The 57671-nt window shown below is 55.8% G+C and carries 47 protein-coding genes and 1 tRNA gene (2 of these 48 only partly in view); 30 read left to right on the plus strand and 18 right to left on the minus strand.

Annotated features, from left to right (window positions below; all coding sequences use genetic code 11):
* Positions 1-857, minus strand: the 5' portion of a protein-coding gene (locus ASU33_RS19600; RefSeq protein WP_059072486.1) for a sensor histidine kinase. 676 nt of this gene lie to the left of the window's left edge; the window shows 857 of its 1533 coding nt (coding positions 1-857); its start codon is at positions 855-857; its stop codon lies off the left edge, out of view.
* 21 nt (positions 858-878) lie between these two features.
* Positions 879-1247 carry a CZB domain-containing protein gene (locus ASU33_RS19605; protein WP_059072487.1) on the minus strand — a complete coding sequence of 123 codons (369 nt, stop codon included), beginning with the start codon at positions 1245-1247 and terminating at the stop codon, positions 879-881.
* A gap of 158 nt (positions 1248-1405) precedes the next feature.
* Between ASU33_RS19605 and gcvT the strand changes: the two genes are divergently transcribed.
* Both gcvT and ASU33_RS19615 read left to right on the plus strand, forming a co-directional pair.
* Entirely contained in the window at positions 1406-2512 is a 1107-nt protein-coding gene (gene gcvT, locus ASU33_RS19610; RefSeq protein WP_059072812.1) for a glycine cleavage system aminomethyltransferase GcvT, read from the plus strand.
* Positions 2513-2640: 128 nt separating this feature from the next.
* Positions 2641-3381 (plus strand): 2-phosphosulfolactate phosphatase, encoded by a 741-nt coding sequence (locus tag ASU33_RS19615; protein ID WP_059072488.1) that lies wholly within the window; start codon positions 2641-2643, stop codon positions 3379-3381.
* A 177-nt stretch (positions 3382-3558) separates the two neighbouring features.
* Here the strand turns inward: ASU33_RS19615 and ASU33_RS19620 are convergent, their stop codons facing one another.
* Entirely contained in the window at positions 3559-3885 is a 327-nt protein-coding gene (locus ASU33_RS19620) for a nucleotide pyrophosphohydrolase (RefSeq protein ID WP_059072489.1), read from the minus strand.
* Positions 3886-3897: 12 nt separating this feature from the next.
* On the minus strand, positions 3898-4356 hold the full coding sequence (gene dtd / locus ASU33_RS19625; RefSeq protein ID WP_059072490.1) for a D-aminoacyl-tRNA deacylase: 459 nt from the start codon (positions 4354-4356) through the stop codon (positions 3898-3900).
* 45 nt (positions 4357-4401) lie between these two features.
* On the opposite strand from dtd, the gene ASU33_RS19630 reads away from it, so the two are divergent.
* Positions 4402-5943, plus strand: coding sequence for a hypothetical protein (locus ASU33_RS19630; protein ID WP_149867318.1), 1542 nt, complete (start codon positions 4402-4404; stop codon positions 5941-5943).
* On the opposite strand, the gene mltG is transcribed toward ASU33_RS19630, so the two are convergent.
* The gene (gene mltG / locus ASU33_RS19635; protein ID WP_059072492.1) at positions 5940-6980 is read right to left on the minus strand and encodes an endolytic transglycosylase MltG; all 1041 of its coding nucleotides are present in this window, start codon (positions 6978-6980) and stop codon (positions 5940-5942) included. The two genes, ASU33_RS19630 and mltG, sit on opposite strands and share 4 nt — an antisense overlap.
* 144 nt (positions 6981-7124) lie before the next feature.
* On the minus strand, positions 7125-8603 hold the full coding sequence (locus tag ASU33_RS19640; protein WP_078063273.1) for a helix-turn-helix domain-containing protein: 1479 nt from the start codon (positions 8601-8603) through the stop codon (positions 7125-7127).
* 171 nt (positions 8604-8774) lie between these two features.
* Between ASU33_RS19640 and aceB the strand changes: the two genes are divergently transcribed.
* Together aceB and aceA are read left to right on the plus strand one after the other, a co-directional pair.
* The gene (gene aceB / locus ASU33_RS19645; protein WP_059072494.1) at positions 8775-10403 is read left to right on the plus strand and encodes a malate synthase A; all 1629 of its coding nucleotides are present in this window, start codon (positions 8775-8777) and stop codon (positions 10401-10403) included.
* Positions 10404-10616: 213 nt separating this feature from the next.
* Positions 10617-11915 carry an isocitrate lyase gene (aceA, locus tag ASU33_RS19650; protein WP_059072495.1) on the plus strand — a complete coding sequence of 433 codons (1299 nt, stop codon included), beginning with the start codon at positions 10617-10619 and terminating at the stop codon, positions 11913-11915.
* 122 nt (positions 11916-12037) lie between these two features.
* Here aceA and ASU33_RS19655 read toward each other — a convergent pair whose 3' ends face one another.
* The gene (locus tag ASU33_RS19655) at positions 12038-13222 is read right to left on the minus strand and encodes a ribonuclease D (protein WP_059072496.1); all 1185 of its coding nucleotides are present in this window, start codon (positions 13220-13222) and stop codon (positions 12038-12040) included.
* A gap of 635 nt (positions 13223-13857) precedes the next feature.
* On the opposite strand from ASU33_RS19655, the gene ASU33_RS19660 reads away from it, so the two are divergent.
* Both ASU33_RS19660 and ASU33_RS19665 read left to right on the plus strand, forming a co-directional pair.
* Complete coding sequence (locus ASU33_RS19660; protein WP_059072497.1) at positions 13858-16884, plus strand: SusC/RagA family TonB-linked outer membrane protein; 3027 nt, start codon at positions 13858-13860, stop codon at positions 16882-16884.
* Between the two features lie 21 nt (positions 16885-16905).
* Positions 16906-18399, plus strand: a complete 1494-nt coding sequence (locus ASU33_RS19665; RefSeq protein WP_078063332.1) for a RagB/SusD family nutrient uptake outer membrane protein — start codon at positions 16906-16908, stop codon at positions 18397-18399.
* 83 nt (positions 18400-18482) lie between these two features.
* Here the strand turns inward: ASU33_RS19665 and ASU33_RS19670 are convergent, their stop codons facing one another.
* Positions 18483-18962 (minus strand): hypothetical protein, encoded by a 480-nt coding sequence (locus ASU33_RS19670; RefSeq protein WP_059072499.1) that lies wholly within the window; start codon positions 18960-18962, stop codon positions 18483-18485.
* A gap of 154 nt (positions 18963-19116) precedes the next feature.
* Between ASU33_RS19670 and ASU33_RS19675 the strand changes: the two genes are divergently transcribed.
* The 3 genes from ASU33_RS19675 to msrB all read left to right on the plus strand — a co-directional run bounded on the left by ASU33_RS19675 (position 19117) and on the right by msrB (position 20578).
* Complete coding sequence (locus tag ASU33_RS19675) at positions 19117-19380, plus strand: hypothetical protein (RefSeq protein WP_149867319.1); 264 nt, start codon at positions 19117-19119, stop codon at positions 19378-19380.
* A gap of 409 nt (positions 19381-19789) precedes the next feature.
* Positions 19790-19862: transfer RNA gene (locus ASU33_RS19680), tRNA-Lys, on the plus strand.
* A gap of 149 nt (positions 19863-20011) precedes the next feature.
* Positions 20012-20578 (plus strand): peptide-methionine (R)-S-oxide reductase MsrB, encoded by a 567-nt coding sequence (msrB, locus tag ASU33_RS19685; protein ID WP_059072501.1) that lies wholly within the window; start codon positions 20012-20014, stop codon positions 20576-20578.
* A 24-nt stretch (positions 20579-20602) separates the two neighbouring features.
* On the opposite strand, the gene ASU33_RS19690 is transcribed toward msrB, so the two are convergent.
* On the minus strand, positions 20603-21031 hold the full coding sequence (locus tag ASU33_RS19690; protein ID WP_059072502.1) for a DUF2721 domain-containing protein: 429 nt from the start codon (positions 21029-21031) through the stop codon (positions 20603-20605).
* Between the two features lie 146 nt (positions 21032-21177).
* On the opposite strand from ASU33_RS19690, the gene ASU33_RS19695 reads away from it, so the two are divergent.
* Complete coding sequence (locus ASU33_RS19695) at positions 21178-23751, plus strand: M14 family metallopeptidase (RefSeq protein WP_286130688.1); 2574 nt, start codon at positions 21178-21180, stop codon at positions 23749-23751.
* Between the two features lie 74 nt (positions 23752-23825).
* Here ASU33_RS19695 and ASU33_RS21360 read toward each other — a convergent pair whose 3' ends face one another.
* The 3 genes from ASU33_RS21360 to ASU33_RS19710 all read right to left on the minus strand — a co-directional run bounded on the left by ASU33_RS21360 (position 23826) and on the right by ASU33_RS19710 (position 26489).
* Positions 23826-24302, minus strand: coding sequence for a hypothetical protein (locus tag ASU33_RS21360; RefSeq protein ID WP_059072503.1), 477 nt, complete (start codon positions 24300-24302; stop codon positions 23826-23828).
* A gap of 55 nt (positions 24303-24357) precedes the next feature.
* Positions 24358-25581 (minus strand): S-adenosylmethionine:tRNA ribosyltransferase-isomerase, encoded by a 1224-nt coding sequence (locus ASU33_RS19705; protein WP_059072504.1) that lies wholly within the window; start codon positions 25579-25581, stop codon positions 24358-24360.
* Between the two features lie 119 nt (positions 25582-25700).
* Complete coding sequence (locus ASU33_RS19710) at positions 25701-26489, minus strand: class I SAM-dependent methyltransferase (protein ID WP_078063333.1); 789 nt, start codon at positions 26487-26489, stop codon at positions 25701-25703.
* A gap of 211 nt (positions 26490-26700) precedes the next feature.
* Here ASU33_RS19710 and ASU33_RS19715 point away from each other — a divergent pair, with 211 nt between their 5' ends.
* Positions 26701-27282 (plus strand): hypothetical protein, encoded by a 582-nt coding sequence (locus ASU33_RS19715; protein ID WP_059072505.1) that lies wholly within the window; start codon positions 26701-26703, stop codon positions 27280-27282.
* An 85-nt stretch (positions 27283-27367) separates the two neighbouring features.
* On the opposite strand, the gene priA is transcribed toward ASU33_RS19715, so the two are convergent.
* The 6 genes from priA to rpsF form a co-directional block, all read right to left on the minus strand.
* Entirely contained in the window at positions 27368-29917 is a 2550-nt protein-coding gene (gene priA / locus ASU33_RS19720; protein WP_059072506.1) for a replication restart helicase PriA, read from the minus strand.
* 135 nt (positions 29918-30052) lie between these two features.
* The gene (locus ASU33_RS19725) at positions 30053-32110 is read right to left on the minus strand and encodes a thioredoxin domain-containing protein (protein WP_059072507.1); all 2058 of its coding nucleotides are present in this window, start codon (positions 32108-32110) and stop codon (positions 30053-30055) included.
* Between the two features lie 100 nt (positions 32111-32210).
* Positions 32211-34199, minus strand: a complete 1989-nt coding sequence (locus tag ASU33_RS19730; protein ID WP_078063274.1) for a GSCFA domain-containing protein — start codon at positions 34197-34199, stop codon at positions 32211-32213.
* 170 nt (positions 34200-34369) lie between these two features.
* Complete coding sequence (gene rplI, locus ASU33_RS19735; RefSeq protein WP_059072509.1) at positions 34370-34813, minus strand: 50S ribosomal protein L9; 444 nt, start codon at positions 34811-34813, stop codon at positions 34370-34372.
* A 30-nt stretch (positions 34814-34843) separates the two neighbouring features.
* Complete coding sequence (rpsR, locus tag ASU33_RS19740; protein WP_059072510.1) at positions 34844-35095, minus strand: 30S ribosomal protein S18; 252 nt, start codon at positions 35093-35095, stop codon at positions 34844-34846.
* A 1-nt stretch (position 35096) separates the two neighbouring features.
* Entirely contained in the window at positions 35097-35471 is a 375-nt protein-coding gene (gene rpsF, locus ASU33_RS19745; RefSeq protein ID WP_059072511.1) for a 30S ribosomal protein S6, read from the minus strand.
* Positions 35472-35962: 491 nt separating this feature from the next.
* Between rpsF and ASU33_RS19750 the strand changes: the two genes are divergently transcribed.
* From ASU33_RS19750 to ASU33_RS19835, 18 genes are all read left to right on the plus strand, one after another.
* Positions 35963-37183 (plus strand): cytochrome c3 family protein, encoded by a 1221-nt coding sequence (locus tag ASU33_RS19750; RefSeq protein ID WP_059072815.1) that lies wholly within the window; start codon positions 35963-35965, stop codon positions 37181-37183.
* Between the two features lie 102 nt (positions 37184-37285).
* A complete protein-coding gene (locus tag ASU33_RS19755; RefSeq protein WP_059072512.1) occupies positions 37286-40366 on the plus strand; it encodes a TAT-variant-translocated molybdopterin oxidoreductase in 3081 nt (1026 codons plus the stop codon).
* Positions 40367-40394: 28 nt separating this feature from the next.
* Complete coding sequence (nrfD, locus tag ASU33_RS19760) at positions 40395-41849, plus strand: NrfD/PsrC family molybdoenzyme membrane anchor subunit (protein WP_059072513.1); 1455 nt, start codon at positions 40395-40397, stop codon at positions 41847-41849.
* Positions 41842-42366: a DUF3341 domain-containing protein gene (locus ASU33_RS19765; protein ID WP_059072514.1), complete on the plus strand. Its 525-nt coding sequence runs from the start codon at positions 41842-41844 to the stop codon at positions 42364-42366. Before nrfD ends, ASU33_RS19765 begins: the two co-directional genes overlap by 8 nt.
* Entirely contained in the window at positions 42366-43091 is a 726-nt protein-coding gene (locus ASU33_RS19770) for a c-type cytochrome (RefSeq protein WP_059072515.1), read from the plus strand. The genes ASU33_RS19765 and ASU33_RS19770 overlap by 1 nt, the downstream gene beginning before the upstream one ends.
* A gap of 5 nt (positions 43092-43096) precedes the next feature.
* Positions 43097-44422 (plus strand): hypothetical protein, encoded by a 1326-nt coding sequence (locus tag ASU33_RS19775; RefSeq protein ID WP_059072516.1) that lies wholly within the window; start codon positions 43097-43099, stop codon positions 44420-44422.
* A 42-nt stretch (positions 44423-44464) separates the two neighbouring features.
* Entirely contained in the window at positions 44465-45532 is a 1068-nt protein-coding gene (locus ASU33_RS19780) for a cytochrome c oxidase subunit II (RefSeq protein WP_059072517.1), read from the plus strand.
* 48 nt (positions 45533-45580) lie between these two features.
* Complete coding sequence (locus tag ASU33_RS19785) at positions 45581-47413, plus strand: cytochrome c oxidase subunit I (RefSeq protein WP_059072518.1); 1833 nt, start codon at positions 45581-45583, stop codon at positions 47411-47413.
* A gap of 106 nt (positions 47414-47519) precedes the next feature.
* On the plus strand, positions 47520-48599 hold the full coding sequence (locus ASU33_RS19790; RefSeq protein WP_059072519.1) for a COX15/CtaA family protein: 1080 nt from the start codon (positions 47520-47522) through the stop codon (positions 48597-48599).
* A gap of 52 nt (positions 48600-48651) precedes the next feature.
* Entirely contained in the window at positions 48652-49515 is an 864-nt protein-coding gene (gene cyoE, locus ASU33_RS19795; RefSeq protein WP_059072520.1) for a heme o synthase, read from the plus strand.
* 10 nt (positions 49516-49525) lie between these two features.
* A complete protein-coding gene (locus ASU33_RS19800; RefSeq protein ID WP_059072521.1) occupies positions 49526-50113 on the plus strand; it encodes a cytochrome c oxidase subunit 3 in 588 nt (195 codons plus the stop codon).
* Between the two features lie 20 nt (positions 50114-50133).
* Complete coding sequence (locus tag ASU33_RS19805; protein ID WP_059072522.1) at positions 50134-50898, plus strand: cytochrome c oxidase subunit 3; 765 nt, start codon at positions 50134-50136, stop codon at positions 50896-50898.
* 88 nt (positions 50899-50986) lie between these two features.
* A complete protein-coding gene (locus tag ASU33_RS19810; RefSeq protein WP_059072523.1) occupies positions 50987-51337 on the plus strand; it encodes a cytochrome C oxidase subunit IV family protein in 351 nt (116 codons plus the stop codon).
* Between the two features lie 45 nt (positions 51338-51382).
* Positions 51383-52015: an SCO family protein gene (locus ASU33_RS19815; RefSeq protein WP_160328244.1), complete on the plus strand. Its 633-nt coding sequence runs from the start codon at positions 51383-51385 to the stop codon at positions 52013-52015.
* On the plus strand, positions 52002-52565 hold the full coding sequence (locus tag ASU33_RS19820; RefSeq protein WP_059072525.1) for a DUF420 domain-containing protein: 564 nt from the start codon (positions 52002-52004) through the stop codon (positions 52563-52565). The genes ASU33_RS19815 and ASU33_RS19820 overlap by 14 nt, the downstream gene beginning before the upstream one ends.
* A 41-nt stretch (positions 52566-52606) precedes the next feature.
* Positions 52607-52861: a hypothetical protein gene (locus ASU33_RS19825; protein ID WP_059072526.1), complete on the plus strand. Its 255-nt coding sequence runs from the start codon at positions 52607-52609 to the stop codon at positions 52859-52861.
* A gap of 254 nt (positions 52862-53115) precedes the next feature.
* A complete protein-coding gene (locus ASU33_RS19830; protein ID WP_149867320.1) occupies positions 53116-56775 on the plus strand; it encodes a sensor histidine kinase in 3660 nt (1219 codons plus the stop codon).
* Between the two features lie 107 nt (positions 56776-56882).
* Positions 56883-57671, plus strand: the 5' portion of a protein-coding gene (locus tag ASU33_RS19835; RefSeq protein ID WP_059072528.1) for a DUF8818 domain-containing protein. 2811 nt of this gene lie beyond the right edge of the window; 789 of the gene's 3600 nt are visible here — the first part of the coding sequence; its start codon is at positions 56883-56885; its stop codon lies beyond the right edge, outside the window.

The following is a 57671-nucleotide window of genomic DNA, read 5'->3' on the forward strand; positions in this document are numbered from 1 at the left end:
TGCGATACCACATAGGCAAACTGATCGAGCTCTCGGTTGCGGCGCTCCAGCTGCGAAATCGTCGACTCGATCGTGCCGGCCATTGAGTTGAGGGAAGTAGCCAGCTCGCTTAGCTCATCTTGCTCGGCATCGGCGAGGCGCACGTGGTACTCGCCATGGGCAATGCGCGTGGCCAGTTGCACCATGGAGTTGATGCGCCCAGCCAATAGCCGCGTGATGATCATGGCCCCGATCAGACCTAGGATCAGCGCCAAAATGGTAAGGGCAACGGATATGATGCGCGTTTCGCGGATGCTGTCGGCAAGCTTTTCGCGCTGCTTTTCGCGCGAGGCCAGCTCCTCGCGGTCAAAACCCCGAAACAGCACCCTGATTTGGTCCATCAGCTGCTTGCCGGTTTTGTCTTCCACCAAGCTGCGGTGCTCCATGCCGTCGATGCCTTCCTGTTTAGCATTGCGCAGGCGGGCCTGCCGCTTTTCGGTTATGAGCAGGTGCGAGTAAGCCGACCACCGTTCGTACAGATCCTGCGCCCGCAACAAACGCGCATACTGCGGGTCGTTGGGCTCAAACTCGTCGCGCAGGCGCGAAAAGGCACCCAGGAGCTGCCGCTCGCCCTCGTAGTACGATTCGAGCAACCCTTCATTGCCTATCAGCAGATACCCCCGTAGGCCCGATTCCATGTCCACGATGTGGCGGAGCATGCGCGTAGATTGGGCCGTGCGGTTTTGCGACTGGGCAATGCGCTCGGAGTTGCGCAACACCTTGCGCGACAACTGATAGTTGACGATTACTACCGTTACGAACAGTAGCGCAATGGCCAAAAAGCCAATAAACAGGCGTGTGGAAAGCTTGAGCTTCATGCGTCGGGGCTGCGCAAAGCGCTAGCGGCCCTCTTTACGCAACTTTCGCTCGATGGTATTGATCAGCTCCAGTACTTCGTCGGTAATGGGGTTTATGGAGCTCAGGCCGCGCTGGGCTTGCTCGGTTTGGCCTGCTTGGCGCAGGTCCATGAGTTGGTTGGCTACTTGGTGCAAATGGCGGTGCAGGCGGTCGAGCTTTTGGGTTTCAGGAATGTGCCCAAACTGCGGCAGGGCCACGTTAGCAATCCACTGACCTAGGGCACACACGTCGGCGTCGCGCACGGGGGCTTCGTCGCTACCACTGCCATACAAGAAGGAACGCAGCTTGGCTTTGAACAATATGTGCTTGAGTCGGGCTGCGTCGATTTCCCGCTTGATGTCTTCACTCATGTGATGCTGGTAGAACGGCGCCTATGCGGTTGTTTGCCTTTCTACGGCAAAGATAACTGATTGGGCGGGGCTAGCTTTTCGGCTACTTTTGCGCCGGCTTGGCAGCCTAGGTTGCCGGGTTGCTTATTCCCACCGATTCTCGCAAGCTTTTCCCCAACATGAGCGAACTGAAAACCGTCGTGCTCAACGACGTGCACCAGCAACTCGGCGCCAAAATGGTGCCCTTCGCCGGCTACAACATGCCCGTGCGCTACTCCTCCGACCTCGACGAGCACCACACCGTGCGCCGGGCTGTGGGCATTTTCGACGTGTCGCACATGGGCGAGTTTCGGGTACGCGGCCCCCGCGCGCTCGACCTCATCCAGCGCGTAACCAGCAACGACGCCAGCAAGCTCGCCGACGGCAAAGCGCAGTACTCGTGCCTGCCCAACGAGCAAGGCGGCATCGTGGATGACCTGCTGGTGTACAAGCTGGCCGACGAGGACTACATGCTGGTGGTAAACGCCTCCAACATCGAGAAAGACTGGAACTGGATCAGCCGCTTCAACGAGGAGTTTGGCGCCGACATGGAGAACGTTTCGGACCAGATCAGCCTGTTTGCCGTGCAAGGCCCCAAAACCGCCGATGCCCTGCAGAGCCTCACCGACGTGGACCTGAAGTCGATTCCGTACTACTCGTTTGTGCAAGGCACTTTCGCCGGGCACCCCAACGTAATCATCTCAGCTACGGGCTACACCGGCGCCGGCGGTTTCGAGCTGTACATCCCGAACGAAGCCGCTGCCGATATCTGGAACAAGATTTTGGAAGCCGGCAAGCCCTTCGGCCTAAAGCCCATCGGCCTAGGTGCCCGCGACACCCTGCGCCTCGAAATGGGTTTCTGCCTCTACGGCAACGACATCGACGACAATACCTCGCCGCTCGAAGGTGGCTTGGGTTGGATTACCAAGTTCACCAAGGAGTTCACCAACAGCGCAGCCCTGAAGCAGCAGAAGGAGCAAGGCGTGCAGCGCAAGCTGGTAGGCTTTGTGATGGATGGCCCCGGGATTCCGCGCGCGCACTACGAGCTGGTAAACGAAGCCGGCGAAAAGATTGGCGAAGTTACCTCGGGCACGCAGTCGCCGAGCATGAGCAAAGGCATTGGCCTAGGTTATGTTGCCACCGACTTCAGCGCGCCGGGCAGCAAAATCTTTGTACAAGTGCGTGGCAAAAACCTGCCTGCTACCGTTACGAAGCTACCCTTCGTGAAAGGCACGGAGGAAGCGTAGTATCTTGAGCATCCCAGCGTCATGCTGAGCGAAGTCGAAGCATCTCTACCGGTTCGTGAGATAGTAAAATACTATCAGTAGAGATGCTTCAACTTCGCTTAGCATGACGCAATTTTTTCGATTACCGCATGCCTTCTGTTGATATCTGTTTTTCGCCCGAGCTGTTGCCGCTGTACGACTTGCGCGGCCGGGTAGCCGTGGTGGTTGATATCCTGCGCGCTACTTCTAGCATTGTTACGGCACTGGCCAGCGGCGTTACGCACGTGTTTCCGGTGGCTGAGCTAGCCGAGTGCCAAGCCCTAGGTGAGCAGCATGGGTGCTTAACAGCTGCCGAGCGCGACGGCCGTGCCGCCGAAGGTTTCGACCTAGGCAACTCGCCCTTCGGTTACCTCGATGGCGTGCTGCCAGTGCGCGGCCGCGCCGTTGCCATCAGCACCACCAACGGCACGCAGGCCCTGCGCCGCTCGCTGGCGGCCGATGCGGTGGTAGTAGGGGCTTTCCTGAACCTGCAGGCGGTGGAGGAGTTTGCCCGCGCGCAGCATAAGGATGTAGTAGTGGTGTGCGCTGGCTGGAAAGGGAAGTTTTGCCTTGAAGACACGGTATTTGGCGGTGCCTTGGCCGAGCGCCTGTGCGACACCTTCGACGTAAGCAGCTCCGATTCTACCATTGCCGCACTGCACCTCTGGCAGCAAGCCAAAGCCGATTTGCACGGTTATTTGCTGCAATCGGCCCACGTGCGGCGCCTCAACTCGCTCGAGGCCAACAAAGACTTTGAGTTCTGCCTGCGCGTGGATGAGTACCCTGCGGTACTGCCCATCTGGAAGGAAGACCGGCTGGTGGCATTGCAGGCCGAAGTAGCGCGGGTATAGTGGCTGTAGCGCGGGCTGAAGCCCGCGTTTGCCAAGACGAGCAGTGCTAAACCAGCTTTACACAACAACGGCTCAGGGCGCGTGCTCTGAGCCGTTTTAGTTTTACTACCTGTGGACCGCGGACTACAACCGAAGGTCGGCGTAGCCAAAGTCCGCGCTACATCGTGCTGCGGCGTGCTACTTTAGCTTCTCATTTTGCTTGTGGCGGTCGGCGTCGCGCTGGGTTTTCTTTTCTAGGTTGCGCTGCAGGGCCTCGGTGAGGTTAACGCCGGTTTGGTTGGCGAGGCAGATCACCACGAACAGCACGTCAGCCAGCTCATCGGCCAGCACTTTGTCGCGGTCAGAGGGTTTGAACGACTGCTCGCCGTATTGGCGGGCAATGATGCGGGCTACTTCGCCAACCTCTTCGGTGAGCATCGCCATGTTGGTGAGCTCGTTGAAATAACGCACGCCGGTGGTCTGAATCCACTGATCAACGGTTTGCTGGGCTTCTTCGATGGTCATGGCACCTAGGGGTTAAGCGTTGTTGGAAGTAGGCGTGTCGAGCACAATGGTTACGGGGCCGTCGTTGAGCAGGCGCACCTTCATGTCGGCGCCGAAGCGGCCGGTGGCTACGGGGCGGCCCATCAGCTGCTCGAGCTGCTGCACAAACTGCTCGTAGAGCGGAATGGCAATGGGCGGTGGTGCGGCGGCAATGTAGCTCGGGCGCGTGCCCTTGCGGGCATCGGCCAGCAGCGTAAACTGGCTTACCACCAGCAAGTCGCCGCCCACATCCTGCACCGAGCGGTTCATCTTGCCTTCGTCGTCGTTGAAGATGCGTAGTTGCACCAATTTGCGGGCCATCCAATCGAGCTCGGCGGCACCATCGGAGTGGGTGAAGCCGGCCAGCACCAGCAAGCCGGCGCCAATTTGTCCCGTGATTTCGCCGTCGACGGTAACCGAAGCTTCCGCGACGCGCTGCACAACTATGCGCATATGGAGGAGGTAAAGGCGAACAAGAGCCGCAAAGAAAGGCAGCAAATGCCCATCTTCGCCCACGTGTCGTCTCCTTCCGCTACTTCGCACACTGCATCGACTTACCTGCGTTGGCTGCTGCCAGCACTGCTGCTAGTGGCTGCTTTGCGGCTGTGGCACCTGCCCGCCGTAGCCCTGCCCGATTACGACTCGGTGCGTAACTGGCAAATCATTCAGGAGGTAGCACAGCTCGATTGGCGGCACATTTTCCACCACGGTAGTCCCGGGTTCTACCTATTCTTCGCACCCATTACTTGGCTTACCACCAACTACCGCGTGTACTTGGTGCTGAATGGCTTGGTAGGCGTAGCCGCCCTAGGTATAATGACGCAATGGATAGCCCGGGCAGCTCGCCTGCGTGGTCCCGAAACGGCTTTGTTGGTACTGCTGGCGGGGTCGTCGGTGTTTCTGACGTTTTCGGGCCGCGACTTCACCATGAGCTCCTTAAGCCTGCTAGCTTTGGCCGGCCTGATGCGTGCCCACTGGCACCGCCTGCAAGTGCCTACCCAGCGCAATCTGCTCCGCACCGCGGTGTGGCTGGCAGTAGGGCTTACTATCAACTACAAATTCCTGCTTACCACGCCCGTTCTACTGGTGCTCGAGCTGCTGCAAGCCGATGGGCTGTTGTGGCGCAAGGGCAACTGGTGGCGCGTGCTGATGGCGGTGGCGTTGCCCTTTATAGTGCTCGGGATACTGGCCTGGCTGATATCGAGTGTGCCGCTGTGGCGCTGGCCGGCAGTATACTTCGTCATCATGTTTCCGGCGGCAGCTAATGCGGCCGGGCGGCAGGGTACCGTGCAGGTCGATTTTGCTTACTACCTGCGCTACCTCACCGATTTCGAGTCGCCGTTGCTGTTGCCGGGTTTGGCCATGGCGCTGGTGTGGTTCGGGGCCGATTTGCGCCAACGGCCAACTACCATCGGGGCATACTTGCTGGTGTGGGCCGCCTGCACCTTGGCGGGTATGTCGTTGCTGATAAAGGCGCCGCGGGGCCTGCTGTTTGGCTACATACCGATGTACGCTTTGCCTGTGGTGCTGCTGCAAAAATGGCCGCGCGCCGTGGCGCTAAGCTTGCTGGTGCTGGCCCTAGGTTACAATGGCTGGCAGGTGCAGCGACAGGTGCTAGCTTACACGCCATCGAGCTACCCACAGGTAGCGACGCGGCTCAAGCAACAGCAGATTACACGAGTAGCTACTGCCGTGGGCATAAGCTTGGCGCCAGCCGCTGCCGAGCATGGCATTGCCGTAACCGGCGCCAACAACCTAGGGCAACTAGCAGCCCTGCGCCGGCAAGGCTACCGCTACCTGCTGCTCGATGATTACTACCGCGTAGCGGGCGTGCAGCAGTTCGATACGTTGCGCCGTTTGCCTTATGTGGCTGCCTGGCCTGAGCTGTTGCTTCGCTCGCCGCTCATCTACCTCGAGCATTCCGAGTACACCGGCCTAGGTTACCAGGCTACGCTGCAGCGACAGCAGCAAGCCGCCCGCGATACACTGCAATTGCGCCTGATCGACCTGAGTACGTTGCCGCTTCCGGAGCCGCGCTAGCGCTTAATCTTGAGGCTATCGAGCCAGCGCTGATACTTGCGGGCGTTCTTTTTGTGCTCGGCGTAGGAGGCGGCAAAATCGGAGTAGCCACTGCCGCCAGCACGGGCGCAGAAGAACAAGTAGTCGTGTTGGGCGGGCTTCAGCACCGCATCGAGGCTCTGGCGGTTGGCCGAGGTAATAGGGCCGGGCGGCAGGCCTTTCTGCTTGTAGGTGTTGTAAGGCGAATCAACCAGCTTATCCTTGTTCAGCACGCGCTTCACGCCGAAGTTGCCAATGGCCCACAACAGCGTAGGGTCGGCTTGCAGGCGCATGCCGCGGCGCAGGCGGTTGAGGTACACGCCGGCAATTACGGGCTTGTCCTCGGGCTTGGCGGTTTCGCGCTGCACAATGCTGGCCAGCACGTGCACTTGGGTAGGGGAGAGGCGCAGTGAATCGGCCCGGCGCTGCCGCTCCGCCGACCAAAACCGCCGGTGGTGCGCCGCCATGCTGTCGAGAAACTGCTGGGCCGAGGTGTTCCAAACAAACCGGTACCGGCCCGGAATAAACAGCGTCAGCACCGTAGTGGTATCCACGCGGTACTGCCGCTGCAAAGTGGCTTGCTGATTCAGCAGGCGCCGCAGCTGGGTTGAGTCAGCTTCGAGCTGACGCTGCATCTGGCGGGCCAGCTGCGGCTTGTATTTAAAGGCATCGAGCACAAACTCCACGGTATCCTGCTGGCCCTGCATCAGCTTCTCGAGCAGCGCAGCATTGCCTAGGTTGCTCTCGAGCAAATAGCGGCCGGGGCGCACCTGCGCGGGATATCCTTTGTGCTCGGCCAACCAGGCAAAGGTGGCGGGCTCCAGCAGCAGCTCGTGGCGCTCGAGTGAGTCGAGCACATCTTGGTAAGTGCCGCCAGTGCGGATGTAGAGGTAAGCCGGGCCAAACGGCGAAGGCTCCACGTTCGGGCGCCACAGCACGCGCCAGGCGCCATACAGCCCAATACCGCCCGCAATCAGCAGCACGACAAACAGTGTCCAGCCTACGCGGCGCCACAGCAAAGCAGATTTATTATTCGGGTAAGCCAATCAGAAGAAAACTAACGCGACCCAGGGGAGGGGCGAACGGCGTGTGCCGCCCCGGCCGCGTGTACTACCATCACCAATCCGCTCCGGCCGATGCCCGAGCAGCTACCCACCTAGGGCTTACTGGCCTTGTACCAACGCCGCGATGGATGCGGCCAGTTCGGTTTTGCGTTGTTGCTCCACAATCTTCACGGGCGGAGCGGCGCGCACTTCGCAATCCGGAATGGAGCACCGCTCGCATGTTTCGTTTACCCAGCGTGTCGGGATGGACTCGTCGGCCAAGAACGCTACTTTCTGCCGCAGGTTGTCGTCGACGGGTAGGCCCACAGTTACGCTGGTGGCGTGGCCCGAGGCATCGTAACGCGCAATCGTGATGCAGAGGTACTCGTCGGGCGTTTGCCAGTAGCGCGAGCGTTGGGCGGCCACCCGCAGGCCGGGGCTGCCCGCTTGCCGGGCCTGTTCCATCAGCCACAGACTAACCCAGCGGCGGCAGTAGTGCTCTTGCAGCTCGTTGCCGTGTGGGTTGTGCAGGCGCGAGAGGTGCAGCTCTTTGGTGAGGCGGAAGCCCTGCGCGTCGGGCTCCTGATCGAAGCGCAGGAAAAACAAACTGCCAATGCCGAAGTGCCGCGCCAGCAAGTTGGTAACGCGCTGCAGCAGCATTTCCGGCGACACCTCGTAGCGCGTGAGCAAACCCAGGAGCAGGGCGGCATTCCAGCGCGGCGTCGTGAACAGGGCCTGTAAATCGGCTACCAGCTGGCTTTCTTCCATAATCAGGGCCACCGCGAAGTACGAAGCCCGGAAGTGATTCAGCACTTGCTCGAACGAGCCCGGCGTAGCCGACGGCACATTGGTATACGGCCGCTCTTTCAGCCCTAGGTAGTTGAAGGCCACCTCGCGGCCCAGTACAAACATCTCCTGCGCCCGCGAAAGGCCCGGCCGCAGCAGCAGGCGCCGCGCCGCAGGCTGGTACACCGAGCGCAGCTCCTGCAGCTCAGGGTGTTCACTTAGGGTGTGGCGGTCGATGAGGTAGTGATATTCCTGGCCGAGCAAATCTTCGAGCTGGTGCATATCGAACGGCGGTTCGGTGCGCAGCCGGAAGCGCGCCACGCAGCTGCGCACGGCATCTTCGAGGTCGTCGAAGTAGTTGTCGTGCATTTCCTGGTAGGAGCGGAGCGCGGCTAGGTAAAAGTTCTCCTGCCGCATTTCGTAGTTGCGCGCCAGCTCCAGTATGGTGCTGATGAACGCCATTACTCGCGTGGGCGCGTCGGATATCATCTCGATTAGCCGCGCCGGATCGAGCCCGAACATATCCAACGGAAACTCGCGCAGCACATCCGACTGCAGCAGCTCCGAAATAGGCGCCAAGCGCTTGCCAAGGTGCAACGACACCAGCTCATCGTAGCTCACGCCCAGCACCCGCGCAAAGGCCATAATCTTATCGGCCTTGGGGTACTTCTTGCCCTTTTCAATCTCATTCAGGTACGAGACCGACACATCAACGGCCTGCGACAAGGCTGCGGGCGTAAGGCCACGCTCTTGGCGGAGCTGTCGAAGCTTAAGGCCAAAAATCAAGCGGACTACTTGTGCGTGAGTAAGCATGCAAGCGGTGGAGAGTAAGAAAACAAAGAAACAAAACCTGCTTCAGATGCTGTGAAATTCGACATAAAAGCTAATTTTTTACTTTTAGCGAAAATTCGCTTGACAAAATTTATTCGCTCACGTATGTTTGGTCAAGATCTTCCTGCACATAATCCCACCAACTAAAAACCTATGGAAACGCTTGATCAGCCGCTCGTTGCCGCCAAAACCGATTACCTCTGCCCCGAGCGCGTGAAAGTGCTGGGCCGTTGCACAACAGCTTATGCCGAGGTGCTCACGCCATCGGCCCTGGCGTTTGTAGCCGCTTTGCACCGCCACTTCGAGGGGCGCCGGCGCGAGCTGTTGCAGCGCCGTCAGCAACGCCACGCCGAGTTTGCGGCTGGTCAGCTGCCCGATTTTTTGCCCGAAACCAAGCAGCTGCGCGAGAGCGACTGGAAAGTGGCCGAGTTGCCCGCCGACCTGCTCGACCGGCGCGTGGAGATTACCGGCCCCACCGAGCGGAAGATGATCATCAACGCCCTGAACTCGGGAGCCAAGGTGTTCATGGCCGACTGCGAAGACTCGCTTTCGCCCACCTGGGACAATGTGGTGCAGGGCCAGATAAACCTGCGCGATGCCGTGCGCCGCACCATCTCGCTCGAAACGCCCGCTAAAACCTACAAGCTGAACGAGCGCACCGCCACACTACTGGTGCGCCCCCGCGGCTGGCACCTACCCGAAAAGCACGTGCTCGTAGATGGCGAAGAAGTAAGCGGCGCGTTGTTCGACTTTGGCCTGTACTTCTTTCATAACGCCCACGAGCTGATTGCTCGCGGTACCGGGCCGTACTTCTACCTGCCGAAGCTGGAAAGCCACCTGGAGGCGCGCCTCTGGAACGAAGTATTCGAGTTTGCGCAGTGGGAGCTGAGGATTCCGAAGGGCACCATCAAGGCTACTGTGCTCATCGAAACGCTGCCGGCCGCCTTCGAAACCAACGAGATTTTGTGGGAGCTGCGCCAGCACTCGGCCGGCCTTAACTGCGGTCGGTGGGACTACATCTTCTCCTACATTAAAACCCTAGGTGCCCGCTCCGAGTACCGCCTGCCCGACCGCTCGCAGGTAACCATGACGGTGCCCAACATGGCCGCCTACGTGCGCCTGGTTATCGATACCTGCCACCGCCGAGGGGTACACGCCATGGGCGGCATGGCCGCGCAAATTCCCATCAAGGATAACCCCGCCGACAATGCCATTGCCCTCGATAAGGTGCACAACGACAAAGTGCGCGAGGCTACCCTCGGGCACGATGGCACTTGGGTGGCGCACCCCGCGCTGGTGCCTATAGCGCTGGAGGTATTCGATAAACTGATGGCCCAGCCGAACCAGATTGACAAGCCGCGCTCCGAGCAGCCGCTGCCTACCGCCGCCGAGCTGCTGCATGCACCCGAAGGCACCATCACCGAAGCTGGCATGCGCCAGAACATTGATGTTGCCCTGCGCTACCTAGGCGCTTGGATTAGCGGCAACGGCTGCGTGCCGCTCTACAACCTGATGGAAGACGCCGCCACTGCCGAAATCTCGCGCGTGCAACTGTGGCAATGGCTGCACACCCCCGGCACCGTGCTGGCCGATGACCGCTACGTTACCTCCGAGCTATACCGCGAGCTGCTGCAGGACATTGTAGACAAGCTGCGGCGCGAAGTAGGAGAGGATACCTACCAGGAGTATTACCGCCCCGCCGTGCACCTGCTCGACCGCCTGGTACTGGCCGAAAAGTGCGCCGACTTTTTGACCCTGCCAGCCTACGAGACACTGGCCTAGCGAACCGTAGCGCGGGCTTCGCGGTCCGCGCCTCCGGGTAGTAACCGGCAATCCGCTGGATGATTGACTTTACTGCCCATGGGCTGCGGCTTGCAGCGCGCGCTACCTCGCTTCCTCCGCCTTCTGCTTATCCCTCACCGACGCTTGAAATCGTCGGTCTGGCTTCGCATTGCCCAAACCTTTCTCCAATTCCACACCCAAAACCCTACACATATGAACCGCGCCGAACGCATTGCCGCCATCAACCAAGACTGGGCCACTAACTCCCGCTGGGAAGGCATCGAGCGACCCTACTCCGCCGAAGACGTTGTAAAGCTGCAAGGCTCCGTTAAGATTGAACACTCGCTGGCGCGGCACGGGGCCGAGCGGCTCTGGAAGCTGCTGCACACCCAGCCCTACGTGGCGGGCCTAGGTGCCCTCACCGGCAACCAGGCCGTGCAGGAGGTGCAGGCCGGCCTCAACGCCATTTATCTCTCGGGCTGGCAGGTAGCAGCCGATGCTAACCTGGCCGGCCACATGTACCCTGATCAAAGCCTATACCCCGTCGACTCGGTGCCTGCCGTTGTGCGCCGCATCAACAACGCCCTCTTGCGCGCCGACCAAATCCAGCACCTAGAGAATAAAGATGGCGGCGAAGGAAGCGTGAATTACTTGGTGCCCATTGTGGCCGATGCCGAAGCCGGTTTTGGAGGCAACCTGAATGCCTTCGAGCTGATGAAGATGATGATTGAAGCCGGCGCCGCGGGCGTGCACTTCGAGGACCAGCTGTCGTCGGCCAAAAAGTGCGGCCACCTAGGCGGCAAGGTGCTGGTGCCCACCCAAGAGGCCGTGCAAAAACTGGTAGCTGCCCGCCTCGCTGCCGACGTAATGGGCGTGCCTACGCTCATTGTAGCCCGCACCGATGCCGATGCCGCCGACCTGCTCACCTCCGATGTAGATGAGCGCGACAAGCCCTTTGTGCTGCAAGAAGCCGAGCGTACCAGCGAGGGTTTTTACCGGGTGCATTGCGGCGTAGAGGCCTGCATTGCCCGCGGCCTAGCCTATGCGCCCTACGCCGATATGCTCTGGATGGAAACCTCGCACCCCGACCTCGAGCAGGCGCGCCAATTCGCCGAAGGCATTCATGCCAAGTACCCGGGCAAAATTCTGGCCTACAACTGCTCGCCCTCGTTCAACTGGGCCGCCAAGCTGACGGTGGAACAGATGGAAACCTTCCGCGAAGAGCTTGCTGCCATGGGCTTCAAGTTTCAGTTCATCACGCTGGCTGGCTTCCACGCGCTCAACACCAGCATGTTCGAGCTAGCCCAAGCGTACCGCGACCGGGGCATGGCTGGCTACTCCGAGCTGCAACAGCGCGAGTTTGCCCTACAGCAGCACGGCTTCAAGGCCGTAAAGCACCAGGCCTTCGTAGGTACCGGCTACTTCGATGCCGTGCAGAACGTGGTGTCGAGCGGGCAGGCTAGCACGGCGGCGTTGGTGGGCTCTACCGAAGAAGCCCAGTTTCAGCATTAGGCGCTTGTCACTAGGTGCCCTTGCCTGCCGCTCGACATGACAGCCTAAACAGGATTTCAATACACAAACAGCGCCCGGCTTGGCTGCCGGGCGCTGTTTGTGTACTACCGACCTAGGGCCGGTTAGGCACTCACCGCATCGAAAGGCTCGGCGATGAAAGCGTAGTCGAGGTTGTGGCGCTGGGTGGCATCGCGCAGCAACTGCTTTTGCCAGGGGCGCAACACACGCTCGGCACCTTGCTCCACAATGTCGCCGATGAGCCGGTTGGAGAGTACCAGGTTGGCCACGTAGCTATTGATGTCGTTGGCGATGTGCGTTTTCAGCGTCATCAGGAACTGCTCGCGGGCATCGGCGCGGGCAGCTCGGTCGCCGTTGAGGCGGCGGCGGAACGGAAAGCGGCGCTGATCGGCAGCCAGCGGCGGCTCGGGCACGGCCACAAACTTATCCGGCGACATGGCCGCCAGTTGGTTGATGTACGGCTCGCGCTTCAGCTCAGGGTGCAGGCCACGGGCGGCTCGCCAATCGTTGGTGCTACGTGGCGTATCGCGCACCAGCTCCGAAAGGCGGTCGTTCGAAAACACCATGTACGGCGGCCGGTCGAGCTCCTTGGCTACTTGGTCGCGCAGCAAGTACAGGTCGCGGAAAAGCGGCAGCTCGTGCGGCTGAATGCGGTATTTGCCGGCAATGCGCAGGTAGGGGCGTTCGTCGCGGGTGTAGCGTACGTCTTCCAGAATGGCGTTTTCCTCAGCTGCCCAATTCGTGCGGCCCAATACGGCCAGCTTTGCAGCAAGGCGGTCGGCTAGCTCTAGCAGGTACAGCACGTCGTTGGCGGCGTATTGCTTCTGCGCTTCGGTGAGAGGGCGCTTCAGCCAGTTCGATTTCTGCTCGCCCTTGTCCACCTCAATGCCCAGCTCGCTTTGGATTAGCCGACCTAGGGCAATGTTATTATCCGACTCGGCCAGCAACGTGTGCAGCACACTGGTATCGGTGATGCGGCGCACGCGCACGCCGTACAGCTCGTCGAGCAGCAGTATATCCGACTTGCAGCTGTGGAATACCTTTTCCACGTTGCTGTCGCTCAGGATTTCCCAAAGGGGCTGCAGCTCGGCGGCGGGGTTGGTTAGCGGAATGGGGTCGATGAGGTAAACCGTAGCCCCGTCGAAAATTTGAATTAAGGCAAGATTGCGGCCGTAGTGATGACGCATGTCGTCGAACTCCAGGTCGACGGCAATGCGCGGTTGATTACGCAACCAATCGGCAGCTTGCCGGATGGCATCGGGCGTAGTGAGGTATTGTATTTCAGCCATTAAATAACAAGTAGGCCACAAGGTAAAAACCTTACGCGAAGGTAGTAGCGCGGCTACTCCGTACCCGGTAAAGGTATGCAGGCCAAACGACGTACGCTAGTGCTCCATCTGCATGCTTTCTACGGCATGCCCCACCAAGGCAGCTTAATTGGGCCGATTGTACGCGTTTTAAGCGGGCTCCGGGTAAGCTACTGATTCCCGCTGAGTGCAGTGCTTTGGAGCGGCCAGTGATGGTAGGCTGTTGTAGCAGCATATACTCAAGATGCAAATACGCTTGGCAATTTTGCTTGTGTGTGGGGCTACAGCCAAGGTTAGAAATATCGATAGAATTATTATCGGCTAGTTGTCTTAGTAGTGAAATTGTGTTGTGTAATATTTATATTAGTTGCTGACGAAGGCGTGTTCTGCCGGTCGGCAGCACCGCGCGTTACCGCTGATTTTTCCTTCTTTTCCCTAGTCTCAGCTCGGCAGGAAATCTTCATAGGTTTCAAAAACCGGCTCTACTAACGAGCACATGCCGTTTACCGCGCCACGGAGCGGCTGTTGTGTCGGGCACCTTTCCACCTCTTACCAGTACGCATGGCTTAATCTTTTTTGCTTTTTCACTCACCAAACCGGCCGAAAGGCCATCCCTTATGAATCATAAACTTCTACTCTCGCTAGCCCTTCTGGGTCCGGCGGCAGTGGTAGCCCAAGCCCAAACGCGTACCGTTAGCGGCCGCGTAACGGCAGTGGCCGATGGCACCGGATTGCCGGGGGCCACGGTACTGGAGCAAGGCACCACTAATGGTACAAGCACCGATGCCGATGGCAACTTTCGGCTAACGGTGCGGCAGGGAGCTACAATCGTGATCAGTTCGGTAGGTTTCGCCACCCAAACAATTCCGGTGGGCGAGCAAACGAACATCAACGTGCGTTTGCAAGGCAGCGAGCAGCTTCTGAACGAAACGGTAGTAGTGGGCTACGGTACGCAAACCAAGCGCGAGCTCACCGGTGCCGTAACGCAGCTAGGTTCGAAAGAGGTTGAAAACGTGCCGGTGGTGAGCTTTGAGCAGGCTGTGCAAGGCCGCACGCCGGGGGTGCAAATTAACCAAGGCTCGGGTAAGCTGGGTGCTGCGGTGCAAATTCGGGTGCGTGGTTCATCGTCGGTGTCGGCCTCCAACCAGCCGTTGTATGTGATTGATGGCATACCCGTAACCTCGCAGGATGTGGGCTTGGCCAACACGGAGCCCATCAACCCGCTGGCCGACCTGAACCCGAACGACATTGAATCGATTACCATTCTGAAGGATGCGGCGGCTTCAGCTATTTACGGTTCGCGAGCCTCCAACGGGGTTATTCTGGTAACCACTAAGAAGGGCCGGCAAGGGCAAACCCGAGTTAACGTAGGCTATTATTACGGCCGCAGCGAGGCCACGCGCTTACGCAAATTCCTGAACGCCGAGCAGTACAAAGAGCTGTTTGCCGAGGCCATTCGTAACTCGGCTGCCAACCCCGACGGCTACATCAACTTCTTCTACGGACCCAACCCCGACATTGCCGAGGTATTCGAGTTCGAAGGCGGACTCGACTACAACTCTAACTTCGATACGCCGTGGTCGGAACTGGCCTTCCGTAAAGGAAACGTGCAGCAGTACGACGCGAACGTGTCGGGTGGTGATGCCAAAACGCGCTTCTTCCTGAGTGCGAACTACAACGACCAAACCGGCATCATTGTGGGCAACCGCTACCGCCGGGGCTCGTTCCGCACCAACCTCGACCACTCCATTACCGAAAAACTGAAAGTCGGCCTGAACCTGTCGCTGACGCGCTCGGTGAACAACCGGGTGCCCGATGACAACGCCTTCTCGAACCCGGTACAGCTGAACGCCATTCCGCCCATTCAGGCGAAGGACGACCCCACCGACCCCACGGGCCTCAACCGCGGTACGCTGTACTACAACGCGCTGGTAGAGGTTAGCAACGCCCAAAACACGGCCGGTACGTACCGCTCGTTCAGCAACGCGTTTTTGCAGTACCAGCCCATTTCGGGCCTTACGCTGCGCTCGGAGATTGGGGCCGACTTCCTGAACCTGAACGAAGAACTGTTTCGCGGCCGCTACACCGAAGATGGCGCGCCCACCGGCTACGGCTACTCCAACCAGGTGCAGTCGATAAACTACACCACCAACCAAACGGCGACGTACTTCAAAACCATTGGCAACGACCACACCGTGGAGGCGCTGCTTGGTTTTTCGTTCCAGCGGTTCAATCAGCGGCAAACCGCTTCGGAGGGGCGTGGTTTCCCCAACGACCAGTTCCGGCGCATTGCCTCGGCGGCACGCATCACTGCTGGTTCAAGCTCGGGTACGGATTACTCCTTCATTTCGTACCTCAGCCGCGTCAACTACACCTTCCGCAACAAGTACTTGGTTTCGGCTAGCGCCCGCGTCGACGGATCGTCGCGCTTCAGCCCCGATAACCGCTACGGTATTTTCCCGGCAGGTTCGGTGGGCTGGGTAATTACCGAAGAGGATTTCCTGCAAGGCAACTCCGCGGTAAGCCTCCTAAAGCTGCGCGCCAGCTACGGCCTCACCGGCAACGCCGAGGTGGGCAACTTTGCCTATCGGCGCTTGTTTACGGCCATCCCGTACGCCGACGTGGCCGGTATCCAACCCAGTGGCCTAGGTAACCCCAACCTCACTTGGGAAAACACCGCGCAGGCCGACATCGGTTTGGAATTCGGTTTCCTGAACAACCGCATCGGTGGCGAAATCGACGTGTACGACAAGCAGACCAACGACCTGCTGCTCGATCTGCAATTACCCTACACGGGTGGTTACCCCATCGTTACGCGCAACATTGGCAAGCTGCAAAACCGCGGCATCGAGCTAAGCCTAAACACGCGCAACATCGACAACGAGGTGTTTAAGTGGGCTACCAACTTCAACATTTCCGTCAACCGCAATAAGGTTACGCAGCTCAACGGCCAAGAAATTATTTCGGGCGGCCGCAACCTAGGGCGCGTGCGTGAGGGCGAGCCCATCGGCGTGTTCTGGGGTAAGAAGTTTGCCGGCGCCGATCCAGCCACCGGCGATGCGCTCTACTACACAGCCGAAGGCACCACCACCAACGACTACACTGCCGCCGCCGATCAGCGCCTAGGTAACCCCAACCCCAAGTTCACGGGGGGACTTACCAACACGTTCAATGCGTTCGGGTTCGATCTGAGCATCCTGAATCAGTTCTCGTACGGCAACGACATTTACAACATCGGTGGGGTGTTCCAGTCGGTAAACGCCGACTTCTTCGACAACCAAACCGTCGATCAGCTGCGCCGCTGGCGGCAACCCGGCGACGTTACCGATGTGCCGCGCGCCAGCTTCGGCGATGCGAACGGAACGCAGCCTTCTTCGCGTTGGATCTACGATGGTTCGTTCCTGCGCTTCAAAAACGTAACGCTGGGTTACACTTTGCCCAAGTCGCTAATCGAAAAGGCTCGTTTGCAGTCGGCGCGCATTTACGTGACGGGGCAAAACCTGATTACCATTACCGACTATCCCGGGTACGACCCCGAGGTAAACACGACGGCCTTTGGCTTGCCGAACTACCTGCTGGGACACGATTTCTACACGCCACCGCTGGCCAAAACCTGGCTGGTAGGGGTAAACCTGGGCTTCTAAACCGCAACCACCATGTTTAAGATGAAATTTTCTGCTGTTGGCAGCACGGCCGCTCTGGCCTTGCTGCTCACGCTGGGCGCTACCACCGGCTGTAAGGATCAGCTGGAGCTTAGCCCTCAGCAGTCGATTGATGCCGGCGAGGCGCTGAACTCTCGCGAAGGCATCGAATCGGCCGTGGTGGGTGCTTATGCTCGCCTCGATTTGCCGCAGCTCTACGGCACCAACATGCTGCTGCTGCCCGAACTGCTGGCCTCCGAAAACAACATAAACTGGCAGGGCACCTTTGTGAGCTACCGCGAGGTGGCCCGCAAGGAAATGACCAGCCTCAATACCGAGGCCGACCGCACCTTCAACCAAGCGTACCAAACAATCAACCTCACTAACCTCATTCTGGCTGCCATTAACCCAACGGCCGTTACCGACGAGGACGACCGGGCGCAGTTTGAAGGCGAAGCTAAGTTCATCCGGGCGTTGGTTTATTTCGATTTGGTACGTCTCTACGCGCAGCAGTATCAGGCTGCCACAGCGGCTTCGCAGCCTGGCGTGCCTTTGTCGCTTACGCCGAACACTTCCGAAGAGCAGGCAGGCCAGCGCTTACCTAGGGCCTCGGTAGCGGCCGTGTACCAGCAAGTCATTCAGGATTTGCAGGATGCTATTGCAAAGCTACCCGAAGCCAACGGCGTACGCGCCGACGTGTACGATGCGCAAGCGCTGTTATCACGGGTGTACCTACAGCAGGCCAACTACACGCAAGCCCGCAACCTTGCCAACGAGGTAATTCAGAACAGCGGCGCTGCACTTAACGCCTCCGTATTGTCTGCCTTCACTAACCGTAACACTCGAGAGTCACTGTTCGAAATTCAGCAAAACGACCAAAATAATGCTGGTGCTGCTAACGATGGCTTAGCAACATTTTATTCTAGCAATGCTGCAGGATTCGGTGGTCGTGGCGATGTGCAAATTCTAGAGAGTTTTGCCGGGCTGTATGGAGTTCGGGACCAGCGTGGCTCTGCTCAAGGCATTGGTAACAGTTTAATATACACCGGCACAGGTCGTAGAGCTGGCAGATTGCGTTCGTACAAGTGGAACACTGCTGGTCAGAATATACCCATCATTCGAATTGCTGAACTGTATTTGACCCGAGCTGAAGCCAACTTTCGCTTAGGTGCAGCAGTAGGAGCATCGCCTTGGGCAGATGTAAACAGGATCAGAGCGAGAGCACAAGCTGATTCTTTGAATCCGGTGATTCTTAAGGACGCTAACAACGTACCCATTATTGATCCGACTACGAATCAACCTCAAAAAAATCCAAATGCGCGACAAATCACCTTGGCGCAGATTCTACGTGAGCGGGAACTGGAACTAGCCTTCGAGGGCTTCCGCTTGCACGATTACCGCCGCACACAACGCGACATCTCTACCGCAATTCCGTGGAACTCGCCCAGGCTCGTGATGCCCATTCCGCAGCACGAAATCAACCTAGGCAACGCTCTACCGCAGAACCCCGGCTACTAACGGCCTAGGTGCTTACAAGCCAAAAGCCACCCCGACAGCTGCCGGGGTGGCTTTTTTGTGCTGTACGCGTAGGCGGCTGTTGACTATTCGTCCTCGTCCTCGTCTTCCTCGGCTTGGTGGTTGAAGTCTAGCTCCGAAACCAGATCCAAAGCTTCTTCCATCACCTGATCCATAGCCGGGATGGAGTCGGCATCGAGCGTGCGCTCGAACAAGTTGAGCAGCAAGCTGCCTTCCTCGTTCACGTACAAATCGGTGTACAGTCGCTCGAAACGGTGGGCGTCCTTGGTAATGATGCTATCGATTTGCTGCGTGGAGCGGGCACCTAGGGCTTTGTGCAACACCTCCATCACCTGCCGGCTCTCTTCGTGGTCGCCTAGGTCAGCCAGCGCCTTCATCAGGCTCATGGCCACTAGCAGGCGTACGCGCTCAAACCGAAAGCCCTGCTCGGCCGGAGCCGAGCGGTGCAGCGTTTGGTAGGCCTTTAGGTCGTCGGGCAGCAGGTAAGTGGGGCCATCCTGACGAAAGGCCGCATCGAGGAGCTGTTGGAAGGTAGTGGCAGGCATTGGCGCTGAAAACCGAAGTAAGGTGCAAAGGAACGCAATTGGTCGCAGCAATAATGCGGGGGTACAAAGGCTGCCGAACTTAGGTAGATTACGTACCTACGCAACAAGCTGCTCTACGCAGAGTTGTTACGCACATCAAAACACCTAATTAGATATGACGCACAAAATCAAATGGCTGGTATTTGCTCCCAGTGGGCTAATGGTAATTGGCTTCGGTGTATGCCTGATTCAGTGGGCCAGCAAGCGCATGCAGGATGGCGCCGCTACCAAGGATTGGGTAGTGGCGGGCACTGTAGCCCTAGGTGTGTTCAACGCTGGCGTTAGCTTGTTTGGGCGAGGAGTAGCCGAGAGCGTGTTGTATCAGCTAAAGGAGAAACCAGAAGAAGAGTCGTCGAACAGCAAACTGCCGCAGGATTAAGGCGCTCAAACTGGCTAAAAAGTAGAAAGCCGCAGTCAGAGACTGCGGCCTTACCAACGTGCCAGTAGATTCTCACCAATACCCTTTTGCTGGCACCCTTTGTTTTCTAGTAGCTAATTGCCCTCACCACAAGGCCGATTAGCAATTCAAAGGTAGAGGAGCCCAGTAGGAGAGTTGGCGAAACTCGCTGAACTGCAGTTATTGCTGTGCGAACGGCGGGCTTTGCTTGGCAGGACTAAGGGACCATGCCGTGAGGTAAGGCGGCCGTAGCCGATGGTGCTGCTCGTATACGACGGGTGTCGCCCTGCTTGGCTTTGTCGAAAAAAAAGATTTGCAAATCTCCGACGAGCTGTGTTAAGTTTGCACCCCGTTTCAGCAATGCCTCTGCACGCAAGCAAAGCCAGGAACCGATTCTGTAGCTCAGCTGGTAGAGCAATACACTTTTAATGTATGGGTCCTGGGTTCGAATCCCAGCGGAATCACTCAAAAGCCTCGCACTTCTGCGGGGCTTTTTTGTTATGCCAAGTGTCGGCTGTGGCCTTGCCTACGTGGCGAAGGCATCCAGAGCACCTAGGCCTAAAACCAGTGCAGGTAGCAGCTGCGTAAGCATTGCAACATCACCTTCTGCATCATGCAAATTCGTACGGCTGTACTGCTGCTTTTGGTTAGCTGGTTTTCGGCGGCTAACGCACAAACCAAACCTACCAGCACAAAGCCACAGAAAACCACTACCGCGGCCAAGCCAGCTACGCCGCGCAACCCTTACTACTCCCGCACCGACACCACCCGCTTGCGCCTGACCGATGGGCAGTGGCAAAAGGTATTGTCGCCGGATGTGTACCGTGTGGCCCGCGGCAAAGACACTGAGCGGGCATTTACGGGAAAGTACTGGAATGCTACCGGCCGCGGCACGTACTACTGCGCGGCGTGTGGCAATGCCCTGTTTCGCTCGGATGCCAAGTTTGCCAGCGACTGTGGCTGGCCTAGCTTCTTTGAGCCCATGCGGGCGAAATCGGTGAAGTACCTACCCGATAACTCGCACGGCATGGAGCGCACCGAGGTGCTGTGCGGGCGCTGCGATTCGCACCTAGGGCACATTTTCGACGACGGGCCCGCGCCTACTTACAAGCGCTTCTGTATGAATTCCATCGTGCTCGACTTTGTGCCGAGCAGCGGCACCAGCTTTGGCTTGCGGTAAAGCAACGCAGCTGTAGCAACATAATCAACGGCGGTTGGCCTCGTGGGCTTGCCGCCGTTGTTCGTTTTGCTGCAGGTCGTTCAGCTCGATGTTAAGGGCATCTACGGAAATCTGAATTTCCCACAACGACAGCGCCAGCGACACGAGCAAGGCCAATAAGCTGGCGCCGAATACAACCTTGCCTAGGTCGGCGAAGCCAGCATAGAGCAAAAACATGCACAACACGCAGCCAAACATGCTGGCAATGCCCACGGCCTGCATGTTGCGCACCAAGCCGAGCCGCCGCCGCAGGTTGCGGATTTGCTGCATGTAATGCTCGCTGTGAGTTTCGGCGTACTGCACTTTAAGCGTGCGCACCAAGTTGGCCAGTGCCAGAAAGCGGTTGGTAAAGGCTAGCAACAGCAGCGACAAAGCCGGAAAGAGCAGAGCAGGCGTGGTAAGCGAAATATCCATAAGCAAAGCCAGGCGCAACCTGCACCTGTGGCCCTAAGCTACCTAGGTGCATTGGTATAACCACATCGGTTACCTTGTAGCGTACATTCGGAGCGAGGCCGCCGCAAGCCGATATTCTTACCCACCTTTTCTACCTAGGCACCACGATGACTCTACCGTTTACCCGCTTGCTGCGGGCTGGACTGCTGGCTATGAGCATAGCAGCCGCTGCCCCCAGTTTTGCGCAGCAGGCTCTGCAGTCGCCCGAACAGTTTTTGGGCTACAAGTTGGGCAGCCGTTTCACCTATCATGCCGATGTACTGCGCTACGCCGATTACCTGGTGCAGCAAAACGCCGACCGCATGCGCGTGGTGCCTTACGGCCGCACCTACGAAGGCCGCCCGCTCGAAGTAGTACAGATTGCCACCGCGCGTAATTTGCAGCGCCTCGATGATATTCGGCGCAGCAACTTGCGGCGGGCCGGGCTCGAAAGCGGCACGCCCAACCTCGATCAGCCGGCTATAGTATGGCTGAGCTACAACGTGCACGGCAACGAGGCCGTATCGAGCGAAGCCGTGCTGCAGGTGCTCTACGACTTTGCCAACCCGCAGAATAAAGAGGCCCAAGCGCTGCTCGAACGCGTGGTGCTGCTCATCGACCCGTGCGTGAACCCCGATGGGCGCGAGCGGTACGCGCAGTGGTACGGCCGCGTAGCTGGCGCGCCAGCCAACGCCTCGCCGCTTAGCTGGGAGCACCGCGAGCCGTGGCCCGGTGGCCGCTTCAACCACTACATGTTCGATCTGAACCGCGATTGGGCTTGGCAAACCCAGCGCGAAAGCCAGCAGCGCATTGCCTTGTACAACCAATGGCTGCCGCAAGTGCACGCCGATTTTCACGAGATGAGCGCCGAAGCGCCTTACTATTTCTCGCCGGCGGCCAAGCCCTTTCACGAGGATATTACGCCCTACCAGCGCAAGTTTCAGAACGTAATCGGCGATTACAATCGGCAGGTGTTCGATAAAAACGGCTGGCTTTATTTCAGCCGCGAAACTTACGACCTATTTGCGCCCAGCTACGGCGACACGTGGCCCAGCTTCAACGGCGCTATCGGCATGACGTACGAGCAGGGCGGTAGTGGCCGCGCGGGCGTGCGGTACATTAAGAGCGACGGCGACACCCTGACGCTGGCCGACCGCATTGCGCACCACCACGCCGCCAGCTGGGCCACCATTCGGGCTGCTGCCGACCACCAGCAGGAGATGCTGAAGCAGTTCGACAAGTACTACCAGGATGCGCGCCAGCGCCCCCGCGGCCGCTACAAGAGCTACGTGGTAAGCGGCTCGCCCGAGCGACTGGCACCCTTGGTTGATTACCTGCAGCGCCAGCAGATACAGTTTGGCTACTTAGGCGAACGGCGCAAAACCCAAGCCTACAACTACAGCAACGGCAAGCGCGAAGGCGTAACGCTGCAGCCCACTGATGTAGTGATAAGCATGTACCAGCCGAAATCGACGCTGGTAAAAGTGCTGTTTGAGCCACAGGCAGCCCTAGAGGATTCGCTGACTTACGACATTACGGCTTGGTCGCTGCCATACGCCTACGGGCTGCAAGGGTACGCTCTTACCTCCAATTTGAAGTCTGGCGGCAAAGCGCCTGCCGCGGCAAGCAAGCCCAACAGCGGCTTGCCCGCTGCCGACGGCACCACCTACGCCTACATTGCCCGCTGGAACTCGCTGCGCGATGCACGCCTCCTCTCGACTTTGCTGCAGCGCCAGGTGCGCGTGCGCGTAGCCTACCAGCCCTTTGAGGCCGGCGGACAGAAATTCCAGGCTGGCACACTCATCATCAACCGCGGCAACAACCAAGGCCTCGGTAACCGCTTCGATGCCGTGGTGCGCAGCCTCGCCGACTCGGTCGGTGCCGAGCTCACAGCCGTGAAAACGGGCTTTGCTTCGGAGGGTAGCGACCTAGGCTCGAGCAATGTGCACGGGGTAGGGAGGCCTAATGTGGCTCTTATGGCTGGCCCTGGCACCGATGCCACGGCATTTGGCGAGGTGTGGCACTTCTTCGAGCAGCAGTTGGGCTACCCAGTGTCGGTAATTGGCACCGATTACTTTGCCTCGGTGCCGCTGAACAAGTTTGATGTGCTGGTGCTGCCCGATGGCAACTACGCCGATGTGCTGAACGAGCGGCAACTCGAAAACCTGAAAAGCTGGGTGCGCAGCGGTGGCCGCCTGGTGGCCATGGAAGGTGCCATGAGCTACCTGGCCGGCAAAAAGGATTTTGCCCTGAAAACAAAGCCAGCCGACTCGAGCCGCACCAATACTAACAAGAAAGGCGCCGCTCCCGACCCGTACCGGCAGCTGCGCCGCTACGGCACCGCCGAGCGCGAATCGTTGCAGGGGCAGGTGCAAGGCAGCGTGTACCGCGTTGAGCTCGACAACACGCACCCGCTGGCATTTGGCTACCCAAACAATTACTACGCCTTAGTGCGCAGCCCGCTCAACTACCAGTTTTTGGGCGAAGGCAGCTGGAACGTGGGCGTGCTGAAAAAAGGGCAAGCGGCTTCCGGCTTCACAGGTAGCCAAGTACGCGCCAAGCTCAACGATACGGTGGTGCTAGGTGTGCAGGAGATGGGCCGCGGCCAAGTAGTATACCTCGGCGACAACCCGCTATTTCGGGGATTTTGGCAGGCTGGTAAACTGTTATTCACCAATGCTATTTTCATGGTAGGCCAATAGCCACCTAGCCAAGCACAAAAAAGCCCCGCCGGAACGTTCCGGCGGGGCTTTTTTGTGCTTGGCAGAAGCAACTATTAATCAACTGCGTCTTCCACTTCGTTGCCTACTTTCTTGGCGCCTTTTTTCACGCCTTTGCCTACTTTCTTGGCGCCTTTGCCTACGGTGCGGCCCACTTTCTTGCCACCGCGCTTCACGTCGCTGCCCGTGTTGCTTACCATACGGCCAGCTTTGGTGCGCTCGTAAGGCGTGTTGGAATCGGTAGCGGGCGTAGCCGAACTGTTGGCGTCGTTGGTGGTGCTGGTGCCCGTCATGGTACCGCCGGTAGTCGTGCCGCCGGTGGTGCTGCCGCTCGTGGTACCGGTGTTGTAGCTACCCGAAGTAGTACCTGTAGTAGTACCCGTGGTAGAACCCGACGTGGTGCCGTAAGTAGTGGTGCCCGTGGTGCTACCGCTGGTGGTAGTTGTCGACGACGAAGTAGTGGTGCCGGTTTGCGCCATGGCTGAAATGCTGGTCAGCGCAACGGCCGACAGGAGCATCAGTATCTTTTTCATAGGATGAGGTCAGATTGGAATGGACCTTTCTACGCAAACTCTGGCACAAGGATACCTAGGGCAGCAACAATGAACTATCGCCGTAGCTTAAAAAGCGGTAATTGTTGGCCAATGCATGGTCGTAAACCGTGCGCCAACCCGGCCCCAGCAAGGCGGCCACTAGCAGCAACAAGGTACTTTCGGGCTGATGAAAGTTGGTAATCAGCCCTTGTACTACTCTGAAGCGGTACCCCGGTGCAATTAGCAGCTGTGTACTGGCTTGCAGGGCATCGTCGCCCCGGCGCTCCAGCTCATCGAGCAACGCCTGCAAGGCGGTTTGCATAGGCACCTCAGTGGTGTGTTCGTACGGCTCCCACTGTTGTACCTGGCCCGATAGGCTGCCGCCCCGCACCACCTGGCAGCCCAGCCAGTAGAGACTTTCGAGTGTGCGCAGGCTGGTGGTACCCACAGCAATGATGGGCCTAGGTGCGTGGGCTATCAGCTGGCGCAGCACCTGGCGGGTAGCGCTAATGGGCTCCGAGTGCATGGCGTGGTCGGCCATTTGGGCCGCTTTTACCGGCTGAAAGGTACCGGCGCCCACGTGCAGGGTAAGCTGCGCACTCCCAATGCCACGAGCCTGCAATGCCTGCAGTACCCGCTCGGTAAAGTGCAGACCGGCGGTAGGAGCAGCTACGGCGCCATCGTGCGCGGCGTATACGGTTTGGTACCGCTCATCGTCGGTAGGGTTGGCTTCGCGGTTGAGGTAGGGCGGCAAGGGCAAGCGGCCCGCACCAGCCAGCACCTGCGCAAACGGCAACTCAGCAGGCTGCCACCGAAACCGGATAAGGGAACTGCCCTCTTCGGCGGCATCGCGCTCGGCCTCCAGTACTGCCGTTTGCCCATCGGGCGTAGTAAAACTGGCCTGCACGGTGCCGATTTTCCAGCGCTTTCCGTTGCCTACGAGGCAGCGCCACACGCATTCGCCGGTTTGTTGCATAGCCGGCTCAATAGCGCGGCTAGGCGCTACCGGCTCCAAGCAAAACAGCTCAATTTGGCCGCCCGTGGGTTTGTGCAAATACAACCGAGCCCGCACCACTTTGGTGTTGTTGAACACGAGCAACGCGTCGTTGGGTAGTTCGTTGGGTAGCTCTCGAAAAATGCGGTTCTGAATTGCGCCTTGGCGGTATACCAGCAGCCGCGAAGAGTCACGGTCGGGGAGGGGTTCCGGCGCAATGCGCTCGGCTGGCAAATCGTAGGTAAAATCCTGTATGGAAAGCTGACGTGGGTCGGGGGTGTGCATGGGGCAAAATTAACCCAGGCGTTGTAATGCGGCCCCAGGTACTCAACTGTAAACAACACGGCCACGCTCAATGAGCATGGCCGCGCGGTGAAACGTAGCAGAATGTAGCCCTAGGTGCTTTAAGGCCGCTTGAAAATGAGGAGGTGCTGCTGCGGCAACGATTTGATGTTCTCTACAAACTGCAGCCCTACCGCCTGCAATTCGCGGCGGGCCTGTTCCTCGCTCATGCGGTGAATGCGCTTAATGGGCACATTGGGGTCTTCGGAGCGGTATTCCACCAAAGCCACTCGGCCACCAGGCTTCAGTGAGTTTTTTATGGCGCGCATCATTTCCCTGGGGTGGTCGAACTCATGGTAGGCATCCACGATTAGGGCCAGATCCACGGTACTAGCCGGCAGGTTAGGGTTTTTAACGGTGCCCAGCACGGGCTCTACATTGGTAACCTTGCGGCGTTGGCTGGCTGCCTTCAGCTTTTCGAGCATCTGCGGCTGTATATCTACGGCTAGCACTTTGCCTTGAGGTACCAACTCGCTCATGCGAAACGTGAAAAAGCCAGTGCCCGCGCCAATGTCGGCTACCACGTCGGTGGGCTTTAGTTTCAGCTCGCGCAGCAAAATGTCGGTGCCTTCTTCCTGCTCCCGATCGGGGCGCTCCAGCCAGCCGGCGCCGTCGTGGCCCATTACGTGGGCAATTTGCCGGCCCATATAGTAGCGACTAATGCCGTTGGGGTCTTGGGGGGCGCGGCGCTGGTAGCCAGCTGTGTCGGGCGTGGCCTCGGTGCGGCCCTGCACCACGCGGGCAGCGTCGCTTTCGGCAATGGGCGTTTGGGTGCAGGAAAGCAGCAGTGCAGGCACAGCAATAGCGGCAACTAGTGCTTTGCGCAGAAACAAGGAGACATCCGTGTGCATAGACGCGTGCAAAGAAAACGGCAACTTTGGGTTTAACAACGCCTGCTGCCAAAACCGTTCGTTACCTTCCCAACGCCAGAAAAAACCCAATTGATCCTCAATCAATTGAAGAAAGAATATAGTTAATACTTCTTTTGTCTGAGCTAACTCCTATTTTCGGCTCGAAAACGTACCATTCCTTGGTTCAAAACAATCTTAACCCATAACCACTATGAAGCAACTTGCCTCTGCACTCCAGAAAATGGCTGCTGCTGCCCTGTTTGCCGCTGCTCTCACGGGCTGCGCACGCAACGAGTACGCCATGCTCCCCAAAACCAGCTCGTACCACGGCGACCAGCACCGTTCGGTAGCTGTGAAGCCCGCTGCGCCGGTAGCCGAGCAAACCGCTCCAGCTGTAGTAGCCGACGAGCCTGTAGCGCCGGCCGCCACGGTAGCTGCTGCCGTAAAAGATGAAGCTGCTGCTCCGCGCAAGGCTGCCAAAGTAGCCAAGCAAGAGCGCGCCGAAGTAGCCGCTGCTCCGGCTGCTAAGCCCAACATGGTGCAGAAAGCCCTTGTTGCCAAGGCACTGAAGAAAGTTGACAAGCTGGCTGCCAAAGCCGAGCTTAAGAAGCAGTCGAACGCTGCCTCGGCCGACGATGCCAACGCCCTGGCTAAGAACATCAAGCTGGGTATCATCCTGCTGCTGATCGGCGTACTGCTCGGCATTTTCGGCGGTATCATCGGCCTGCTCGGTCTGATCTTCGCCATCATCGGTATCGTACTGATCGTACTCGGTCTGCTCGAAGAAATCTAGGTCGTACGCACTGTACCGGTCTAAACAAAAGCGCCTCGGCTCTGCAGCCGGGGCGCTTTTGTTTATCAGCCCTAGGTATGTGGGGCTACATCGGGTCAACATCAGCCACAATGCGGGCTTGGCGGTAGTCTTTTTCGTCGCGCACCAGCGTCATGGCCTCCAATATCTGCGCTTTGGCGTGCTTCAGTACCGTATGCTCACGGCTGAGCTTGATGGTAATTTCCTGCAGGTAGAAGTTACGAATCCGGAAAATGTACGGTGCCTCGGGGCCCAGCACGGCATCCCGACCTAGGCGCTCCACCAATTCCTGCGTCAACAGCACGGCCGCCTCCAGGGCTACTCGTTCTTCCACGTGCTTCACCGTAATCTTGATAACGCGGGCAAACGGCGGGTACATGTGCTCGCGGCGCTGCGCAATCTCGTACTCGTAGAAGTCCTCGTAGTCGTTGCGCATCACCTTGTCGAAGATGGGCTGCTGCGGGTCGCCGGTCTGCACGATTACCTTGCCCTTTTTGCCCTTGCGCCCGGCGCGGCCACTCACCTGCACAAACATCTGGTAAGCCCGCTCGTGCGCCCGGAAATCGGGGTAATGGATGATGCTATCGGCGTTGATGATGCCCACGAGGCTTACGTTGCCAAAGTCTAGTCCTTTGGTAACCATTTGCGTACCCACCAGCACATTGGTGCGCTGCTGCTCAAAGTCGCTGATAATTTGCTGGTAGGCGTTTTTAGCGCGCGTGGTGTCTAGGTCCATGCGCTGCACGTTGGCCTCGGGCAGCATAATCTTTAGGTCGTCTTCGATGCGCTCGGTGCCAAAGCCCATGGCCCGAATAGCCCGCGACCCGCAGGCTGGGCACTCACGCGGCATGGCTTCGTGGTGGCCGCAGTAGTGGCAGCGCAGCTCGTGCGCGTTCTTGTGGTAGCTGAGGCTCACAGCGCAACTTTTGCACTTGGGTATCCAGCCGCAATCGAGGCAGCTGATAAAGGGCGAGTAACCCCGGCGGTTCTGAAACAAAATCACCTGCTCGCCCTGCGATAAGCGACCTTCAATGGCCGCCGTAAGCTCAGGCGTAAAGTGATGCGAAGGTTTTTTCTGACCTTGCTGCGCATTGCGGCGCGTGTCAATTAGCTCTATTTCGGGCAGACCCGCCTCGCCAAAGCGTTTGGTGAGTTGCACCAAACCCCAGCGCCCGGCGCGGCACTGGTAATACGTCTCGACCGACGGCGTTGCCGAACCCAGCAGGATTTTAGCGCCCTGAAAGGTGCCCATCATCAGGGCCACTTCGCGGGCGTTGTAGCGCGGGGCCGGGTCGTACTGCTTGTAGCTCGATTCGTGCTCCTCGTCGACGATTATCAGCGACAAACTGTCGAAGGGCAGAAACACGGCCGAGCGCACGCCCACTACCACCTGAAAACGGCCCGAAAGCACGCCGTTCCATACCTCCACCCGTTCGTTGTCGGAGAACTTGGAGTGGTACACACCTAGGCGCGAGCCAAACACGCGCATGAGGCGCGTTACGATTTGCGCCGTTAAGGCAATTTCGGGCAGCAAATACAGCACCTGTCCGCCGCCTTCCAGCGCCTTCCGGATCAAGTCGATGTAAATCTCGGTTTTGCCGGCGCCGGTTACGCCGTGCAGCAACGTAATGTCCTTTTGCCCGAATAGCTCCAGCACTTGGTCGCGCGCTTTGGTTTGGGCTTCCGACAGCGCGAAAGGCATTTGGTTGCCTTCGTTCTCGTCGAGCGGAAAGCGCGACACAATCTGATCGAACTGATCGAGCACGCCGTTTTTGATGAGCGTGTTCACGGCGGAAGGGGAGAGGTGCGGCGAGCTGGTAAGGGCCGCTTTCTCGATGCCGCTGTGGTTGAGGTGCTCGTTTTGGTACACCGGCACGCGCTGGATGTAGCGCATCAGCACATCCAGTTGCTTCGGCTTACTGGCTAAGCCCTCAAACAAGCCTTCCAGTGCTGCCTCAGCTACGAAATGGTGGGCGAGGCGCACCTTCTTCACCACTTTGGGTGCGTACTTATCGGCAATGTGCTCAAACAGAAAGACCACATCTTTCTGAATGAGGCTCTTGATAACCTTGTGGAACGAGCTGATACCTAGAATTTCGCCTACTTCCGAAAAAGTCAATGCTTTGCCATCTTCTGTGCTCAGCGCCTCCACAATCTTCTGCTCTTGCTCGCTGAGTGGGTAAGGTGTGCCTTCCGACACATACTGCGGATGCAATTGCACCCGCGACTCGGAGCTGAGCTTTAGCGCCGACGGCAGGGCCGCATTAATTACCTCGCCAATGGTGCATATGTAGTACTCGGCAATCCAGCGAAAAAGCTTCAGCTGAGGCTGCGTTACCACCGGCGCATCGTCAATAAACTCGAGGATGTATTTGGCTTGGTAATCCTTGGGCGGAGTTTCGTGCACGGCCGCCACAATGCAGCTCAGCGTCTTTTTTGCGCCGAATTGCACCAGCACCCGCCCACCAATTACCACTTGGTCGTTCAGCTCGAAGGGTACGCGGTAAGTGTAGAGCTTAGGCAGCGGCAACGGCAATATCACGTCAGCAAAAAGCGTGACGCGGTCGGCTGCGGCGGGCTCGGATTGAGGCAGGGAGAAAAGGTGCGTTTGGGACACGGTTCTATCAGCGGCGAATAACAAAGATAGCCCGCCAAACGCCAGAACAATCCCCAACCCGGAGCATCCTGAAATGGCTATTCAGCCATATGCTTGCCGCTGAGTGGCCTGCTGGAACCTAGGGCTAAGTAAAGGTTACTCGCGCAACGCTGCTGCATGAATTTGCGCCAACGCTTCGGCAACGCTGTGCACTGGCTGCTGACAGGTATAGTTGTAGCACACGTAAATGGTAGTGTTGCCATCAGCTGCATGGCGGTTGAGGAGCAGTGGCAGCTCGCTGGTGGTGCTACTACCCGTAAGCACAGCATTGGGCAGGTTGTGGCGGCTCAACTCGCGCCGGAAAAGCTCGGCATCGGGGCCTACAATGGCTACTTCAGCCAACGGGGCCAGCTGGCTGAGGTACAACGAAGCCCAATTACACAGGTGCTGGGGCTCCTTTACGGCCAAGTCTTGTACCAGCGCCAGCATAGCAGCAGCTCGTCCGCGCCAAGCAGGCACATCGAGCAGTGTACCTAGGCGCAGCAGGTTATGCGCCATCACGGAGTTTGAGCTTGGTATTACGTTGTCGAACAATTCTTTCTTCCGCGCTATCAACGCTTCGCCGGTGCTATCGGTGTAGAACAAGTGCGACTCAATCTCATCGGCAAAATGCTCAAGTACATACTCCGTCAGCTCACGCGCCCGCTGCAACCAGCGTTCAGCAAAAGTGGCTTCGTAGAGGGCTGTGTACGCATCAATAAGCAGCGCATAATCTTCCAGGAAGGCTATAATAGTAGCGCGGCCGTTCTTGTAGTTGCGCCACAAACCACGCCCGCGGCGTAGGTTCTGCTCGATAAATTCGGCGTTTTGCAGGGCCAGCTCGAGGTATTGCGGCTTATGAAAAGTACGGTAAGCATCAACCAAGCCGCGTAGCATCAGGGCGTTCCAGCCCGTCAGAATTTTGTCGTCGAGGCCTGGGCGTACGCGTTGGTTGCGGTATTCAAGCAACTTCCGACGCCAACCCGCAGCTAGATCGGCTACCACACCGCTCGTCAGTTGGTGTACCTCGGCAAACGCAGCATCGGAGTACCGGCGGTGCAAAATGTTGTTGCCATGCTCCCAGTTGCCCCCAGCCGTGCAGTTGTAGTAATCGGCAGCCAAGGGGGCTTCGTCACCTAGGGCCTCGCGCAGCTGCTCCAAGCTGAAGACGTAAAACTTACCTTCTTCGCCCTCGCTATCGGCGTCGAGCGACGAGTAAAAACCGCCTTCGGGGCTCATTAGCTCGCGGTGCACAAACTCTACGGTTTGCTGTACCACCTCGCGCCATTGCTCATCCTGCGTTAGCTGATAAGCTTCGGCATACAGGCTAATGAGCTGGCCGTTGTCGTACAGCATCTTTTCAAAGTGCGGAACCAGCCATTCCTCATCCACCGAATACCGAGCAACACCACCGCCTACTTGGTCATAAATGCCACCCCACGCTATTTCCTGTAGCGTAAGGTTTGTTTGTTGCAGGGCTGCGTTGTTGCCGGTAAGCGCATGCGCCCGCAGCAAAAAGCGCCAGATCACTGGCATCGAGAACTTGGGCGCCTTCTTGGTGCCGCCCAGCTTCGTGTCGAAACGCTTGACTAGGTTGCGCAGCAAAGTTTGAAACTCTTGCCTAGCAACTGGCTTGGCGCTAGTCTTCGCCCCGTATTTCTCGAGGTCGTTCGCGCGCAGCACCCGCGCAAACTCCTCAGCCGATTGGTCTAGTTCGGCACGGTGCTCACTGCCATAGGCATTGGCAATCTGTTGCAGCAACTCAAACCAATTGCGGGGTGGAAAGTACGTGCCGCCATAAAACGGTTTTGTTTCTGGAGTCAGAAACACGTTCAGCGGCCAACCACCACCTAGGCCCATGGCGTGTATGGCATCCATATATACTTGGTCGATATCGGGCCGTTCCTCCCGATCAACCTTGATGCATACAAACCGCTCGTTCATCACCTGCGCTATCTGCTCGTGCTCAAACGACTCGCGCTCCATCACATGGCACCAGTGGCAGGCGGCATAACCAATGCTCACTAGGATGGGCTTTTGCTCGGTTTGCGCACGTCTGAGTGCCTCTTCGCCCCACGGGTACCAGTCAACGGGGTTATAGGCGTGCTGAAGCAAGTACGGGCTTGATTCGTGCACTAAGCGGTTTGGTTGGCTAGCGGAGGCGGGCGTTGCCATAAGCAGGAGAAAGCTTGGGTTGAAGGCAGTAACTATGCTTGTACGCGTACCAACAAAAACAGCAAACCCGGCCCTAGGTGGCCGGGTTTGGATCAACTAACTAACTAGAAGGGGGCTCTTGCGGCTTACGGCGCGGCGGTCGGCCACGGCGTTTAGGTGCCGAAGCCGGGGCTGCGTCATCGGCAGGTGCCGCAGTTGCGTCCGGGACTGCGGCACCTACATCTGAGGATGCCTCCCGTGGCGATTTAGCCGATGCCGCTGGTTTCCGCCTAGGTGCTGGGCGCCGGCGATTCGTGACAGGAGCGGGTGTAGCCGCTTCTTCAGCAACCGGCGCAGTTGGCTCGGCAACTGCTGGTGCTGCCGGTACAAGCGTTGGCAGGGCATCAATTGCCGATTCTACTGCTGCCATTAACTTGCTACTGCCCTTGCCTCGGTCAGCTCGGCCCCGCGATTTGGGCTTGCGCGGCTCGGGTTCTGTTGGCTCAATAGCAGATCCCTCCGCAGGAGCAGCCTCTGTTATAGGCGATGCATCAACCGCAACGGGCGGCGTAAGCTCAGTAATGTGTTGCTCGGCTTGGGCTTCAGGCTGAGGCTCGGCATATAAAGCAGGCTTCTTGCGCGCCGGGCGGCCGCGGCGGGAAGGCTGCGGCGGGGTAGGCGCCTCCAGCGCCGGGGGCTCTGGTTGCGTAACTACCGGGGCTGGGTTTAACTCCGCGGTATTGTCAGCTGCATCTGCTAGCGCAGGCTCAGCGGTTAGCTCCTGCGTGTTGTCAGCTGATGCGTCCTCCGAGCGTAGTTGGTTCTTCTTTTTGTGCTTACGTCCTCCGCGCTTGCGTTTGCGGCGCTTGGCAGAGCCGGCTTCAGATGCACCCAGTTCCATTTCATGGGCAACTTCGGCAGCAGGGGGCACATCGGCCAGTTCTTCGTTCTCCTCAGCTGCCAACACTTCGGCCCATACCACAGAAGCTGCGGGAGGAATCACTTCTCGCACTTGCTCCTGACGAACCGAAGTTGTTGGAATGGCAGCTTCTATTGGTGCACTTCCTTCTCCGATGTCGATGCGCTCTTCATTGTCTTCGGGCTCGGGCGGCAATATGGGTTTGGGAGGCGGTGGCAAGGCTACAATGCGCTTGTGCACGTCGCGTAGTTCGGAACGCACATCAACACGATTAGCTAAGCGCTGTAGGCGCTGCTGCGTTTGCTCCAAGAAATGACGGTGCTCAGGAGCTCCTACATGGAAAGGCCGATGCTCCAGTGCTCTGCGGATTCCATCCCATTCCTGGGCGAACTGCCTGAACGCGTTATCGAAGTAAACGGCCGTAAACTTTTCCCAGATGTACTGCTCTGCCACTTCCGACGGATGCAGCATATCATTTCCGTAGAAACGATAATCGCGCAGATCATCGAGCAGCAACTCGTACGCCGGAAAATAGGTAGCGCCGGGCAGTAGTTCGCTTAAATAGTGGCAGGCCACGCGCAGCACCGATTTGCTTACCGCGTTCAGCGGTAATGTATCGCGCAAATGCCGAACGGGGCTAACCGTTAGAATTAGCTTAAGCTTGGGGTTTATCTGGCGTAGTAAGGCATATGCCTCCGTTACCGCAGTAATTACCTCCTCCGCTGAGAGCAACTCTTTTTCGAAGCGCTCTGCCGCAATCTTGTGGCAGTTGTTTACTACCTCACCCGTTTCCTGAAGCCGGTAACCAAATGCGGTGCCGAGAGTCCAGATCAGTACATCTGCCGAACGCACGAACTCCGCAGTTTCGCGCACGGTTTGCTCGATGCGTTGCAACAGGGCGGGAGGAGAGTCGGCACCTAGGGTAGCATGCAGATCAAAGCTCTGCCAGCGGCCCCGGGCTTCAACCAAGTGTTGCTGCCAGTCGGTTTCCTCGCCAGCAACTGCACGAAGCAGCCGAGCCGCAGCAAGCGGATTGAACACGGTGCCAAACGGATTAACTAGCGTCCGCACCTTATGCTGGGCTAGCCGCTCCCCAATAACATCCGAAAAGCACGACCCTAGGGTAAGCACGCGTGCTCCCTGTGTAAGGGGCTGCGCATCGGGTCGAAGAATTAATTCAGTACGAAACATTAGCAAAAACAGCCTTCAAGGCCGTATACGGAAGGCCAACCTACGCAACTACCAGCTTACGGCCAAACTTCAACTTGGATTGGTGCAGCTTTTGTTGGCGAAGCCAGCTAATGAAAAAGCCCTACCATCACGGCAGGGCTTTTCTGATAGTTGCGGATTCGTTGGGCAGCTTACTCAGCTACAACGTTTACGCGGATCTTGTGCTTCACCTCGCGGTGCAGATCGATCGAAGCGGTGTACTCACCTACAGCTACCGGATCCGAATCGAGGCTGATACGCTTGCGGTCAACTTCGAAGCCTTTCGACTTCAAAACATCGGCAATCTGCAGCGTCGTTACGCGGCCGAAGATCCTGCCCGACTCACCTACTTTAGCAGGGATGTCGATGCTCAGGTCACCAATACGGTCGGCAAGGCCCTGGGCGTCAGATTTGATCTTGTCGGCTTTGTGCGAAGCCTGACGTACGTTCTCAGCTACGATTTTCTTGTTGGTCTTGTCGGCCAATACAGCCAGACCTTGGGGCAACAGGTAATTGCGGCCGTAGCCGGGCTTCACCTTCACGATGTCGTTTTTGTAGCCCAGACCTTTTACGTCGTCTTTCAGGATAACTTCCATCTCGGTCAGTCGTCGTTAGAGGGTAATGGACTACTTCAACTGGTCAGCCACATAGGGCATCAGAGCCAGGTGACGAGCTTTTGCTACGGCCTGAGCTACTTTGCGCTGGAATTTCAGGCTAGTGCCCGTGATGCGGCGGGGCAGAATGCGGCCCTGCTCGTTCACGAACTTCAGCAGGAAGTCCGGGTTCTTGTAATCTACGTAGCGAATGCCGGCCTTCTTGAAGCGGCAGTACTTCTTGCGTTGCTCCTGCTTGTGGATGCGTTCGTTGGCGAGGCTCATGTTACTGGGCTACTGCTTCTGATTGTTTTGCTTTCTGCTGGTTCAGCTCGCCCTTACGACGACGCTCATTGTAAGTCACAGCGTGCTTATCAAGAGCAGTGGTGAGGAAGCGGATTACGCGCTCATCGCGACGGAATGCCAATTCCAACGTGTCAACCAGCGTAGGCTCGCTAGCAAATTCTACCAGGAAGTAATACCCGGTCGATTTTTTCTGAATCGGATAAGCAAGCTTGCGCAAGCCCCAGCTTTCCGAATTCAGAATGTCGGCGCCATTTTCCTTAAGCACCTGAGTGAACTTCTCGATCGTCTCTTGAACCTGCGCGTCGTTCAGCACGGGCGTCAGGATGAAGACGGTCTCATAGTTTCTGTTAGCCATTGCGGAACAGAGAAAAAGTAAGTGAGACGATGAATGAGCCGGCAAAGGTAAGATAATTTCTTAATTCATTAAGTGTGTGAAAAGATAATTTGCACAAAATGGCAAAGTAAACTTATTGAGCATCAACTCTAAAACCTTAAAAAGCGTAGGCAGTTAACTAAATACAGATGCCTTGGCGCTAGCCTGAAGTTGTATGTTTTGAGGGAGGCATCTATACACCTATATATAATAAGGTGTAAGACAAGGCTTTTTAGAATGTTTCTAAGCAGTGCACATAGGCCAAAAATTAGCAAACCCTGGTTTGCGGTCTGGCAATCGTGGGCTACATTTGTGGCCCTAAAGCGCCCTGCTTTTACGTTTTTCCAGCACGTTTTGCAATGAGTAGCTTCCGACTACGTCCCTTTTCACACTGGCTTCTTGCTCTGTTTCTGACGTTTACTGCCGTTGGCCAAGTGGCTGCGCAGGACGCCGCAACAGTTAGCAAGGAGGGTGTGACCCCCGGCGCCACAGCCGGTGCCGCTCCGGCGGCCGCAGCGGGTGGTGCCGCCCCCGCTGGCGACGCCGCAGCCATTTCGGCCGGCGACGCCTTGTTCAAAGGCAACTGTGCCCAGTGCCACGCCATCAACGATGTGGTAGTTGGCCCTGCTTTGGCCGGTATCGATCAGCGTCGTCCGCTTCCCTGGCTCATCAAATGGATTCAGAATTCGAGCAAGATGGTAGCCAGCGGCGACGAGTACGCGGTGAAGATCTTCAACGAGTACCAGAAGCAACAAATGCCCAGCTTCGCACTGAGCGACGAGGAGGTAACTTCGATTATCGCTTACATCAAAGCTGAGTCATCTAAGCCAGCAACTGCTGCAGTTGGTGGAGATGACCGCGGCGCGGAAGGCAAACCTTCTGGCGAAGTAGCAGAAGGTAGTGCTGCTGGTGCAGGTAAGTACGTAAACGTTGTACTTATCGTGCTGATCGTAGTGCTTATCGTGTTGGTGGTTACGCTGGTAATCATTGCCAACATCATGCGCGATGTACTGCGTGGCCGCAAAGACCTAGACGGCCGCGACGTAGAAATGATCGATCAGAAGACGGATTGGATGGCTATCCTAAAGTCGGGTTGGTTTAAAGGAATTGTTGGTACGCTGTTCGTGCTCGTGGTTCTCTACGAATCTATCCAAGGTCTGATGGCCATCGGTCTGCAACAAGGCTATCAGCCTTCGCAGCCTATCGCCTTCTCGCACAAGCTGCACGCCGGTGAGCACCAGATCAACTGCGCATACTGCCACACCTCTGTATATAAGAGCAAGTCGGCTAATATTCCTTCGGCTAACATCTGTATGAACTGTCACTCGCAGATCAAAACGACTTCGCCGGAAATTAAGAAGATTTATCGCGCTATTCAGCGCAACCAGCCGATTCAGTGGGTACGTGTTCACAACCTGCCTGATCTGGCTTACTTCAACCATTCGCAGCATACCCAAGTAGGTGGCATTGAGTGCCAAACCTGCCACGGCCCGATCCAGAATATGGATGTGGTGTACCAGTATTCGGCTCTAACCATGGGTTGGTGCATCAACTGCCACCGCGAAACGCCGCTCAATACCAAAGGCAACGGTTACTACGATAACCTGGTTAAGCTGCACGACAAGGCTAATGCCGGTGCTCCGTTCACCGTGTCGTCGAATGGCGGCACTGAATGCTCGAAGTGCCACTACTAATCAAGAAAGTACTGAGCTAGGGTGTCAAGTAACGAAGTAAGCCTAGCGCTACTTCATACTAGATGCCCTAACTCTCTGCCAAATACGACTACCCAACCCACGATGCAAGAGTCGCCTAAGTACTGGAAGGGAATTGAGGAGCTCGAGAACTCACCGGAGTTTTTGCACAACGCCCTGAGCGAATTCGGGACGTTGCCGGTGAAGGAAAGCCACCCCTCAACGGATGATACGGTTGCACCGCGTCGCGACTTCCTGAAGCTGATGGGCTTTGGTCTAGCTGCCGCTACATTGGCTAGCTGCGAAGCACCCGTCCGTAAAGCCATTCCGTACCTGAACAAGCCCGAGGAAGTAGACCCGGGTATAGCTAACTTCTACGCTTCGACCTATTTCAACGGTCAGGACTACAACAGCGTGCTGATCAAGACGCGCGAAGGTCGCCCGATCAAGGTTGAAGGAAATCCGGAGTCGCCGGTAACGCGTGGCGGTTTGTCCGCTCGCGGTCAGGCGTCGTTGCTGAACCTGTACGACCAAGCTCGTCTGCAGTCATTTGCTATCAATGGCAAACCTGCCGACAAAGATCAGGTCGATCAAGAAATCCGTACGAAGCTTGCAGGTGTGACTGGTCGCATTGCAATCGTTTCGCCAACTATTATCAGCCCTACCACAAAGCGAGTTATCGCTGAGTTTGCAGGCCGTTATGCAAACACGGAGCACGTAATGTACGATGCAGTGTCGCAGTCGGGCTTGCTACGTGCAAACGGTGGTGTGGTACCAGGCTATGACTTCAGCAAAGCTGCTGTAATTGTAAGCTTAGCTGCCGACTTCCTGGGCACGTGGGTTTCTCCGGTAGAATACGCTTCGCAGTACATCGTAAACCGCAAGGTTTCTTCTTCTAAGAAGACGATGTCACGTCACTTCCAGTTTGAGCCAAATATGTCGCTCACTGGTGCTAATGCCGACGTTCGCGTAGCTGTTAAACCATCGGAGATTGGCAAGGTTGCTCTCGCCCTGTATAACGGTATCGTTGGTGGTGGTGCAGCTTCCTCTTATAGAAACGCCCAACTTACCAAGGCTATCAACGAACTGAAAGCTGCTGGCAATCGTGCCCTAGTGGTGTCTGGTTCGAACGATGTTGCAGTCCAAACCTTGGTAACTGCCATCAACGCTGCTCTAGGTAACACTGGGACTACAATCAACCCTGCAGCACCTTCCTATGTGCGTCAGGGTGATGATGCACGTATGGCGCGCTTGGTAGCTGATATGAAGGCTGGCCAAGTAGGTGCAGTTATCTTTTATCATGCTAACCCAGCCTACGACCACCCACTGGCCGCAGATGTAAAGCAAGCCCTGCAGAACAAAAATCTGCTGAGCATTTCGTTCAATGAGAAGATGGACGAAACTACCTCGCTTTGCCAGTACCAGTGCCCCGACCATAACTGGATGGAGTCCTGGAATGACTTCGAACCGCGTCGTGGTGCTTTGAGCTTGTCACAACCCGTTATCACACCCCTGTTCAAAACTCGTCAAGCACAGGAAAGCTTGCTCGTTTGGGCTGGTAACCCTAACACCTATTACAACTACCTGCGCAACAACTGGCGTGGTGTACTAGGTGGCAACTTTCAAGCTGGTTGGGATAAGGCAGTACACGATGGCGTAGCTGCTGGTACTCTCAGCCCAGCTCCGGCTACTCAAATAGCTCCTGTTATTTCGGCTGATCAGGCTGCTGGTGAAATTGCAGCTGCTAAGCCTGGCTCAGGCATCGAGCTTGCTCTGTACGAGAAAGTGGGTGTTGGCAACGGTTCGCATGCCAACAACCCTTGGTTGCAAGAATTGCCTGACCCAGTTTCCAAGGCAACTTGGGGCAACTATGTCTCTGTTTCCCGCGCGATGGCGAAGGAGCAGGAGTGGGAGCAGGGTGACGTAATCCGCGTAACGGCTAACGGTAAATCCGTCGAATTGCCGGTGCTAATTCAGCCTGGACAAGCTCAAGGTTCGGTAGGCATTGCTATCGGTTATGGTCGTGAGAAGGCAGGCAAAGTAGGGGATAAAGTAGGTAGTAACGCCTACCCTCTTGCTCAGCTTCGTAATGGTGCTATCGTGTACAACGTGCCGGTAACACTCGAAAAAACGGATGCCTCGCAGCCCATCGCCCAGACGCAGACGCACCATACCATTATGGACCGCAAGCCGGTAGTGCAAGAAGCTACGCTGGCTCAATACATCAAGGATTCTAAATCCGTAACTGAGTACGATAAGATCTCCACTCCCGAAGGATTGGAGAAACCGAACAAAGTTTCGCTGTGGCAGGATTACGAGTATAAGAACCACCACTGGGCAATGGCCATCGACCTCAACTCATGCATTGGCTGCGGCTCGTGCGTGTTGGGTTGCCAGGTTGAGAACAATATCCCCGTAGTTGGTAAGCAGGAAGTAATCAACCGTCGCGAGATGCACTGGTTGCGTATTGACCGCTATTATAGCTCCGATACGCATAAGGACTCGTTCGAAACCGAAGGTAAGCTGGCTACTTACGCGCTGATGGAAGACCCGTCGGATAATCCGCAGGTTATCTTCCAGCCGATGCTGTGCCAACACTGCAACCACGCTCCTTGCGAAACAGTGTGCCCGGTACTTGCTACTACTCACAGCACCGAGGGTCTGAATCAAATGACCTACAACCGCTGCGTAGGTACTCGCTACTGTGCAAACAACTGCCCCTATAAGGTGCGTCGTTTCAACTGGTTCTCGTACTACTCTAACGAGAAGTTCGAAACCGTGAACGGCCACATGTTCACCGACCTAGGTCGCATGGTGCTGAACCCCGACGTAACTGTGCGTGCCCGTGGCGTTATCGAAAAGTGCTCGTTCTGTGTACAGCGCATTCAGCTCGGTAAGCTGGAAGCCAAGAAGCAGAAGCGTCGTCCGGTTGATGGTGAAGTTGTAACAGCCTGCGCCCAGTCTTGCCCAACTCAAGCCATTGTATTTGGTGATCTGAAAGATCCGAACTCGCGTGTGTCGCAAATCTGGCGCCGTGAGGATGGTGAACGAGGCTTTAAAGTGCTTGACGCTATCAATACGCAGCCAAACATTACGTATCTGACGAAGATTCGTAATACGGACGTATCGAACTTCTTTGCGCCTGAAGCTGAGCATGCAGCTAAGGCTGAGCCCCACAATGCGTAAGTCAACTCGAAACTCTTAACTGATCAATATGCAGCACGTTTCGCCTGTACGTATACCGCTCGTAACAAGCGGTAAGACGTACCACGACGTCACCCAGGACGTGTGCCGCCAAGTGGAGGCCAAGCCGAACATCCGCTGGATGGCCGCGCTAGCCGTTGCCTTGTTTTTTCTGGGCATTTTCTTCTACTCTGTTTATCGTACTCTGTGGTACGGTATCGGTGAGTGGGGCCTCAACAAGACTGTCGACTGGGCCTGGGACATTACCAACTTTGTATGGTGGGTAGGTATCGGTCACGCAGGTACCCTGATTTCAGCAGTGCTTCTGCTATTCCGCCAAAAGTGGCGGACCTCCATTAACCGGGCCGCAGAAGCAATGACCATCTTCGCAGTTATCTGTGCTGCCATGTTCCCTGTACTGCACATGGGCCGTCCTTGGCTCGCATACTGGGTACTGCCACTCCAAAACACCTGGGGTTCTCTGTGGGTGAACTTCAATTCGCCTCTGCTCTGGGACGTATTCGCTATTTCGACTTACTTCTCGGTTTCGCTGGTGTTCTGGTATACCGGTCTGATTCCAGACTTCGCTACCATCCGCGACCGAGCTAAAGGGCCTATTGCCCGTCGTGCTTACGCTCTTCTGAGCTTTGGTTGGAAAGGTGGTGCTAAGCACTGGTCGCGTTACGAAACTGTTTCGCTTATTCTGGCTGGTGTCTCGACTCCGCTTGTACTGTCGGTACACACCATCGTATCGATGGACTTTGCTACCTCGGTAGTGCCAGGTTGGCACACTACGATCTTCCCGCCTTACTTCGTAGCTGGTGCAATCTTCTCGGGCTTCGCAATGGTACTCACGCTCATGCTGATTACCCGCGTAGTATTCCGCCTCGAGGATTATATCACCTTAGAGCACATTGCTCTCATGAACAAAATCATGATGATCACAGGCTCTATCGTAGGTGTAGCTTATATCACTGAGTTCTTTATTGCTTGGTACTCGCAAGTTGAGTTCGAGCAGTACGCCTTCATCAACCGTGCTACTGGTCCTTACTGGTGGGCGTACTGGTCAATGATGACCTGCAACGTGATTTCGCCTCAGTTGGTATGGATCCGTCGCATCCGTTACAGCATCCCCGCAACGTTCATTTTGTCAATCATCGTGAACATTGGTATGTGGTTCGAGCGCTTCGTGATTATTGTTACCTCGCTGCACCGTGACTACTTGCCGTCCAGCTGGGCAATGTTCTCGCCTTCGATCATTGACATTGGTATATATGTAGGTACTCTGGGCCTGTTCTTCACCTTGTTCCTTCTGTTTGCCAAGTTCTTCCCCGTGATCAACATGGCTGAAGTAAAATCCATCCTCAAATACGGTGTAGACAACGGCCCGACCTACGGTGGTAATAACACCGGTGCTCAACAGTCGAGCTATCGTCCGACCGGTGCTCCTGCTTCTGCTCCCGTAAACTACAACAAGCATGACTAAGCGGTACGCGCTCGGCATCTTCGAAGACGAAGACGTGCTTTTGCACGCTATTGAAAACATTCGCGCTGCCGGCGTAAAAATCTACGACGTTTTCTCGCCTTACCCTATTCACGGCATTGATGATGCCTTGGGTATCGAACGCTCCCGTCTGCCGATTGCTGCCTTCTTTTATGGATTGTGCGGCTTGTCGTTTGCGCTCTGGATGCAGATCTACATGATGGGTTTCGACTGGCCAATGATTGTTGGCGGTAAGCCTCACATCGGTCTTCCGGCTTTCATTCCAGTAGCTTTTGAGTTAACAGTTCTCTTCACTGCTCACGGCATGATGATTACTTTCTTTCTCATCAGCAAGCTTTGGCCACGTTGGCGCGTACCTGTAATGGATGTGCGTTCAACCGATGATAAGTTCGTAATGGCCATCGAACTGAAGGAAGGAACCGATCTGGCTCAACTCACCCAACTGCTGCGTAGCAACGGTGCTTCTGAGGTGAACGAAAAAGAAATGACCAAAGAATAATGACGCACTTAGTAAAATACGGCGTCCAGGCTTCGGCCATTCTGTTCGCTTCGGTGCTTGTTACTGCTTGCAACGATGCCAACGATCCTGGCTTGGAGTATGCGCCTCAGATGTACGAGTCGATTCCGTACGAGCCGCTGAAACAATACGATGCAAATACGGTAAATCCGATGGGCTTAAACATGCGAAACCCTGCTATTGCTACGGTTCCGCGTGGAAAGCTTGATTACTTCAATCATATCGGGAAAGACAGTGTAGGTATTGCTGAGCGTACTCTGCGCAACCCACTGGCATATAGCCGCCAAAACCTTGAGGAAGGTAAGGTTCTATATACCCGAATCTGCCAACACTGCCACGGTGAGCAAGGTGACGGACAAGGGCCTGTCGGAGCTAAATTCAAAGGTGTACCTAGTTATTCAACTGGTGCATATGTTAACATGAATGATGCTCACATCTACCATGTGATTCAGTGGGGCAAAGGACGGATGATGCCGCACGGCTCAATTGTCAATCCGGAGGAGCGCTGGAAAATTGCTATGTACGTCCGCGTACTGCAGAAAGGTAAAGGTCCGGAAGGCATGAGCGAATTGGTAACAGACGAACTTACCCCTACGCAGAAAACCAACCCCGAAAATCAGGAGCCTTACGGTGAGGCGCAAGCTAACAAAGCTTCGGAAACCCCGGGCCAAGGTGGCACGGAGGCTCGTAACGGCACGGCAGAGTAATCAATATGGCTTCAACGCATCATCACGAACCTGTAACGGCTGAGTTTCTAGAACTCTCGCCTGCTGCTCGCCGTCGGTTCATCCTGTTCATTGTTGCCGGGGTCGTGCTTATGGCCATCGGTCTCATCATGGCTGCCATGGGTATTGGTGGCGGCCACCACGAAGTAGCTGCTGCTGCTCATGGTGCCTCAGAAGGTGCTGGTGCATCAGTTGAGCATGGTGGAGATCATGCTCCGGTATGGCTTCGCCGTTTGTTTGCCAGCCTGTGGCAAAGCAATACTTATCTAATTGGTATCTCTGTTGTCGGCACAGTATTCGTAGCAATTAATACTGTTGCTTATGCAGGCTGGTCAATCATCGTTCGCCGCATTGCAGAAGCTTTCAGTGCTTGGTTGCTTCCTGGCTTGGTGATCATGCTGATTGTGTTCTTCGCGAGCGGGCACAACCTGTTCCACTGGCGTACTCACGGCATCATGGATCCGGGCTCTGAGAATTACGATGCAATCATTGCTGGCAAATCAGGCTTCTTGAACTTGCCTTTCTATGTGATTCGTATGGTGCTGTTCGTACTAATCTGGTGGTTTTTCTCGGAACGTTTGCGAAAGCTCTCTTTGGAAGAAGATCAACTAGGCGGTACGGGTTTCTGGGATAAGAGCATCAATGTGTCAGCGCTCTTCCTCGTACTGTTTGCTGTTACATCTTCAATTGCTGCTTGGGATTGGGTGATGTCTATTGACACTCACTGGTTCTCAACCATGTTCGGTTGGTATGTATTTGCTTCGTGGTGGGTAGCAGGTATTGCTGCGATTCTCCTGAGTGCTATATTCCTGAAGCAAGCCGGTTACTTGCGCTTTTTGAATTCGAACCACCTGCATGACCTAGGAAAGCTGATGTTTGGCTTCAGCATCTTCTGGACTTACATCTGGTTCTCACAGTTCATGTTGATTTGGTACGCGAACCTCCCCGAGGAATCGGTGTACTTCAATCAACGTCTAGGTGGCTTCAATGGCCAATATACTTGGTTGTTCTTCTTCAACCTGATCATCAATTTCGCTTTCCCATTCTTGGCTCTAATGACCCGCGATGCTAAGCGTCAGATGATCATGCTGAAGATTGTGGCTATTGCGGTGCTGATTGGCCACTGGCTTGACTTCTATATGATGATCATGCCCGGAACGTTGAAGGCCGACAGTGGGTTTATCATAGAAATCGGTACTGCGCTGGTTTTCCTCGGCTCGTTCCTCCTCTTGATGACCAAACGTCTCTCGCAAGCTTCTCTGATTCCGGTTAATCATCCCTTTGTAGAGGAGAGCGTACATCATACCACCTAAGCTCGCGCTGTTCGGACCACTGACTTTCACAACGTACAACTAATGATTGCTCTCGGTATCCTTCTGGCGCTGGTGCTTCTGCTGGTCGTGTTCGGCCTCTTATTCCGGCTTCAGATCCTCACTTCCATTTTCTCTGGTAGCTATAACCGTCCTATTGGTCTTAGCAATCGAGTAAATGCCATCCTAATGCTGCTGTTCCTGATTTTAGGAGGCGCAGCGTTTGCTTACTCCTTTGTCGATAATTACGACAAAATGAATCCGCCGATTGCCTCTGTGCACGGCCTGCATACAGAGAAGCTTTTCTGGACCACGATGGTAGTTATCGGCATCGTGTTCGTGATTACGCAGGTAGCTCTGTTTGTTTACTCTTACCGCTACCAGTATAAGGAGGGGCGTCGCGCTTTCTTCTTTTCGCACAACAACAAAATCGAAATCATCTGGACGGTTATTCCGGCAGTTGTTATGTCGGGTTTGATTTTTGGTGGTTGGAAGGAGTGGACCAACATCATGGGACCTGCTCCCAAAGACGCCATCGAGGTCGAGATTATGGGTAAGCAGTTCAACTTCCTTGTTCGCTACCCAGGTCGTGACCAAAAGCTTGGCAACATCAACTACCGTTTGATCGATGCTACGAATGAGTTTGGCTTCGACTTGAACGATCAGCGTGGAATGGATGACTTCACAGCTGGTGAAGTGCACGTACCTAAAGGCCATCCGGTTTTAATGCGTATCCGTTCGCGCGATGTGTTGCACGCTGTATATGCACCTCATTTCCGCGTACAGATGTATGCCGTACCCGGCATGCCTACCAAGTTCTGGTTCACTCCAACCAAGACTACTGACGAAATGCGGGCACAAACAGGAAATCCGAACTTCAACTACGAGATTGCCTGTAACCAGATCTGCGGTCGTGGTCACTTTGCTATGAAGGCGACTATTATCGTTGACGAGCCAGAAGACTACATCGCCTGGTATTCGCAACAGAAGGCATTTGTAGAGCAGAACCCAGATGTACTAGCCGATTTCAAACAGAAAAAGGCTGCATCTGTTGAACAAGCACAGGCTGCTGCTGAAGTGCCCTCTACTGTTTCGGCCAAAGCCGCCCTCTAACGAGTAACTTAAAAGCACGCTTTTCTGATGGCTGCATCTAATATTCCGATGGGCTCGGCGCCAACTAGTGCGCCGCACATCCAGCATCACGTAGCCGGCGACCACCACGACGAGCACCATGATGAAGGAAACTTCTTAACGAAGTATGTCTTCAGCACGGACCACAAGATGATTGCCAAGCAATTCTTGATTTCAGGTATTGCTTGGGCTTTTATCGGTGCTACGCTCTCGACGCTGTTCCGGATTCAGCTGGGTTGGCCTGATGCTCAACTTACTTGGCTTGAGCCTTTGTTGGGCCGCTGGGTAGAAGGAGGTAAGCTCAACCCCGAGTTTTACCTTGCACTGGTTACCATGCACGGCACTATCATGGTGTTTTTCGTGCTGACTGCAGGCTTGAGCGGTACCTTCTCTAACTTCCTCATTCCCCTGCAGATTGGTGCCCGCGACATGGCATCAGGCTTCATGAACATGCTCTCGTTCTGGTTCTTCTTCCTGGCGGGTATTGTAATGTTCGTTTCTCTGTTCCTTGAAACAGGCCCTGCTGCCGCTGGTTGGACGATTTATCCCCCGCTGAGTGCGTTGCCGCAGGCAATTCCTGGCTCGGGTGCAGGTCAAACACTGTGGCTGGTATCAATGGCCCTATTCATTGTATCGCAGCTCCTAGGTGGTGTTAACTACATCACAACTGTTATCAACCTACGGACTGCCGGTATGTCGATGGCTAAGCTGCCGCTGACAATTTGGTCGTTCTTCCTGACTGCTATTCTGGGTCTGCTTTCCTTCCCAGTACTGTTCTCAGCAGCATTGCTGTTGATCTTCGACCGTTCGTTCGGAACCAGCTTCTTCCTTTCTGATATCTACATTGGTGGTGAGGCTCTTAACCACGTTGGTGGTAGCCCGATCTTGTTCCAGCACTTGTTCTGGTTCCTAGGTCACCCGGAAGTTTACATTGTAATCATGCCGGCAATGGGTATCGTATCTGAAGTAATGGCAACGAATGCTCGTAAGCCAATCTTCGGTTACCGTGCCATGATTGGTTCGCTGATTGGCATTTCGCTCCTCTCGTTCGTTGTGTGGGCCCACCACATGTTCGTAACAGGTATGAACCCCTTCCTCGGATCGGTGTTTATGTTCCTCACGCTCATCATCGCAGTACCTTCAGCAGTAAAGACCTTTAACTGGCTGGCTACGCTGTGGCGCGGTAATATCCGTTTCACCACTGCTATGATGTTTGCTATCGGTTTCGTTTCGCTGTTCGTTTCGGGCGGTCTAACGGGTATTATCCTAGGTAACGCTGCACTGGACATCCAGATGCACAACACTTACTTTGTGGTTGCTCACTTCCACTTGGTAATGGGCAGCTCTGCCTTCTTCGGCATGTTTGCTGGTGTTTATCACTGGTTCCCGAAGATGTTTGGTCGTATGATGGACGAGAAGCTAGGCTATGTACACTTCTGGCTGACCATATTGGCTGCTTACTTAGTGTTCCTGCCGATGCACTACGTTGGTATTGCTGGTTTCCCACGCCGTTACTACGCCTACACCGCGTATGAAACCTTCAACCAGTTTGCTGACCTGAATACGTTCATTTCGATTGCGGCAATCTTTGCCTTCTTCGCACAGTTCGTCTTCTTGTTCAACTTTGTCTACAGCATCTTCCGTGGCCGTCGGGCTACTGAGAACCCATGGAATTCGAACACGCTGGAGTGGACTACCCCAGTTGAGCCTGGTCACGGTAACTGGCCCGGTGCAATTCCTGCTGTCTACCGTTGGCCGTATGATTACAGCAAACCTGGTGCAGAGCAAGACTTTATTCCGCAACACATCCCGTACTCGCAGACTGTTTCTTCGAACCTGCCATACGAGCGCGAAATGGAATAATTAACGCTGCGCAATCATTGAAAAGGGAAGCCATAATCTGGCTTCCCTTTTCTTTTTCAACCTTTTGGGTAGGAACTTCGCGGCCTCATCTGGTTTTACTATTTAGATGAACACACCAACTTTTGAACGCAGATTCACGCTTACTGCTACGCTTACATTAGTGGCAGTTTACATACTGATTTTGGTAGGAGGCATTGTGCGGAGCACTGGCTCCGGTATGGGGTGCCCTGATTGGCCAAAATGCTTTGGTCAGTGGGTTCCGCCGACACACATCAATGAATTACCTCCTAATTACAAGGAGGTTTACACTGCCCAAAGGGTAGCTAAAAACGAGCGTGTGGCAAACACACTTAAAAGTTTGGGCTTTACTGAGGTGGCAGCTAACATTTTCGCTCATCCCAATCAATATATCGAAACTGATTTTAACCCTGTCAAAACATGGATTGAGTATCTCAACCGCTTAACAGGTGTAATTATTGGTTTCCTGATTCTGCTGACAGTAGTTGTAGCGTGGCCATATCGGCGTAGTGACCCATTAATCTTCTGGGCATCGTTTCTTAGTTTCATTACAGTAGGCGTACAGGGCTGGCTCGGGTCGTTGGTGGTATCTACTAATCTGCTACCGGTGATGGTGACTATCCACATGAGCTTGGCTCTAGTTTTAGTAGCCTTATTAATTTGGGCTATTGTGCGTGCTGGTAGCACACCTCAGATGCCATTTCTTCAGCAATTACCTAGTGGATTATCAGCATTACTCTTTGGCCTGACAGCTCTTACTTTCTTGCAAATCGTATTAGGTACGCAGGTCAGAGAAGATATTGACATGGTAGCGTTTGGGCTAAATTATCTACACCGCGACCAATGGATTGCGCAACTCGGCGGGGTGTTCAGGTTCCACCGAACCTTCTCTGCGGTGTTGCTTATTGGCAACGTGTATGCGGCCATAAAGCTGTTTCAAACGGGTGTGTCAATGCTTAACAAACTGGCCTATGCTACACTCGCGGTACTGCTACTCGAAATAGTGGCTGGCATAACGCTCGCCTACTTTGCAATGCCTGCCGCAGCTCAGCCTATTCATCTTACCCTAGGAACGCTCTTGTTCGGAGTGCAATTTCTGGCGTTTGTGCAATACCGAAAGCTGACGCAGTTATCGCAACCCGTCGAGCATCCGGCAGTTGTTGCGTAACTTTGCGGCCCCATTTGGAGCCGAATGCCCGGCTTGATTGTTTTTGCTGCTGATGACAAAGGTCAGGGCCTACTTCCAACTTCTGAAATTCCGGCTTTCGCTCACGGTAGCGTTTTCCGCTGCCATCGGCTTCATGCTTGGCCAGCATGAGTTTGCGTGGCGTGTCCACTGGGCTGAAGCGTTGCTCGTAATGCTTGGCGGCTTGCTAGTAACCGGTTCAGCAAACACCATTAACCAGATCTACGAAAAGGATCTGGACCGCCTGATGAAGCGAACAGCCAAGCGGCCGATGCCACAAGGCGTTTTGTCGGTTACCGAGGCTTGGACGTTTGTTGTACTTACTGGCGTTGCAGGCTTGTTGCTGCTGGGGTGGTATTTCAATCCACTAACAGCAGCTATATCTCTGCTCTCACTCATTCTCTACGGCTTCATCTACACTCCGCTGAAGCGAATTTCGCCTATCTGTGTGGCGGTAGGGGCAATACCGGGCGGCTTGCCGCCTATGATTGGCTGGGTAGCTGCTACGGGCATGCTCACCGTGGAAGCTTGGATTCTATTTGGTATCCAGTTCATGTGGCAATTTCCTCACTTCTGGGCCATTGCCTGGGTACTCGATGAGGACTACAGCAAAGCTGGTTTTCGTATGCTGCCTACAGCCGGTGGACGCGATTTACGTACGGCCTTTCAAATCATGACTTATACGCTGCTGCTCATACCGCTTAGCCTGCTACCCATGCAGTTTGGTATGACGGGTAAAACTTCGGCGGTAATTGCTGTGCTATGCGGAGTTTTATTCTTGATGCAGACGTTTTACCTCATGCGCACAGGCTCTAAAAAGGCCGCCATGCGCATCATGTTTGGCTCCTTTCTGTATCTGCCAATTGTACAGATAGCCTTAGTAATCGACAAACTCTAACATTTCGGATATGCATCCTTCCGAGTCGTTAAATAACAAGCAAGTAGCCCTAGGTATTCACCCGTTGCGCTTCTTGCTGTGGCTAATGATCATCAGCATCACCATGATGTTCGCGGCCTTCACAAGCGCTTACATTGTGCGTCGGGGCGAAGGCGGTTGGCTCGAATTCGACCTACCTTCTGGTTTGCTGTTCAACTCGGCCGTAATCGTGCTAAGCAGCGCGGCCATGCAGTTGGCTTGGTTCTCGGCCCGCCGCGATGAGTTGCGTCGGGTGCAATGGGCTATGCTGGCAACCTTTGCCCTAGGTGTGCTTTTCCTGATTGGTCAATGGCAAGTGTGGGAAGAGCTGGTTCAAAGCAAGATTTTCTTCGGTGGTGCCGACAGCAATCCGGCGGGTTCCTTCGTATATGTGCTTACGGGTGTACACGGATTTCACCTTATCACAGGTTTGGTGTTCCTACTGGTAGTACTGCTTAAGAGCCTGCGCTTTCAGGTTCACTCCCGGCAAATGATGGCTATGACCAACGGAGCCATCTACTGGCACTTCCTGGGTGGGCTTTGGTTGTACCTGTATTTGTTTCTACTTTTGAACCACTGATTTCGTTTTTCTTGCACACTATGGCCATTTCCACTACGGCAACGCAGAACGCCGCTTACGAAGCGCCGCGGAGCGGCACCTGGGACGGCGGTAACGAACCTTTCAAGGCTAGCTACGGCAAGCTGATGATGTGGTTCTTTCTGCTGTCGGATGCATTCACGTTCGCGGCATTCCTGACCACCTACGGCATGGTGCGTCATCGCCACCTTGCTTACACCGGTACGCCCGAGGCTTTCAAGTTCAGCACTGCTTACTGGCCCATCCCGGAAAAAGTATTTAACGCCTTCCCAGGCTTGCACGGGTATGATATCCCGCTGGCCTTCGTGGCTTTGATGACCATGATTCTCATCGTGTCATCGGTAACGATGGTACTGGCTGTAGAGGCTGGCCACCGGATGGATAAGGACGACGTGCAGAAATGGCTGCTGTGGACAATCCTGTTTGGTGGTATGTTCCTGGGTTGCCAAGCTTGGGAATGGGCTCACTTCATCAGCGGCACCGACGAGGGCACGCTGATGGCTGATGGTTCGCGCTTCTTCGGGGCAAACCTTACCATGAACCAATACGGCCCGGTGCTATTTGCTGACCTTTTCTTCTTCATCACGGGTTTCCACGGTACACACGTATTCTCTGGTGTGTGCTTGCTGGTGTACGCTTTCATCGCGACTACCAACGGTACCTTCCACAAGCGTGGGCACTACGAAATGGTTGAGAAGATTGGCCTGTACTGGCACTTTGTAGACCTGGTGTGGGTATTCGTTTTCACCTTCTTCTACCTGATCTAATTGCTTAATAGTTGAATGGCTAAATGGGCTGCATGTTCGTCGAACATCAACCATTTAGCCATTTGGCTGTTTTAATCCTGTCATAATCATGGCTCACCACGCTCCCGAACACGATTACAACGCCGAAGGTCACGCGGTACACGGCAAGCCTAACGTAAAGCCGATTCTGCGCGCACTGGCGTGGATTGTGGGCATCACTGCCTTCGAATTCCTGCTTGCTTTCGTGATGGACGCAAGCACCTTGCGCAACTCGATCTTCATCATCCTGACGATCTTCAAAGCCTTCTTCATCGTTGCCGAGTTTATGCACTTGCGCCACGAAACGAAGGGTCTGATCTGGTCGATCATGATTCCCATGGCCCTGCTTATTTGGCTACTAGTAGCTCTGGTTTCTGAAGGTAGCTTCGTTGGCGAAGCCATCTTCAACGCTTACAAGTAAAGCATGAGGCCCCAGAAGATTTTAGTGCTGGGCCTACTTCTGCTTTTGCCGGTACTGGCTTTTCTGTTTCTGTACAGCTTCGGCACCAACCATTTCGCGCTGCGCACTTTTTACCCGCTTCGTGTCGACTCGACACAAGTAGAGGGAAAGTGGCAGCGCGATACGGTTTTTCACAGGATTGGAAATTTTCGCCTCGTTAATCAATCGGGGCAACCTACTACCCAGCGAAACCTCGAAGGCAGTGTGTATGTGGCCAGCTTCTTTTTTACCACCTGCCCACAAGTTTGCCCTAGGTTAAATAGCCAATTGCAGCGGGTACAGGAGAAATTCAGAAAGGAGCCGCGCGTAAAGCTGGCATCTTTTAGTGTTGATCCGCAGCACGATTCGGTGGCTGTACTGGCTAATTACGCCGAGCAGTATGGAGCCATTGCTGGTAAGTGGTATTTTCTGACCGGAGCGAAGGACAACATTAACCGGTTGGCCCTGCAGGACTACAAAATTGCCGAAGCTGGACCGGCACCAATAAGCTCGTCTCCTGGTTTAGTACACAGCCAGCGGCTGGTGCTTGTCGACCGCGATAAGCACATCCGCGGGGTGTATGATGGGCTCGATCCAAAGGATGTGGATCGATTAATGACTGAAATCCGCATTTTGCTTTACACCTATGACCACGACTAACACCGGCGTAATAACCGGACCCGTAACGCCGCGCGGGTACAAAGTGGTAATGATTGCACTGGGCGCTATCATCCCGATAGCTGTGGCAGTGCTATATTATTTCCCGCAGCTCTTCCGCATCGAAGGGGCTGATGTCAGCTTTTTGCCTGCCGTTAATGCCGGGATAAACTCGCTTACGGCTGTGTGCTTGGTGTTGGGCTACTATTTCATTCGCAACAAGGATGTAGCCAAGCACCGCGCGATGATGGGTGCTGCATTTGTGCTGGGCTCCATCTTTTTGGTTTCGTATGTAGTGTATCACTCGCAAGCCGTAACCACGCGCTTTGGTGGCGAAGGCCTGATTCGTTACATCTACTACTTCCTGCTACTCACCCACATTCTGCTAGCAGCTGTGACGGTGGGTATGGTACTGTTTACGTTGTTTTTTGCGGTAACCAACCAATTTGCTAAGCACCGCAAAATCGCGCGCTGGACATACCCGATTTGGCTGTATGTATCGATTACGGGCGTAATCGTATACTTCATGATTGCGCCGTATTACGCGCATTAGAGTACGCGTAACTTCACTTCCCTGTAGCTGTTGATTGAGGTATGAAAAAGATGTTGGTTGCCGTATTGCCTATCCTGTTTGTGATGCTGATCGGCCTCGCACCGCAGGCAAGCTATGCCCAATGCACGTTGTGTAAAAACAATGTAGAAGCGGCCCGTACCGAAAAGGATGGGTACGACATTTCGGGCCTAAACAAGGGGATTCTGTACATGATGGCGGCACCGTACGTCATGGGTGGCATAGTAGGCTTTTTCTGGTACCGTAACGTGCGCCGGAAGCGCCGGCAAGCCATTTAGTTGCTGTTGGAGTAAGAGCCTAGGTAAGCATTCCAGTTCAGAGCTAAGCAGTACCCAAGCTTGCTCGCCACACGTACTACCCGCCACTGTGCAGCAGTATCCTATTGATCTTGCATGCAAATGCCGCCTACTGGCGGCATTTTTGCTTGAGGGGCTGCCAAATACCTAGGTAAGTTTCTAATCTTGCCGAGGTTATACCTAGAGTTTCTTTAGTGACGAAGCGCTTTTCACCGCTGGTACTGCTACTGGCGGCTTTGCTCTGTTTTACAGGAGCATTCTTAAGCAACTACTTTACAGCGCCTGGCGTGCTGGTGCAGGCCGATATGGCACGGCTGCAGCAATTGCTTTCGGCAGCCGAAGAGCGGGCCGAGCGCGAAGCCGAAAGCTTAGCGGTGCAGTTACTACGTGGGCAAGGCAGCTTTGTCACGTTGCAGGGTGCTACTTACCCCACATTTGTATTTCGCGGAAATCAACTGCTCTACTGGTCCGATCATACCATTCGGCCCGAAGTACAAAATGTATCGCAGTCGTTCCGCGATAAGCTGGTGCAAATGCGCTTCGGTACGTATCTGGCCATACGGCGGCCTGCCGGTAGCTTTACAATCCTGACCTATATTCCGCTGCAGCGGCAATACGGTATTAGCAACCGCTACTTGCGCGAGGGCCTTGAGCTGGCGTTGTTCAAGGGCTCGGATGTGCAGTTGCTACCCAACGCCGAGCAGAACGATCAACTTCCGAAGCTATACTCGCACGAAGGGCATTACCTATTTTCGGTACAAAGCCGGCAACCCAATCCGGTTACGGGCAAGTACCTGCCGCTGGGGCTGCTGGTGCTGGGAATATGCTTGTTCGTTGCCGCGTCGCTGCTGCTGGGGCATGAGCTGTTCCAAAAGCGCAAGGCATGGCTTGGAGCAATTGCTGTAGTAGGGCCTTTGGTAGTGCTACGGGCATTGCTGCTGCACTTCAACTTGCCGTTTTCCTTTATTGAGCTGCCGCTATTCGACCCTAAAGTGTACGCGGCCTCGTGGGTGTCGCCGTCGCTGGGCGATTTACTGATCAACGCGGCGTTGCTATTGGTGGTAGCATGGTATACGCTCTTGCTGTTTCGTCGGTATGGCATGCTGCGATACATGCGCAGGGTAGAGGGCGACCCTAAGCGCATGGCTACAGCAGTTGTCATCTTTGTGGCGTTTTATGGCCTGCTAGTACTCCTGTATCAGTTTTACCTGAGTACGGCTACCAACTCGCAATTGGTGCTCGATGTAACGCAAAGCATTCAGTTTTCTAAGTTTAAGCTGCTGCTGTGTGCAGCCATTGTGCTGCACACAGCCAGCTATTGCCTGGGCTTTTGGCTGCTCACACAGCTATACATGGCTGTAGTGCGTCCGCAGCCGAAGCCGGTACACTTGCTGCTACTGGGTGTGCCAGCCCTGCTTGTTCTGCCTGTAGGCTTTGCCCTAGGCGAGTCGTGGTTGGTGCTGCTTGGCCTTACCCTGCTTTTCTTTTTGCTGCTGCGCATTTCGTCGTTGCGGTTGCTGGCGGGGGTGCTACCGTACCGGGTGTATGTATTTGTATTTTTGATGCTAGGGCTCAGTGCTAGCTTGGGTTCATTGGCCTTATATCAGCACTTCAAGGATCAGCTGATTCTAAATAAGCAGCGGTTAGCGGGCAACTTGTTGGTTGATAACGATCTGCAAGGCGAGTTTATGCTAGTGGAGCGTGCCCGCGATATCGCCGCCGACCCCATCGTGCGGACGCGCTTGGCCAGCCCCTTTGCCGATCAGGAATTGGTACGGCAGCGGATTTCCAAATACTACCTGCGTGGTTACTTCGATAAATACGAGGTGCAGGTGACGCTCTTCGATGCAAACGGCATTCCGATGGATGAGCCGGCCAGCACCCCTAGGCTGCCAGCGTTGCGCCCGTTCTTGCTGCGGCAAGCCATTCCGACGGACCTGCCTAACCTTTACCTGCTCAACCCTGCCGGCTCCTTCGATACGCGGCGTTACGTAGCATTTGTGCCCGTGCCCACGGTGGACGGTAACGTGGCAACCGTAATGCTGCAGCTTACTCTGAAAAAGCTTACGGCTAACAGCGTGGTGCCCGAGCTGCTTGTCGACCAGAAATACTTTCAGCCGGGCCTAGGTAACGAACTTAGCTATGCCGGCTACGAGTACGATCGGCTGGTGTACAGCGAGGGGGACTTCGATTACATAAACAACCTCCCCGTGCCCGTGCTGCACGATGAGCGGCTGTATACCTCGGGAGTGGTGCTGAATGGCGGACACCACCTAGGTGTGAAAGGACCGCAGAACCGCACCGTGGTGGTGTCAACTCCCACGTATGCAGTAATCGAATGGCTGGCCAACTTCTCCTTCTGGTTTTTGCTGCACACCATCGGTGGGGTGTTGGCCGGAGTTGTGGTGCTGCTGGTGCGCGGGCGTAACCCGCAGTTGCTGCGCGCTACGTTTAGTGCCAAAATTCAGCTGTTCCTGAACATCGGTATTCTGGCAACACTACTAGTGGTGAGTTTGGCCACGGCTAGCTTGTTTACTGACGCTTACAAGCGCGATTTGCGCCGTACGTACGAGCGCCGCGGCCAATTGGCCCAAGCCACCCTGCTCAAAAACCGCGACCTGCTAACCGAGCCCGAAGGCCACGAGCGCCTGACCGAGCTGGCCGAAAACGTATCGACGCTGACGGAGTCCGACCTGAACCTGTACGATGCCAAAGGGCAGCTGCTGGTAAGTAGCCAACCGCTAATTTTTGAGGCTGGATTGGTAAGTGAGCTGATGAACCCCGAAGCGGTGGCTGCATTGGCCGAGCGAGGGCAGCCGCGGATTTTAGTCAATGAGCGCGCCGGTTCGTTGTCGTTCAACACGCTGTACTTGCCGCTGCGTGCCCAAACCGCTACGGTCGGTGGGGGAGCGGTGCTGGGCTACGTTGGCATTCCGTTCTTCGACTCGGAAAAGGAGCTGAACACCAAACTAACGGAGCTGACGACTACCATCCTGAACATCTTCACCGTGATGTTCATTTTGTTCTTGTTCCTCACGTTTGTGGCCACGCGCGTGCTCACGCAGCCGCTCAAGCTAATTACCGAAAAGCTGCGCCACACCACGCTCACGGGCCAGAACGAGCCGCTGGCCTACGAATCGAACGACGAGATTGGCTTGCTGGTGCGCGAGTACAACACCATGCTCCATAAGCTCGAAGACAGCAAGCAGGAGCTTGCCATGCAGGAGAAAGAAGCCGCGTGGCGGGAAATGGCCCGGCAAGTAGCCCACGAAATCAAGAACCCGCTTACGCCCATGAAGCTGAGCCTGCAGTTTTTGCAGCGGGCCTTGGCCGAAAAGCGCGACAACATTGAGGAGATGATGGGCCGCATTTCGCAGACGCTCATTACCCAGATTGATGTGCTAACGGACATTGCAACGTCGTTCTCCAATTTCACCAACCTGCCCGCCATGCGCCCCGAGCGCCTAGGTATTGCCTCGGTGTTGCGCCGCTGCGTGGCCTTGCACCAGCACGTGCGCATGGAGGTGGAGCCCGGCAGCGAGGATGTGGTGGTGTATGCCGATGAAAGCCTGATTGTGCGCACTTTCAATAATTTGCTGCTGAATGCCCTGCAGTCGGTGCCGGAAGCGCGTAAGCCCGAGGTGGTGGCGCGTGTGCAACTGCCCACGGCGGGGCTGGTGCGCATCAGCATTCAGGACAACGGGAGCGGCATTGCCGCAGATGTGCGCGAAAATGTGTTCAAGCCTAACTTTACTACGAAGGAAAAGGGCTCGGGCATTGGGTTGGCCGTGGCCCGGCGCGGTATCGAGAGTGCCGGCGGAAAAATCTGGTTCGAGACGACGGAAGACGTAGGTACTACCTTCTTCATCGAGTTGCCGCAGGCACCTAGCTTGTAGTATTCGGTGAAGCTCGGCGCTCGAAGGATTTTTCCGGCTGTATGCGACGTTAGCGTGCCGTACGTTATTTCGCCTTTGGGTTGCCGCTGCTCCGCCGCGAGCTTTCTATGTTGCCACTGATACGCTGCTACTTACGCTGCTTTTTGCTGCTGGCATTGCTGGTAACTAGCGCATGGGCTCACGCGCAACAGCGGCCGGAGGTGATGTCGTCGCGCAGGTGCGTGTGGGTGCGTGTGCCCGCCGGGCGCGACACCACCGAGTTTGCACTGATGGACTCGCTGACCGTGGTGCCATCGTCGGTATCGATTTCAGTGCAGGGACGGGCAGTGGCGTACGACCGCACTACCGACCGATACCGCATCTTGTGGCCGAGCAGCCGCATTGTTTCGCCCGAGCCCAACGAGCCCGATTTGCGCCTGCCCACCAATCGGCCCGACTCGGTGCTGGTGTGCTACCGCGTGCTGCCCCTGCGCCTAGGTGCGCCGGTCGCCCGTCGGCCCAGGGAGCAGATGGACACCATCAGCTTTAACAACCGCCCATTTATGGGCTACGCGGGCCTAGGTCAGCAGGAGCAGATTTTAGTCACGCCGGGCATTAGCAAAACGGGTAACCTCACGCGCGGCGTTTCGTTTGGCAATGCCCAGAATGTGTTCGTCAACTCGGCGCTTAACCTGCAGCTCGAAGGCAAACTCACTGAGAAAATAGGGCTTACAGCGGCCATCAGCGACCAGAACGTGCCGTTTCAGCCCGAGGGCAACACGCAGCAGCTGCAGGAGTTCGACCGCATCTTCATCACCCTTACGCACCCGAATTGGGCGCTTACGGCCGGCGACGTGGTGCTGCGCAACAAGCCCGATTACTTCCTGCGCTTCTACAAAAACGTGCAGGGTGCGGCG

The organism is Solirubrum puertoriconensis, from assembly GCF_001483135.1.
Classification (GTDB): Bacteria; Bacteroidota; Bacteroidia; order Cytophagales; family Hymenobacteraceae; genus Solirubrum; species Solirubrum puertoriconensis.

Excerpts from the sequence above, each read along its gene's own strand:
- aceB (WP_059072494.1), top strand. The coding sequence starts at position 8,775 with ATGGAAACGCTTGATCAGCCGCTCGTTGCCGCCAAAACCGATTACCTC.
- ASU33_RS21360 (WP_059072503.1), bottom strand. The coding sequence starts at position 24,302 with ATGAAAAAGATACTGATGCTCCTGTCGGCCGTTGCGCTGACCAGCATT.
- ASU33_RS19665 (WP_078063332.1), top strand. The coding sequence starts at position 16,906 with ATGAAATTTTCTGCTGTTGGCAGCACGGCCGCTCTGGCCTTGCTGCTC.
- rpsF (WP_059072511.1), bottom strand. The coding sequence starts at position 35,471 with ATGGCTAACAGAAACTATGAGACCGTCTTCATCCTGACGCCCGTGCTG.
- gcvT (WP_059072812.1), top strand. The coding sequence starts at position 1,406 with ATGAGCGAACTGAAAACCGTCGTGCTCAACGACGTGCACCAGCAACTC.
- ASU33_RS19670 (WP_059072499.1), bottom strand. The coding sequence starts at position 18,962 with ATGCCTGCCACTACCTTCCAACAGCTCCTCGATGCGGCCTTTCGTCAG.
- ASU33_RS19825 (WP_059072526.1), top strand. The coding sequence starts at position 52,607 with ATGAAAAAGATGTTGGTTGCCGTATTGCCTATCCTGTTTGTGATGCTG.
- ASU33_RS19615 (WP_059072488.1), top strand. The coding sequence starts at position 2,641 with ATGCCTTCTGTTGATATCTGTTTTTCGCCCGAGCTGTTGCCGCTGTAC.
- ASU33_RS19810 (WP_059072523.1), top strand. The coding sequence starts at position 50,987 with ATGGCTCACCACGCTCCCGAACACGATTACAACGCCGAAGGTCACGCG.
- ASU33_RS19690 (WP_059072502.1), bottom strand. The coding sequence starts at position 21,031 with ATGGATATTTCGCTTACCACGCCTGCTCTGCTCTTTCCGGCTTTGTCG.
- ASU33_RS19675 (WP_149867319.1), top strand. The coding sequence starts at position 19,117 with ATGACGCACAAAATCAAATGGCTGGTATTTGCTCCCAGTGGGCTAATG.
- ASU33_RS19790 (WP_059072519.1), top strand. The coding sequence starts at position 47,520 with ATGAACACACCAACTTTTGAACGCAGATTCACGCTTACTGCTACGCTT.
- ASU33_RS19730 (WP_078063274.1), bottom strand. The coding sequence starts at position 34,199 with ATGTTTCGTACTGAATTAATTCTTCGACCCGATGCGCAGCCCCTTACA.
- ASU33_RS19785 (WP_059072518.1), top strand. The coding sequence starts at position 45,581 with ATGGGCTCGGCGCCAACTAGTGCGCCGCACATCCAGCATCACGTAGCC.
- ASU33_RS19805 (WP_059072522.1), top strand. The coding sequence starts at position 50,134 with ATGGCCATTTCCACTACGGCAACGCAGAACGCCGCTTACGAAGCGCCG.
- ASU33_RS19620 (WP_059072489.1), bottom strand. The coding sequence starts at position 3,885 with ATGACCATCGAAGAAGCCCAGCAAACCGTTGATCAGTGGATTCAGACC.
- ASU33_RS19695 (WP_286130688.1), top strand. The coding sequence starts at position 21,178 with ATGACTCTACCGTTTACCCGCTTGCTGCGGGCTGGACTGCTGGCTATG.
- nrfD (WP_059072513.1), top strand. The coding sequence starts at position 40,395 with ATGCAGCACGTTTCGCCTGTACGTATACCGCTCGTAACAAGCGGTAAG.
- ASU33_RS19640 (WP_078063273.1), bottom strand. The coding sequence starts at position 8,603 with ATGCTTACTCACGCACAAGTAGTCCGCTTGATTTTTGGCCTTAAGCTT.
- ASU33_RS19660 (WP_059072497.1), top strand. The coding sequence starts at position 13,858 with ATGAATCATAAACTTCTACTCTCGCTAGCCCTTCTGGGTCCGGCGGCA.
- rplI (WP_059072509.1), bottom strand. The coding sequence starts at position 34,813 with ATGGAAGTTATCCTGAAAGACGACGTAAAAGGTCTGGGCTACAAAAAC.
- ASU33_RS19710 (WP_078063333.1), bottom strand. The coding sequence starts at position 26,489 with ATGCACACGGATGTCTCCTTGTTTCTGCGCAAAGCACTAGTTGCCGCT.
- ASU33_RS19630 (WP_149867318.1), top strand. The coding sequence starts at position 4,402 with ATGCCCATCTTCGCCCACGTGTCGTCTCCTTCCGCTACTTCGCACACT.
- ASU33_RS19770 (WP_059072515.1), top strand. The coding sequence starts at position 42,366 with ATGACGCACTTAGTAAAATACGGCGTCCAGGCTTCGGCCATTCTGTTC.
- ASU33_RS19755 (WP_059072512.1), top strand. The coding sequence starts at position 37,286 with ATGCAAGAGTCGCCTAAGTACTGGAAGGGAATTGAGGAGCTCGAGAAC.
- aceA (WP_059072495.1), top strand. The coding sequence starts at position 10,617 with ATGAACCGCGCCGAACGCATTGCCGCCATCAACCAAGACTGGGCCACT.
- msrB (WP_059072501.1), top strand. The coding sequence starts at position 20,012 with ATGCAAATTCGTACGGCTGTACTGCTGCTTTTGGTTAGCTGGTTTTCG.
- cyoE (WP_059072520.1), top strand. The coding sequence starts at position 48,652 with ATGACAAAGGTCAGGGCCTACTTCCAACTTCTGAAATTCCGGCTTTCG.
- rpsR (WP_059072510.1), bottom strand. The coding sequence starts at position 35,095 with ATGAGCCTCGCCAACGAACGCATCCACAAGCAGGAGCAACGCAAGAAG.
- ASU33_RS19800 (WP_059072521.1), top strand. The coding sequence starts at position 49,526 with ATGCATCCTTCCGAGTCGTTAAATAACAAGCAAGTAGCCCTAGGTATT.
- ASU33_RS19715 (WP_059072505.1), top strand. The coding sequence starts at position 26,701 with ATGAAGCAACTTGCCTCTGCACTCCAGAAAATGGCTGCTGCTGCCCTG.
- ASU33_RS19780 (WP_059072517.1), top strand. The coding sequence starts at position 44,465 with ATGATTGCTCTCGGTATCCTTCTGGCGCTGGTGCTTCTGCTGGTCGTG.
- ASU33_RS19655 (WP_059072496.1), bottom strand. The coding sequence starts at position 13,222 with ATGGCTGAAATACAATACCTCACTACGCCCGATGCCATCCGGCAAGCT.
- dtd (WP_059072490.1), bottom strand. The coding sequence starts at position 4,356 with ATGCGCATAGTTGTGCAGCGCGTCGCGGAAGCTTCGGTTACCGTCGAC.
- ASU33_RS19605 (WP_059072487.1), bottom strand. The coding sequence starts at position 1,247 with ATGAGTGAAGACATCAAGCGGGAAATCGACGCAGCCCGACTCAAGCAC.
- ASU33_RS19775 (WP_059072516.1), top strand. The coding sequence starts at position 43,097 with ATGGCTTCAACGCATCATCACGAACCTGTAACGGCTGAGTTTCTAGAA.
- ASU33_RS19820 (WP_059072525.1), top strand. The coding sequence starts at position 52,002 with ATGACCACGACTAACACCGGCGTAATAACCGGACCCGTAACGCCGCGC.
- ASU33_RS19725 (WP_059072507.1), bottom strand. The coding sequence starts at position 32,110 with ATGGCAACGCCCGCCTCCGCTAGCCAACCAAACCGCTTAGTGCACGAA.
- ASU33_RS19765 (WP_059072514.1), top strand. The coding sequence starts at position 41,842 with ATGACTAAGCGGTACGCGCTCGGCATCTTCGAAGACGAAGACGTGCTT.
- ASU33_RS19705 (WP_059072504.1), bottom strand. The coding sequence starts at position 25,581 with ATGCACACCCCCGACCCACGTCAGCTTTCCATACAGGATTTTACCTAC.